General features: G+C 72.5%; 41 protein-coding genes and 3 pseudogenes (1 of these 44 running past the window's edge). 15 read left to right on the top strand and 29 right to left on the bottom strand.

Annotated elements, in window-relative coordinates:
- Positions 1–377, top strand: partial view of a zf-HC2 domain-containing protein gene (locus ACWGIS_RS21660; RefSeq protein ID WP_453364074.1) — the 3' portion only. The gene continues 274 nt to the left of window position 1, outside the view; only the last 377 of its 651 coding nucleotides appear in the window; the start codon falls outside the window, past its left edge; the stop codon is at positions 375–377.
- 13 nt (positions 378–390) lie between these two features.
- Here ACWGIS_RS21660 and ACWGIS_RS21655 read toward each other — a convergent pair whose 3' ends face one another.
- Positions 391–1,251, bottom strand: coding sequence for an Fpg/Nei family DNA glycosylase (locus ACWGIS_RS21655; RefSeq protein ID WP_453364073.1), 861 nt, complete (start codon positions 1,249–1,251; stop codon positions 391–393).
- A 36-nt stretch (positions 1,252–1,287) separates the two neighbouring features.
- Complete coding sequence (locus tag ACWGIS_RS21650) at positions 1,288–3,360, bottom strand: SpoIIE family protein phosphatase (protein ID WP_453364072.1); 2,073 nt, start codon at positions 3,358–3,360, stop codon at positions 1,288–1,290.
- 170 nt (positions 3,361–3,530) lie between these two features.
- Between ACWGIS_RS21650 and ACWGIS_RS21645 the strand changes: the two genes are divergently transcribed.
- Positions 3,531–4,952 carry a lipase maturation factor family protein gene (locus ACWGIS_RS21645; protein ID WP_453364071.1) on the top strand — a complete coding sequence of 474 codons (1,422 nt, stop codon included), beginning with the start codon at positions 3,531–3,533 and terminating at the stop codon, positions 4,950–4,952.
- Between the two features lie 78 nt (positions 4,953–5,030).
- On the opposite strand, the pseudogene ACWGIS_RS21640 reads toward ACWGIS_RS21645, so the two are convergent.
- From ACWGIS_RS21640 to ACWGIS_RS21600, 9 genes and pseudogenes are all read right to left on the bottom strand, one after another.
- Positions 5,031–5,315: pseudogene (locus ACWGIS_RS21640) on the bottom strand (hypothetical protein); the annotation flags it as partial.
- A gap of 37 nt (positions 5,316–5,352) precedes the next feature.
- Positions 5,353–6,345, bottom strand: coding sequence for an aldo/keto reductase (locus ACWGIS_RS21635; protein ID WP_453364070.1), 993 nt, complete (start codon positions 6,343–6,345; stop codon positions 5,353–5,355).
- Positions 6,346–6,425: 80 nt separating this feature from the next.
- Positions 6,426–6,626 (bottom strand): annotated as a pseudogene (locus ACWGIS_RS21630) (fuconate dehydratase); the annotation flags it as partial.
- 397 nt (positions 6,627–7,023) lie between these two features.
- Entirely contained in the window at positions 7,024–10,041 is a 3,018-nt protein-coding gene (locus ACWGIS_RS21625; RefSeq protein ID WP_453364069.1) for an alpha-mannosidase, read from the bottom strand.
- Between the two features lie 27 nt (positions 10,042–10,068).
- A complete protein-coding gene (locus ACWGIS_RS21620; RefSeq protein ID WP_453364068.1) occupies positions 10,069–12,078 on the bottom strand; it encodes an endo-beta-N-acetylglucosaminidase in 2,010 nt (669 codons plus the stop codon).
- Between the two features lie 64 nt (positions 12,079–12,142).
- Positions 12,143–13,375, bottom strand: a complete 1,233-nt coding sequence (locus ACWGIS_RS21615) for a glycoside hydrolase 5 family protein (RefSeq protein ID WP_453364067.1) — start codon at positions 13,373–13,375, stop codon at positions 12,143–12,145.
- A gap of 57 nt (positions 13,376–13,432) precedes the next feature.
- Positions 13,433–14,350, bottom strand: coding sequence for a carbohydrate ABC transporter permease (locus ACWGIS_RS21610; protein WP_453364066.1), 918 nt, complete (start codon positions 14,348–14,350; stop codon positions 13,433–13,435).
- Entirely contained in the window at positions 14,347–15,294 is a 948-nt protein-coding gene (locus tag ACWGIS_RS21605) for a carbohydrate ABC transporter permease (protein WP_453364065.1), read from the bottom strand. The genes ACWGIS_RS21610 and ACWGIS_RS21605 overlap by 4 nt, the downstream gene beginning before the upstream one ends.
- A gap of 6 nt (positions 15,295–15,300) precedes the next feature.
- Positions 15,301–16,593 carry an ABC transporter substrate-binding protein gene (locus ACWGIS_RS21600; RefSeq protein WP_453364064.1) on the bottom strand — a complete coding sequence of 431 codons (1,293 nt, stop codon included), beginning with the start codon at positions 16,591–16,593 and terminating at the stop codon, positions 15,301–15,303.
- A gap of 247 nt (positions 16,594–16,840) precedes the next feature.
- Here ACWGIS_RS21600 and ACWGIS_RS21595 point away from each other — a divergent pair, with 247 nt between their 5' ends.
- Both ACWGIS_RS21595 and ACWGIS_RS21590 read left to right on the top strand, forming a co-directional pair.
- Positions 16,841–17,884, top strand: a complete 1,044-nt coding sequence (locus tag ACWGIS_RS21595; protein ID WP_453364063.1) for a LacI family DNA-binding transcriptional regulator — start codon at positions 16,841–16,843, stop codon at positions 17,882–17,884.
- A gap of 182 nt (positions 17,885–18,066) precedes the next feature.
- Positions 18,067–19,419, top strand: coding sequence for an amidase (locus ACWGIS_RS21590; protein ID WP_453364062.1), 1,353 nt, complete (start codon positions 18,067–18,069; stop codon positions 19,417–19,419).
- Positions 19,420–19,441: 22 nt separating this feature from the next.
- Here the strand turns inward: ACWGIS_RS21590 and ACWGIS_RS21585 are convergent, their stop codons facing one another.
- Both ACWGIS_RS21585 and ACWGIS_RS21580 read right to left on the bottom strand, forming a co-directional pair.
- Entirely contained in the window at positions 19,442–19,924 is a 483-nt protein-coding gene (locus ACWGIS_RS21585; RefSeq protein ID WP_453364061.1) for an N-acetyltransferase family protein, read from the bottom strand.
- A gap of 65 nt (positions 19,925–19,989) precedes the next feature.
- Positions 19,990–20,163 (bottom strand): hypothetical protein, encoded by a 174-nt coding sequence (locus ACWGIS_RS21580; protein WP_453364060.1) that lies wholly within the window; start codon positions 20,161–20,163, stop codon positions 19,990–19,992.
- A gap of 564 nt (positions 20,164–20,727) precedes the next feature.
- Here ACWGIS_RS21580 and ACWGIS_RS21575 point away from each other — a divergent pair.
- Entirely contained in the window at positions 20,728–21,549 is an 822-nt protein-coding gene (locus ACWGIS_RS21575; protein ID WP_453364059.1) for an SDR family oxidoreductase, read from the top strand.
- Positions 21,550–21,553: 4 nt separating this feature from the next.
- Here the strand turns inward: ACWGIS_RS21575 and ACWGIS_RS21570 are convergent, their stop codons facing one another.
- The 4 genes from ACWGIS_RS21570 to ACWGIS_RS21555 all read right to left on the bottom strand — a co-directional run bounded on the left by ACWGIS_RS21570 (position 21,554) and on the right by ACWGIS_RS21555 (position 30,031).
- Positions 21,554–23,038 carry an SDR family NAD(P)-dependent oxidoreductase gene (locus tag ACWGIS_RS21570; RefSeq protein ID WP_453364058.1) on the bottom strand — a complete coding sequence of 495 codons (1,485 nt, stop codon included), beginning with the start codon at positions 23,036–23,038 and terminating at the stop codon, positions 21,554–21,556.
- Positions 23,039–23,218: 180 nt separating this feature from the next.
- Positions 23,219–24,571 carry a wax ester/triacylglycerol synthase family O-acyltransferase gene (locus tag ACWGIS_RS21565; RefSeq protein WP_453364057.1) on the bottom strand — a complete coding sequence of 451 codons (1,353 nt, stop codon included), beginning with the start codon at positions 24,569–24,571 and terminating at the stop codon, positions 23,219–23,221.
- A 155-nt stretch (positions 24,572–24,726) separates the two neighbouring features.
- On the bottom strand, positions 24,727–27,066 hold the full coding sequence (locus ACWGIS_RS21560) for a GH92 family glycosyl hydrolase (protein WP_453364056.1): 2,340 nt from the start codon (positions 27,064–27,066) through the stop codon (positions 24,727–24,729).
- A 361-nt stretch (positions 27,067–27,427) separates the two neighbouring features.
- On the bottom strand, positions 27,428–30,031 hold the full coding sequence (locus ACWGIS_RS21555) for a PA14 domain-containing protein (protein WP_453364055.1): 2,604 nt from the start codon (positions 30,029–30,031) through the stop codon (positions 27,428–27,430).
- A gap of 158 nt (positions 30,032–30,189) precedes the next feature.
- Here ACWGIS_RS21555 and ACWGIS_RS21550 point away from each other — a divergent pair, with 158 nt between their 5' ends.
- The 5 genes from ACWGIS_RS21550 (at position 30,190) to ACWGIS_RS21530 (ending at position 36,039) form a co-directional block, all read left to right on the top strand.
- Entirely contained in the window at positions 30,190–31,203 is a 1,014-nt protein-coding gene (locus tag ACWGIS_RS21550) for a LacI family DNA-binding transcriptional regulator (RefSeq protein ID WP_453364054.1), read from the top strand.
- A 143-nt stretch (positions 31,204–31,346) separates the two neighbouring features.
- Entirely contained in the window at positions 31,347–32,444 is a 1,098-nt protein-coding gene (locus tag ACWGIS_RS21545) for an ABC transporter substrate-binding protein (RefSeq protein ID WP_453364053.1), read from the top strand.
- A gap of 1 nt (position 32,445) precedes the next feature.
- On the top strand, positions 32,446–34,065 hold the full coding sequence (locus tag ACWGIS_RS21540) for a sugar ABC transporter ATP-binding protein (RefSeq protein ID WP_453364052.1): 1,620 nt from the start codon (positions 32,446–32,448) through the stop codon (positions 34,063–34,065).
- Positions 34,058–35,020, top strand: a complete 963-nt coding sequence (locus ACWGIS_RS21535; RefSeq protein ID WP_453364051.1) for an ABC transporter permease — start codon at positions 34,058–34,060, stop codon at positions 35,018–35,020. Before ACWGIS_RS21540 ends, ACWGIS_RS21535 begins: the two co-directional genes overlap by 8 nt.
- Positions 35,017–36,039, top strand: coding sequence for an ABC transporter permease (locus ACWGIS_RS21530; RefSeq protein WP_453364050.1), 1,023 nt, complete (start codon positions 35,017–35,019; stop codon positions 36,037–36,039). Before ACWGIS_RS21535 ends, ACWGIS_RS21530 begins: the two co-directional genes overlap by 4 nt.
- A 30-nt stretch (positions 36,040–36,069) precedes the next feature.
- On the opposite strand, the gene glgC is transcribed toward ACWGIS_RS21530, so the two are convergent.
- The 3 genes from glgC to ACWGIS_RS21515 all read right to left on the bottom strand — a co-directional run bounded on the left by glgC (position 36,070) and on the right by ACWGIS_RS21515 (position 39,341).
- Positions 36,070–37,290, bottom strand: coding sequence for a glucose-1-phosphate adenylyltransferase (gene glgC, locus ACWGIS_RS21525; protein WP_453364049.1), 1,221 nt, complete (start codon positions 37,288–37,290; stop codon positions 36,070–36,072).
- Positions 37,291–37,372: 82 nt separating this feature from the next.
- Entirely contained in the window at positions 37,373–38,524 is a 1,152-nt protein-coding gene (gene glgA, locus ACWGIS_RS21520) for a glycogen synthase (RefSeq protein WP_453364048.1), read from the bottom strand.
- A 34-nt stretch (positions 38,525–38,558) separates the two neighbouring features.
- Entirely contained in the window at positions 38,559–39,341 is a 783-nt protein-coding gene (locus tag ACWGIS_RS21515; protein ID WP_453364047.1) for a (2Fe-2S)-binding protein, read from the bottom strand.
- A 211-nt stretch (positions 39,342–39,552) separates the two neighbouring features.
- Here ACWGIS_RS21515 and ACWGIS_RS21510 point away from each other — a divergent pair, with 211 nt between their 5' ends.
- Positions 39,553–40,836, top strand: a complete 1,284-nt coding sequence (locus ACWGIS_RS21510; RefSeq protein ID WP_453364046.1) for a DMT family transporter — start codon at positions 39,553–39,555, stop codon at positions 40,834–40,836.
- Here ACWGIS_RS21510 and ACWGIS_RS21505 read toward each other — a convergent pair.
- The gene (locus tag ACWGIS_RS21505; RefSeq protein WP_453364132.1) at positions 40,826–41,995 is read right to left on the bottom strand and encodes a transglycosylase family protein; all 1,170 of its coding nucleotides are present in this window, start codon (positions 41,993–41,995) and stop codon (positions 40,826–40,828) included. The two genes, ACWGIS_RS21510 and ACWGIS_RS21505, sit on opposite strands and share 11 nt — an antisense overlap.
- Positions 41,996–42,363: 368 nt before the next feature.
- Between ACWGIS_RS21505 and gndA the strand changes: the two genes are divergently transcribed.
- Positions 42,364–43,803 (top strand): NADP-dependent phosphogluconate dehydrogenase, encoded by a 1,440-nt coding sequence (gene gndA / locus ACWGIS_RS21500; RefSeq protein WP_453364045.1) that lies wholly within the window; start codon positions 42,364–42,366, stop codon positions 43,801–43,803.
- Positions 43,804–44,754: 951 nt separating this feature from the next.
- Here gndA and ACWGIS_RS21495 read toward each other — a convergent pair.
- The 7 genes from ACWGIS_RS21495 to ACWGIS_RS21465 form a co-directional block, all read right to left on the bottom strand.
- A complete protein-coding gene (locus tag ACWGIS_RS21495; RefSeq protein ID WP_453364044.1) occupies positions 44,755–45,402 on the bottom strand; it encodes an aspartate/glutamate racemase family protein in 648 nt (215 codons plus the stop codon).
- A complete protein-coding gene (locus ACWGIS_RS21490; protein WP_453364043.1) occupies positions 45,402–45,746 on the bottom strand; it encodes a GNAT family N-acetyltransferase in 345 nt (114 codons plus the stop codon). Before ACWGIS_RS21490 ends, ACWGIS_RS21495 begins: the two co-directional genes overlap by 1 nt.
- A gap of 47 nt (positions 45,747–45,793) precedes the next feature.
- Positions 45,794–46,213, bottom strand: a complete 420-nt coding sequence (gene panD, locus ACWGIS_RS21485; protein ID WP_356165189.1) for an aspartate 1-decarboxylase — start codon at positions 46,211–46,213, stop codon at positions 45,794–45,796.
- A gap of 210 nt (positions 46,214–46,423) precedes the next feature.
- On the bottom strand, positions 46,424–46,936 hold the full coding sequence (locus tag ACWGIS_RS21480) for a hypothetical protein (protein WP_453364042.1): 513 nt from the start codon (positions 46,934–46,936) through the stop codon (positions 46,424–46,426).
- 214 nt (positions 46,937–47,150) lie between these two features.
- On the bottom strand, positions 47,151–48,656 hold the full coding sequence (locus ACWGIS_RS21475) for a DUF4246 domain-containing protein (RefSeq protein WP_453364041.1): 1,506 nt from the start codon (positions 48,654–48,656) through the stop codon (positions 47,151–47,153).
- Between the two features lie 275 nt (positions 48,657–48,931).
- On the bottom strand, positions 48,932–49,678 hold the full coding sequence (locus ACWGIS_RS21470) for an FAD:protein FMN transferase (RefSeq protein ID WP_453364040.1): 747 nt from the start codon (positions 49,676–49,678) through the stop codon (positions 48,932–48,934).
- A 1-nt stretch (position 49,679) separates the two neighbouring features.
- Positions 49,680–50,066 (bottom strand): FMN-binding protein, encoded by a 387-nt coding sequence (locus tag ACWGIS_RS21465; protein WP_453364131.1) that lies wholly within the window; start codon positions 50,064–50,066, stop codon positions 49,680–49,682.
- A gap of 10 nt (positions 50,067–50,076) precedes the next feature.
- On the opposite strand from ACWGIS_RS21465, the pseudogene ACWGIS_RS21460 reads away from it, so the two are divergent.
- A pseudogene (locus ACWGIS_RS21460) lies at positions 50,077–50,292 on the top strand (ATP-binding protein); the annotation flags it as partial.
- Between the two features lie 40 nt (positions 50,293–50,332).
- On the opposite strand, the gene ACWGIS_RS21455 reads toward ACWGIS_RS21460, so the two are convergent.
- On the bottom strand, positions 50,333–52,261 hold the full coding sequence (locus ACWGIS_RS21455) for an ABC transporter ATP-binding protein (RefSeq protein ID WP_453364130.1): 1,929 nt from the start codon (positions 52,259–52,261) through the stop codon (positions 50,333–50,335).
- Positions 52,262–52,513: 252 nt separating this feature from the next.
- Between ACWGIS_RS21455 and ACWGIS_RS21450 the strand changes: the two genes are divergently transcribed.
- A complete protein-coding gene (locus ACWGIS_RS21450) occupies positions 52,514–53,476 on the top strand; it encodes a lysylphosphatidylglycerol synthase transmembrane domain-containing protein (protein WP_453364039.1) in 963 nt (320 codons plus the stop codon).
- Positions 53,477–53,765: 289 nt separating this feature from the next.
- Positions 53,766–57,578: a S8 family serine peptidase gene (locus ACWGIS_RS21445; RefSeq protein WP_453364038.1), complete on the top strand. Its 3,813-nt coding sequence runs from the start codon at positions 53,766–53,768 to the stop codon at positions 57,576–57,578.
- Positions 57,579–57,671 lie beyond the last annotated feature (93 nt).

The following is a 57,671-nucleotide window of genomic DNA, read 5'->3' as shown; positions in this document are numbered from 1 at the left end:
ACGCCGTGGCCGCCGTCGCGGTCCTCGCGGCGGGCGGACCCGCCGTCGCCGTGGTGACGGCGAGCGACTCCCCCGCCGACCGGGTCGCCGCGACCGACGCGCACAGCGGGGTGTGGGCGCGGGTCAGCTGGGCGGACCGGGTCTGGGGCAGCGAGTTCGACGTGGAGGTCAAGGACGGCGAGGGCCCGCGGGCCTGCCGGCTCGTCGTGGTCGGCAAGGACGGTTCCGAGCAGACGGTGACGAGCTGGACGGCCCCGTCGCACGACTCCGGCGCCGCCAGCATGCACGGCGGGGCCGCGTTCCGGCCCGGGGAGATCAGCCGGTTCGAGGTGCGCACGCGGGACGGCGAGCGCCTGGTGACACTGAAGCCGCGCTGACCGGCGTGGGCGCCTACTTGAGCAGCCGGGACAGCCTCCGGTCCGCGAGCGGCTTCCCGCCGGTCTGGCAGGTGGGGCAGTACTGCAGCGAGGAGTCGCTGAAGGAGACCTCGCGGATGGTGTCGCCGCACACCGGACAGGGCTCGCCGGTGCGGCCGTGCACCCGCAGCCCGCTCTTCTTCTCGGCCTTGAGGCGTCCCGCGGCCACGCCCCGCGAGCGCTCGACGGCCTCGGTGAGCGTGCCGCGCAGCGCCTCGTACAGCCGCCGGGTCTCCTCGGGCGTGAGCGACGCGGCCAGCTTGAAGGGCGACATCCCGGCCGCGTGGAGGATCTCGTCGCTGTAGGCGTTGCCCACGCCCGCGATGAGGCTCTGGTCCCGCAGCGCACCCTTGAGCTGCCGCCGCTCGCCCGCCAGGAGTCCGGCGAACCGCTCCTCGTCGAAGTCGGCGGCCAGCGGGTCGGGGCCGAGCCGGGCGACCCCGGGGATCTCCGCCGGGTCCCGTACGACGTACACGGCGAGGCGCTTCTGGGTGCCGGCCTCGGTCAGGTCGAAGCCCTCCCCGGTCTCCAGGGCCGTCCGCAGGGCGAGCGGGCCCTTGCCGGGGCGGGGCGGGCCGTCGGGCAGGCTGTCCCGCCAGTGCAGCCAGCCCGCGCGGGCCAGATGGGTCACGAGGTGCAGGCCGTCCGCGTCGATGTCCAGGAACTTGCCGTGCCGGTGCACGGCGGTGACCTCGCGGCTCTCCAGGGCGTTGACCGGCGGGTCGTAGGTCTTCAGGACGCTGATCGCGACGGGCAGGACGCGGACGATCTCGCGGCCGACGAGGTGGTCGGTGAGGAAATCCTTGAGCGCTTCGACCTCGGGCAGTTCCGGCATACGTCCAGAGTGCCACCCGGCGCGGGCGGCGCCATGTCAGTCCCGCGCCGGGACCGCGAACTCGCACCACAGGCACTTGCCGCCGCCGCGGGCCTCCACGCCCCAGCCGTCGGTGAGCAGGTCGACCAGCAGCAGGCCGCGCCCGGACACCCCGGACTCGCCGGCCTCGCGGCGGCGCGGGAGCGCGCTGGAGGAGTCCTCGACCTCCACGCGGAGCCTGCGGTCGGAGCCGGTCAGTGCCCGGAGGGTGACGACGGCGGCTCCCTCGGTGTGCATGAGGGCGTTGGTGATCAGTTCGTCGGCGACCAGTTCGATCTCGTCGGCGCGGTCGCCCGCGCCCCAGGCGCGGACCGCGGCGCGGATCATGTGGCGGGCCTCGGTGAGCGCCTCCGGATCGCCCGGTGCGACGTGCTGCTGGAGCCGGCCGCCGGTCTGCTGGGTGGGGCCGCGGCGGCGCAGCAGCAGGAGCGCCACGTCGTCGTCGCCGCCGCGTTCCTCGGCGACCTCGATGAGCCGGTCGGCGAGGGCGCGGACGTCGTCCGGTCCGGTGCGGACCAGTTCGCGCAGGGTGCGCATGCCGTCGTCGAGGTCGATGCCGGGCTGTTCGACGAGTCCGTCGGTGTAGAGCAGCAGGGTCTGGCCGGGGTCGAGTTCGACGGTGTCGACGGGGTAGGCGAGGCGGCCGAACTCGGCGGACAGACCGAGCGGCAGGCCGCCCTCGACGGGGAGGCGGCGGCAGGTGCCGTCCGTGTGGCGCAGTATCGGGTCGATGTGCCCGGCCCGGACGACCTGGACGACGCCGGTGGACAGGTCGGCCTCCGCGTACAGGCAGGTGGCGAAGCGGTCGGTGTCGAGTTCGTGCAGGAAGACCGAGGCACGGGCCATCACGGTGGCGGGCGTGTGCCCCTCGGCCGCGTAGGCGCGCAGCACGATGCGCAGCTGGCCCATGACGGCGGCGGCGTGCGTGTCGTGGCCCTGGACGTCGCCGATGACGGCGCCGACGCGTCCGCCGGGCAGCGGGATCAGGTCGTACCAGTCGCCGCCGATGTCCCGGCCGAGGGCGGCGGAGCGGTAGCGGACGGCGAGGTCGGCGCCGGGCACGCTGGGGATGGAGCGCGGCAGCATGGCCTGCTGGAGTCCCTGGGCGAGGTCCTTCTCCTGCTCGAAGAACATGGCCCGCTGGAGGCTCTGGGCGATGCTGCTGCCGAGGGCGACCAGGACGTTGCGCTCCTCGGCGGAGAAGCCGCGCCGGTCGTTGTAGAGCAGTCCGATGGCGCCGATGGGCCGGGCCTGCACGATGAGCGGCAGGTAGGCGGCGGAGGTGATCTCCAGGTCGGTGATGTTCGGCCACAGCAGCGGGTAGGACTCGGCGAACTCCTGCGGCGACTCGATGAAGTGCGGGGAAAGGGTCCGTACGACCTCGTTCATCGGGTACGGCTCGTCCAGTCGGGTGACGCGGGTGCCGGGCACGTAGCTGTCCTCGGGGCCCGCGGCGACCAGACGGACCCGGCCGGCCTCCAGCAGGCCCATGACCAGGCTGGTGGCGCCGAGGTGGGTGACGCCGTGGGTGCTCTCCAGGACGTCGATCACGTCCTGGACGGTGCGGGCGTGGGCGAGCGCCGCGGTGGTGATCTGCACGACGCTCGTCTGCTGGCGGCGGGCCTCGTCCTCGGCGGCCTGCTCGCGCCGCGCGGCGCTCTCGCTCAGCTCCTGGGTGGCGTCGCGGACGATGCCGAGGATCCTGCGGGGGCGGCCGGTCCCGTCGCGGTGGATGTAGCCCTGGGTGTGCGTCCACCACAGGGAGCCGTCCCGGTGCCGGACGCGGAAGTAGGCGCCGTAGTTGGCGCTGCCGTCCTTGAGGGCCTGGGAGACCATGGCGTCCAGGCCGTGGGCGTCGGCGGGCGGGACGCGCGCGCCCAGGGTCTGCGGGTGGCCGTCGTAGTCGTCCGGGCTCATGTCGAACACGGCGAGGGCCTGGGCGTCCATGTACATCAGCGCGGTGTCCAGGTCCCAGTCGAAGCTACCCATGCGGTTGAGCGCCATGATCGGGTCCGGGTGGGCGGGCCAGTCGTCCGGGAGTGACAGGGCGCTCGCTCCCCGATCAACCATGCGCCCACCTTGCCAGGATTTACCCGATTGTTCGACTTATGGGTGCCCCGCGGCGCGGGCTCCGGCGGGCCGCGGGACGCCGCCCGGACGGGTTGCGGCGTCCGGGTGAGTGTGGCGGGTGCCGACCGTGGTAACCCAGCGTCACACTGGAAGCGAACGAGGAGGCGGTCGTGGAGTGGTTCTCTGCATCCGGGTACTGGCTGAGCCGGGTGGTCTTCCAGCGGTCGCTGGCCGGTGTGTACCTGGTCGCGTTCCTGACGGCGGCGCTCCAGTTCCGGCCGCTGCTCGGGGAGCGGGGCATGCTGCCGGTGCCCCGCTTCGTCGCCCGCGTGCCGTTCCGCCGCTCGCCGAGCGTGTTCCACCTGTACTACTCGGACCGCTTCTTCGCGCTCTGGTGCTGGGCCGGCTGCGCGGTGTCGGCGGCGCTGCTCGCGGGGCTGGACTCGCGCCTGCCCCTGTGGGGCGGCATGCTGCTGTGGCTCGTCCCCTGGTTCCTGTACCTGTCGGTCGTCAACGTCGGACAGACCTGGTACGGCTTCGGCTGGGAGTCCCTGCTCCTGGAGGTCGGCTTCCTCGCGGTGTTCCTGGGCAACGACGAGGTGGCGCCGCCGGTCGTCGTCCTCTTCCTGCTGCGCTGGGTGCTGTTCCGCGTCGAGTTCGGCGCCGGGCTGATCAAGCTGCGGGGCGACGCGTGCTGGCGCGAGCTGACGTGCCTGGACCACCATCACGAGACCCAGCCGATGCCGGGTCCGCTGAGCTGGTTCTTCCACCATCTGCCCAAGCCGGTGCACCGCGTCGAGGTGGCCGCCAACCACGTCACCCAACTCGTGGTCCCGGTCCTGCTGTTCACACCGCAGCCGGTGGCGACGGCGGCCGCGGCGCTGATGATCGTCACGCAGCTGTGGCTGGTCCTGTCGGGCAACTTCTCCTGGCTGAACTGGCTCACGATCGTGCTGGCTGTGTCCGCCGTGGAGTTCCCCGCCTCGGCCCCGGACACCGCCGCGCCGCCCCTCTGGTACGAGGTGGTCGTCCTCGCCGTCGCCGCGGTGCTGCTGGCCCTGAGCCACCGCCCGGTGCGCAATCTCGTGTCCCGGCGCCAGGTGATGAACCGCTCCTTCGACCCGCTCCATCTGGTCAACAGCTACGGCGCGTTCGGCAGCGTCAGCCGCGTCCGCCACGAGGTGGTCGTCGAGGGCACCACCGACGAGACGGCGCGGGAGGACGGGGACTGGCGGGAGTACGAGTTCCGCGGCAAGCCGGGCGATCCGCGGCGCTGGCCGCGCCAGTTCGCCCCGTACCACCTGCGGCTCGACTGGATGATGTGGTTCGTGGGACTGTCCCCCGCGTACGCCGGAGCGTGGTTCGGGGTGCTGGTGGAGCGGCTGCTCGAGAACGACCGTGACACGCTGCGGCTCCTGCGCCGTTCACCGTTCCCCGCGGACACCCCGCCGCGGTTCGTGCGGGCCCGTCTGTACCGCTACCGCTACACGACCTGGCGGGAGCTGCGGGAGACGGGCGCGTGCTGGCAGCGGACGTACGTGCGGGAGTTCCTGCCGCCCACTCGCCTGGACCCGGCCTCTCAGAGGCGGTAGACGCGCGAGGCAGGTGCGGGTGAGGATGCCGGCGCGTTCACCGGCGCTCAGCTCCCGCGTCAACTCGTGCGCCGTCTCGACGACTTCGGCGTAGGTCGCGGCGAGGGTGCACACCGGCCAGTCCGAGCCGGACATCAGGCGGCCCGGACCGAAGGCGTCCAGGACGGTCAGGAGTTCGGGGGTCTCCTCGGGGACGGTCACCGTCTGGACGAGGACGGTGCGCTCCACGCCCGCGGCGCGTGCCCGCGGTTCGAGGTCGGCGAGGGTGAAGTCCCGGCGCAGCGGCATCAGTTCCGGCCCGGTGATCCAGTCCTGGTCGCGGACGGACAGGTCCCACAGATGGTGGTGCGCGTCGACGCTCACGGCAGCTCCCCCACCGGTTCGGTGTGCGGTGCGCCTCTCACGACGGCCGCTCCCCCGGTACGGGGACGGGGGCGTCCTCGGGCAGCCGGCCCTGCTCGCGCAGCTCCTGCCAGAAGGCCGCCGGGACCGGCGTCACGAACTGCTCGGCGCAGTCCCGCACTTCGGCGGCCGAGCGGGCGCCGACGAGGACGCTCGCGACCGCCGGATGCGCCGCGGGGAAGGCGAGCGCGGCGGCCCGCAGCGTGGTGCCGTGCCGCTCCGCCAGGGTCTTGAGGCGCAGGGCCCGCTCCAGCAGCTCGGGCGGCGCCGCGGCGTAGTCGTACGTCGCGCCCGGCCGCGGGTCGGCCAGCAGGCCGGAGTTGAAGGCACCGCCGACGACGACGGAGGTGCCGCGCTCCTGGGCCGCGGGCAGCAGGTCGGCCAGCGCCCCGTGGTCGAGCAGGGTGTAGCGGCCCGCGCACAGCACCACGTCGACGTCCGTCTCGCGCACGAAACGGGTGAGCATCGCGGTCTGGTTCATGCCCGCGCCGATCGCCCGCACCACGCCTTCCGAGCGCAGCCGCTCCAGCGCGGGGTAGCCCTCGCGGAACGCCTGCTCGGCGTGGTCGTCGGGGTCGTGGAGGTAGACGATGTCGACGCGGTCGACGCCGAGCCGGGTGAGCGCGGCCTCCAGGGTGCGCCGTACGCCGTCCGCGCCGAAGTCCCGGACCCGGCGGTGGGTGGCGGGTACGGCGAAGCCGTTGGCGAGGTCGTCGCCGCCCGCGTCGGTGGGCTCCAGGCGGCGGCCCACCTTGGTGGAGAGGGTGTAGTCGGCGCGGGGCCGGTCGCGCAGGGCGGCGCCGAGGCGGCGCTCGGAGAGGCCGAGGCCGTAGTGGGGGGCCGTGTCGAAGTAGCGGATGCCGGCGGACCAGGCGGCGTCCACGGCCCGCCGCGCCTGCTCCTCGCCGACGGCGCTGTAGAGGTTGCCGATGCCCGCGGCGCCGAAGGCGAGGGGGCCGGTCTCGACGCCGCCGCGCCCGAGCGGGCTCATCGGGCGGCCGGGCGCGGTCGCAGGCCCTGCATACCGCCGTCGACGGCGAGGGCGGTACCGGTGGTGGCGCCGGACAGGGGGCTCGCCAGGTATGCGAGGTTGCCCCGCCCGATGGTGAAGGTGAAGCCGTGGCCGTCGGCCGCGTCGGTGCGCAGCACGACGTACGCCGCCGAGTAGTCGGGGTCGGGGTTCATCGCGTCGGACCCGTCGAGTTCACGGGAGGTCGGGAAGCGGATGTCGTAGGTGTCGATGGCGATGACGCGGGCGGCGGTTGGGGACAACTGGGAGCCTTTCGGTCCGGGACCTGGGGGCGTGCGCGAGCGGTCGGCCGGGGTCGGTCCTGCGCGCGCCCCGTCGTCAGGCGGGCGATCGTCGGCGCGAGGAACTGTCCCTGTCGGTCATCTGCCGGCTCCTCATCGAACGTGATCGAGGACTGATCGGATGCTGGCCGAGCGCGTGGGGTCCACCTCCCTGGCACGGCCCTGGCCGGAAGTCCCAGTCCTCTGCCGACCGGGACGAATATTCATCAGACCACTTGAGCACTCCGACACCCTGTGGAGCGAACCGGCGTTTGAGGAGCGGGGCCCGGGGCGGAGCCCCGAGTCGGGACTGAAGCCGCCGTCAGCCGGTGAGGGCCCCCGGGGACGGACACCCCCGAGGGCCCTCACCGCGAGGTGACTACCCCCGCTTCAGCCGAAGCGTCACCAGCTCGAAGGGCCGCAACGGCATCCGAAGCCGCGCCCCGTCCCGCTCGGGCCCCACCGCGTCGGCGAGCGGCCGCTCCAGCAGGTCCGTCACCGTGACGTCCTCGAAGGGGAACCCGGCGGTGAGGGTGACCCTCGACCGCCCGCCCCGGGACTCATGGAACCGGACGACGACGTCCCCGCTGCCGTCGTCGGCGAGCTTGACCGCCGTCACCACGACGGCGTCCTGCTCGACGGTGACCAGCGGCGCGACCTCCCGCGAGCCCGACACCCGCCGCTCCGGCAGATTGATCCGCCACCCCTCGCGCACCGCGTCGCCGATCGCCGCTCCCGGCACCAGCGCGTGCCGGAACCGGTGCACCCCCTGGTCGGTCTCGGGGTCGGGGAACCGCGGGGCGCGCAGCAGCGAGACCCGCACGGTGGTGGTCGTACCGGAGTCGCCGTCACGCACGGTACGGGTCACGTCGTGGCCGTACGTCGAGTCGTTCACGACGGCCACGCCCCAGCCGGGCTCCTCGACGTGCACGAACCGGTGGTTGCAGGCCTCGAACTTGGCAGCCTCCCAGCTGGTGTTGGTGTGCGTCGGCCGGTGGAAGTGCCCGAACTGCGTCTCGGAGGCGTACCGCTCGGCGTGCACGTCCAGCGGGAACGTGAGCTTGAGGAATTTCTCGGTCTCGTGCCAGTCGACCTCGGTGTCGATGCCGAGGCGCTGCTCGCCGGGGGCGAGCGACAGCACCTGGGTGACCCGGGAGTCGCCGAAGGAGCGGACGACCCGGACCGAGACGCCGTCCTCGCCGGGCGCGACCTCGTCGGCGTCGACCAGGTCGGTGACGGTGTTGCGGTAGAACTCGTCGACGTCCCAGGCGTCCCACATGTTCGGGAAGTCGGGGTGCAGCTGGAGGAGGTTGGCGGCCTGTCCGGGCGCGACCGTCTCGCGGTCGGCGGCCAGGTCGTACGCGGAGACGACCAGCCCGCGCGCGTCGATCCCGACCCGCAGCATCCCGTTGTCGAGGACGTAGCCGCCGTCCGGGCGGGGTTCCAGAGCCGTCTCCCCGAGCACGGCCGGGGTCCGGGCGCCGCCCGCCGGGACCCCGTCGCGGGTGTGCGGGGCCGAGTTGAACACGAGCGGCGCGGAGCCCTCGCCGGCCAGCGCCCGCTGCGCCGCGTCGATGATCTCGTTCAGCTCCTCGGCGACCCGCTCGTACGTTGTGCGCGCCTCGCGGTGCACCCAGGCGATGGACGAGCCGGGCAGGATGTCGTGGAACTGGTGCAGCAGCACCGTCTTCCAGATGCGGTCCAGCTCCTCGTAGGGGTAGGCGGCCCCGGTGCGGACGGCCGCGGTCGCCGCCCAGAGTTCGGCCTCGCGCAGGAGGTGCTCGCTGCGGCGGTTGCCCTGCTTGGTCTTCGCCTGGCTGGTGAGGGTGGCCCGGTGCAGTTCCAGGTACAGCTCGCCGACCCAGACGGGCGCGTCGGGATATTCGGCCTGCGCCTTCTCGAAGAACTTCTCGGGGGTCTCCCAGACGACGGTCGCCGAGCCCTCCAGATCGCGCAGCCTGGCCGCCTTGGCGACCATCTCGCGTGTCGTGCCGCCGCCTCCGTCGCCCCAGCCGGTGGGCGCGAGGGAGTGCCGGGCGACCCCCTTGTCCTTGAAGTTGCTCGCGGCGTGCGCGATCTCGCTGCCCTTCATGGAGCAGTTGTAGGTGTCGACCGGCGGGAAGTGGGTGAAGATCCGGGTGCCGTCGATGCCCTCCCAACGGAAGGTGTGGTGCGGGAACTTGTTGGTCTGCGACCACGAGATCTTCTGTGTCAGCAGCCACTTGGAGCCGGCCGCCTTGATGATCTGCGGGAGGCCCGCGGCGAAGCCGAAGGTGTCGGGCAGCCAGGCCTCCTCGTTCTCGACGCCGAACTCCTCCAGGAAGAACCGCTTGCCGTGCACGAACTGACGGGCCATCGCCTCGGAGCCCGGCATGTTCGTGTCGGACTCGACCCACATGCCTCCGGCCGGTACGAACCGCCCGTCGCTGACGGCCTTCTTCACCCGTGCCCACACCTCGGGCCGGTGCTCCTTGACCCACGCCCACTGCTGGGCCTGGGACATGGCGAAGACGAAGTCGGGCTCGTCCTCCAGCAGCGCCGTCATGTTGGACGTCGTGCGGGCCACCTTGCGCACGGTCTCGCGCAGCGGCCACAGCCACGCCGAGTCGATGTGCGCGTGACCGACGGCGCTGATGCGGTGGGCGGAGGGTACGGCGGGCTCGGCCAGCACCCCTTCGAGCCGTGCGCGCGCGGCGGCCGCCGTGCCGTTGACGTCCTGGAGGTCGACGGCGTCGAGGGCGCGCTCCACGGCGCGCAGCAGGTCCCAGCGGCGGGCGGACTCCACCGGCAGCTCGGCCATCAGCTCGCCGGCGACCTCCAGGTCGATCACGAGGTTCCACACCGTCTCGTCGAAGACGGCCAGGTCCATGCGGGTGAGGGTGTACTGCGGCTCGGTGCCCGCGGTCTCCTTGTCGCCGAGGGGGGTGGGCACGAAGGGGTGGTAGTCGAGGATCACCGGGTTGGAGGCGGCCTCGATGTGCAGCAGGACCTCCTCGCCGCCCTCGGCCGGGGCGCCGATCCGTACCCACTGGTTGCGGGGGTTCAGGCCCTTCACCGGGGTGCCGTCGGGCCGGTAGACGAGGCCCTCGCACTGGAAGCCGGGCATGTTCTCGTCGAAGCCGAGGTCGAGCACCGCCTCGACGTGCCGTCCCGCCCACTCCTCGGGGACGGTCCCGCGGACCCGGAACCAGCTGGTGCCCCACGGAGCACCCCAGCGCGCGCCGACCTCGATCGGTGCCGCGTCGGCCGCGAGGCCCTCGGCGACCGGCACGGGCTCGCCCGGCGCGTTCCACACCGCCACGTCCAGGGGTACGGACTCCGGGTACACGGCGGGGCGGATGCGCTCGTCGAGGACGCGCTTGAGACGGGCTTCGACCAGGGTGCGGTCGTCATGCATGAAGTGCTCCGGGGGTGTGGGTGCGGGCTACCAGGTATGGGTGGTCGTGGTGGCGGAGGAGATGGTGAACAGCTCCCCCACCGCGCGTACTTCGAACCGTGCGGCGGCCTCCCCCTGTGCGGGGGCGAGCCCCTGGACGAAGTACGCGCTCTGGCAGGTGCCGCCGAGGAAGCGGCGCGTGCCGTCGGGAAGGACGCGGTGCAGCTCGTAGTGGCGTACGGCGCCGGGGGCGGCCTGCCACCTCAGGCGCAGGCTGCCGCCGTCGGCGCCGGTGACGCGCAGGCCGGTGGGCGCGGCGGGGGCCGTCTTCGCGTTCCGGACGGCGAGGCCGCCCAGTCGCAGGCGGACCGGGGTCCCGCGGCGGGCCGGGGTGAGCCGCACGCCCAGTGCGCGCACGGTCCCGGACAGTCCGCTCAGCCGCACGGTGGAGGTCCGCCAGCCGCCGCTGCCCGCCTCGACGGGGAACCAGGTGTACGGCGGGGCGCCGCCCGGGGTGCCGGGTTCGGCGGTGGCGACGGCCAGCTCGACCCTGACGGCGCCCGCGTCGGTGCGGTGGGTCAGCTCGGCCAGCGTGTCCGGGCCCAGCGGCAGCCGGGTGGCGTAGAGGTCCAGGGTGACGGGGGCGTCGAGGATGCCGTCGACGAGCAGGCTGCTGCCGCCGCGCCAGGCGTCCGCGAAGTCGAAGGTGACGGCGGGGCGCCGGCCGGTGGTGCGCACGACCCAGCGGCGGGAGGGCAGCCGGTCCTGGAGGCCGAGGTGGTTCCACGCCGTGTCCGAGGTGACCTTGCCGCCGTCGTACCACTTCAGGCCGTGCCCGGTGTTGAAGGTGGTGGCGAAGGGGACGGCGGTGACGGTGGAGCGGTCGGCGACGGAGAGCGCCGGGGCACGCCAGGCGGCGCCGGGGTCGGGCCGGGAGGGGTCGAGCGAGGCACCGGTCCAGAACGCGTCGTCGGCCGCGTGGAAGTCGCCGGGGGTGCGGCCGGCGGGCAGGTGGTTGCGGGTCCACTCGGGCCGGTAGAGGCCGAGCGAGACGACGTGGTCCCGGTCGGCCGGCACGATGGCGTCCCAGTCGACGGACGTGTTCGTGCCGTTGGCCTCGACGTCGACGCCGGCCCACAACTCGTAGCGGTCGCGTCCCAGTTGCTCGGCGGTCGTGCCGGAGGATGCGAGGCTGCCCGGTGACCAGCGGAAGTCGACGAACAGGGAGTCGGCCGCCTGGAAGAACGCCTTGTTGCGGTCGTTGAGCGCTCCCTGCCAGCTGACCGAGCCGTTCGTGGTCATCGAGTCGTACCAGGTGACGCGCTGTCCCCTCGCCGTGCCGAGCGCCTTCAGCTCGGTGAGGAAGCCGAGCATGTCGGCGGCGAGGGCGGCGTCGCCGCCGCCGGTCTCGGCGTTGACGAACCAGCCGTCGAAGCCGTACGCGGCGGCGACCGCGACGAGCTGCGCCGCCAGCGGGTAGTGCCCGGCCGTGTCCTTCTGGACGAGGTCGCGGGTCCACTGCAACTGCCCGCCGTAGGCGACGGGCGGCAGGAACACGTTGCCGAGGACCGGTACGCCGTGCCGGTGGGCCGCGTCGACGACCGGCGCGTTGGGGGCGAGGATCAGGCCCTCCCCGGACGAGCCGCCCCAGAAGACGAGTTCGTCCAGGTACGCCCAGTGGGTGAGGGCGTAGTAGTCGGCCGTCGCCGCGCCCTGGGAGGGGTTGCCCGCTGTCGGGCCGAAGGAGACGAGGGACTGCACACGCGCCTGGCCGTCGCGGGCCGTCGGATTCGCCGGGGTCGGTGCGAAGCGCGCGGCAAGCGGTACGGACGCCGTGTTGAAGGGCAGGTCGGGGTCGTTCTCGGCCCGCCACGTCCTGAGGCTGCGCCAGGTGATGCCGGGGCCGGGGCTGCCGGCGGGCAGCGAGTCGGGGTACCAGTACGAGGCGTACGGCTGGAGGTCGCCGGGGGCCGCGGCGGCGGTGGCGGAGAGGCCGGGGAGGAGTCCCGCGGCGGCGCCCGCTCCGGCGAGCAGGACGGTGCGTCTGCTGGGGTTCACGGTGTGCTCCGTAACGTTGGGGGACGGCATACGGTGCTTGCGGGGGTGCTGTCGGTGCGCCCGGCTACGCCATGACCTGGCCGGGGGTGACGACCTCGGTGATGCCGCGGGCGGTGAGGTGGTCCTGGTCGGCGGCGCGGCTCGCGAGGACGGTGGTGGGACGGACGCCGTCGCCGGCCAGCCGGGCGAAGGCCTCGAAGACGGGTCCGCCGGGGGCGCAGACGGAGCGGCCCGGCGTGGTGTCCACGACGAGCGCGGTGGTGCGCGGGGCGGGGCGGCCGGTACGCCGTCCGGCGGCGATCCGGGCGATGACCTCGCCCGCGGGTTTCGTCCGCCGGTCGTTGGTCAGCAGGCCGAGACCGTACTCGAGTTCGGGGAAGTCGGCGAGGCCGCGGCTGACGTCGTGCGAGCACCACCAGGTGACGCCCCACAGGTCGGGGCAGTCCAGGGCGTTCGCGACGGTGGCCTCGGTGAAGGCGGCCGCGTGTTCGGCGGGGATCAGCGGCGCGGGGGCGCCGACCTCCTGGAGCCAGACGGGCCGGTGCGGGTCGTCCGCCCACGCCTTGGACAGCTCGACGAGGTAGGCGGCGTGGTGTTCGGTGGCGGTGCCGGTGCGGCCGTGGCGCTGGGCGGTGCCGTTGAACACCCAGGAGTGGACGGCGGTGACCGCGCCGAGCCGTGCCGCGTGGGCGGGGGTGAACGGCTGGTCGTCCTGGTACCAGGTGGCGTCGTAGGAGGCGTGCAGGTGCGTCTTGCCCGGTGCGCCCTTCTCGCAGGCGGCGAGCAGGGTCAGCAGCCAGGACTCGGCCTCGTCGGGCGTGATGCGGTCGGGGTCGGGGTGCGGGCCCGCCGCGAACTGGCTGATCTCGTTGCCGACGGTCATGCCGATGAAGTTCGGCCGGTCGGCGAGGGCGGCGGCGAGGGTCCGCACGAACTCCGCTTCGCCGTCCACCACTCGGGGGTCGGTGAAGATGTTCCGCCGGTGCCAGGTCTGCGTCCAGGCCGGCAGGAAGTCGAAGCTCGACAGGTGCCCCTGCAGGCCGTCCACGCTGACGTCGAGTCCCCGTTCGGCGGCGGCGTCGGCGAGCGCGACGAGCTGCTCGACCGCGCGCGGCCGGACCAGGGTGCGGTTGGGCTGGAAGTAGGGCCACAGCGGGAAGACCCGGATGTGGTCGAGGCCGAGCCGCGCGACGGAGTCGAGGTCGGCGCGTACGGAGTCGAGGTCGAAGTCGAGCCAGTGGTGGAACCACCCCTCGCTGGGGGTGTAGTTGACGCCGAAGCGCACGGCAGGAGGCATACGGGGTCCTTGCGGATCGGGAAGGGGCGGGGACGTCGGCCGCGGGGGTGCCGGGGCTCAGCCCTTGACGGCGCCCTCTCCCACACCGCGGAAGAAGTACCGCTGGAGGCAGGCGAAGAGGACGATCAGCGGTGCGACGGCGATGATCGTGCCCGCGGCGACGAGCCGCTCGTCGTTGGCGAAAGTGCCGTGCAGGTAGTTGAGTCCGATGGTGAGGGTGAACTTCGACGGGTCGCTCAGCACGATGAGCGGCCACAGGAAGTCGTCCCAGGCGCCCATGAACGCGAAGATCGCGACCACGGCGAGGGTGCCCTTCACGGACGGCAGCGCGATGCGCAGGAACCGCTGCCAGGTGTTCGCCCCGTCCACGACGGCGGCCTCCTCGATCTCGTGGGGGAGGTTGAGGAAGGCGTTGCGCATCAGCAGGACGTTCATCGCGCCGATGCAGCCCGGCAGGACGACGCCGACGAGGGTGTTGTTCAGGCCGAGTTCACGCATGGTCGTGAACTGGGCGATGATGATGCCCTCGACGGGGACGAGCATCGCGAGGATGAAGACCAGGGTGGCCGCCGAGCGCCCGCGGTAGCGCAGCCGGGCCAGGGCGTAGCCCGCGAGCGCCGAGCCGACGCAGTTGGTGACGACGTTGGCCGCGGCCACCTTCAGCGAGTTGAGGGCGTAGTCCCACACCGGGATGGTGTCGGCGACCCGGGCGTAGTTGTGCAGGGTGGGGTCGTCCGGCAGGAAGCGGGGCGGTGAACTGAAGATGTCCTCGGTCGGGCCCTTGAGCGAGGTGGACAGCTGCCAGACGAACGGCCCGACGGTGAGGGCGAGCACGCCGAGCAGCAGGAGGTAGCGCAGGGCCAGTTCCCAGGCGCGGACCTGCCGGCCCCGCTCGTCGGTGACGCGCCGCCGGGGGGTGGGCGCGATGGCGGGCCGCGTCTTCGGGGCCTCGGGCGCCTTCTCCGCGGTGCTCACGCGTCCTCCTTCCGGTCGGCGCGCAGCACGAGCAGCATGAGCGCGACGGTGACGACGAAGACGACGACCGAGATGGCCGAGGCGTAGCCGACGCGGCCGGTCAGGCCGGTGCCGGTGCGCTGGACGAGCATGACGAGGGTGGTGTCCTCGCCCGCCGGCCCGCCGTCCGGGCCGGCCATCAGGTAGACCTCGGAGAACACCTTGAAGGCGGCGACCGAGGAGAGGGCGCCGACCAGCACCATGGTGGAGCGGACGGCGGGCACGGTGACGGTGAGGAAGCGGCGTACCGCGCCCGCGCCGTCCACGGCGGCGGCCTCGTGCAGTTCGCGCGGCACGTTGGCGAGCGCCGCCAGATAAATGATCATGTAGTAGCCGAGGCCCTTCCAGACCGTGACGGCCATGGCGCTCAGCAGGAGCAGCCACTGGTCGCTGAGGAAGCCGACCTTGCCGACGCCGACCGCCTCCAGCAGCGAGTTCACCAGGCCGCGTTCGTCCAGGAGCCACACCCAGATCAGTCCGACCACGACGATGGACGCGACCACGGGGGTGTAGAAGGCCGACCGGAAGAAGGTGATGCCGGGGATGTTCTTCTGGACCAGGAGCGCGAGCAGCAGCGGCAGCAGGACGAGCGCCGGGACGACCCCGACGACGTACAGCGCGCTGTTGCGCAGCCCGATCCAGAACATCTCGTCGTGCAGCAGCTCCCGGAAGTTGGCCAGGCCCACGAATCGGCCGGGGATCAGGGTCCGGCGGTCGGTGAACGCGTTGACCAGCGTGGAGACGAACGGGTAGAGGATGAACGCGCCCGTGATCAGCAGCCCGGGTGCGGCGAACAGCCAGGGGCTGAAGGGGAGATGACGCCGCACGCGGCGCGGACGCCCGTCCGGCTCCCGTGTCCGCTCGCCGCGCGGACGGCTCACCCGGGACAGCGTGGAACTCGCCATGCCGGTTCAGCCCTGCTGCTGGAGGAGCCGGTCACAGGCCTTGACAGCGTTGTCAAGAGCTGCCTTGGGGCTCTGCTTGCCCTGGAGCGCCTTGGCGACCTCGTTGCGCAGCGCGGTCTTCATCTGCTCGCTGAACAGCACCGGCGTGTAGTTGACGGCGTTCTTCAGGGACTGCGCGGCGGCGACGCGCACCCGGGTCTCGTCGGTGCCGTCCTGCTCGGTGAAGTACGGGTCGTCGAGCGAGCCGGCGGTGCTCGGGAAGATCGCGACCTTCTTGGCGAAGGACATCTGGTTCTTCGCGTCGGTGACGTAGTGCGCGAAGGCGACCGCGGCGGGCTTCTCCTTGGTGCGCGAGTTCACCATCACGCCCATGACGTACATGTTGACCTTGCCGGTGCTGGTGATCTGGTCCGTGATGCCGATGTTCTTGTAGAGGTTCGGCGCCTGCTTCTTGAAGTTGCCGAGGTCCAGGGCGCTTCCGGGGTTCATGGCGACGGCCCCGGTGAGGAACTTCTTGCCCGACGACTCGGGGGTCGCGGTGAGCGCCTGCGGGTCGAGCGCCTTGGCGTCGTACAACTCCTTGTACTTGGTGAGGAGTTCGACGCCCTTGGCGTCGTTGAACGCGAAGGCCGTGCCCTCCTTGTTCATCAGCTGGACGCCGTAGCGCCCGAAGTCCTCGATGGTGGGCACGTTGGCCAGCGTGGCCACCTTGCCCTTGCTCTTCTTCGCCAGGCGCAGGGCGTCGGCGAAGAGTTCGTCGTACGTCTTCGGGGGCTTCGAGGCGTCGAGCCCGGCCTGCGCGAAGAGGCTCTTGTTGTAGAACAGCGGCCCGGTGTTCAGGTACCAGGGGAACGCGTACGTGCCGGTCGTGCCCGGTATCCGGTGGCTGGCCCAGGCGCCGTCCAGGTACTCCTTCCTGTACGTCGCGGCCGCCTTGTCGAGGTCGAGCGCGAGGCCCGCCTTGGCCAGCGGGGCGACGAGGTCGGGCGAGACGTTGACGACGTCGGGCAGGGTGCCGCCCGCCGCGTCCGCGCTGATCTTGTCGGCGTAGCCCTCGGCGGGCTGGTCGACCCACTTGACGTGCGTGCCGGGGTACTTCTTCTCGAAGTCGGCGATCACGCCCTCGAAGTACGGCTTGAAGTTGGCCCTGAGGTTCCAGGTCTGGAACGTGATGTCGCCTTCGACCTTGCCGGAGGCGTCCGTCGAGCCGCTGCCGTCGTCCCCGGAGCCGCAGGCGCTCAGCGGCAGGACGACGGCGACGGTGGCGGCGACAGCGAGGGCTCTGCGGGAGATACGCACGGAAGGGGCTCCTTCGCAGGGGGGGATGAACGGGTGCCGTCGCAGACCTTGCACGCAGGTTCCGCGGGAAGTCAATGCATTCGCCCGCAAAGAATTCCAGGCGGCAGTGAACTAGCAGGTCAGGGCGGTACAGGGAAGGTGCTTGGCCGAGTTACTAATGCGCTTTAGCGCCCGAGCACTCAAGCGCTTTAGTGCGCAAGCGTCTGGGGTACGCTGTCGGCCGCAAGCCATGGGAAAGGGGCCAGGTGTGTCAGCGAAGCGATCCCCGGCGCGCCGGCCGACGATGAAGGACATCGCGCAGCGGGCCGGGGTCTCCGAGAGCGCGGTCTCCTTCGCGCTGAACGACCGGCCGGGAGTCTCCGAGGTCACCCGCGACCGGGTGCGCCGGGTGGCCGAGCAACTGGGCTGGCGGCCCAGCACGGCGGCGCGGCAGCTGTCCGGCGAGGGCACGGCCACGATCGGCCTGGTGGTAGCCCGCCCGGCGGACACGCTCGGGGTCGACTCCTTCTTCCTCCAGCTGATCTCGGGCATCCAGGAGGTGCTGGCCGAGCGTCATCTCGGCCTGCTCTTCCAAGTGGTGGAGGATGTCGACGCCGAGTGCGCGGTGTACCGGCGGTGGTGGGCCGAGCACCGCGTGGACGGCGTCCTGGTCGTCGATCCGCGCACCGACGACCCCCGGCCGGACCTCCTCGACGAGCTGGGCCTGCCCGCCGTGGTCATCGGCGGCGTACCGGACGCGCGGCACCCCGGGCTGTCCGTCGTGTGGGCGGACGACGCCGGTGCCATGGCCGCCGTCGTCGGCGAGCTGCATGCCCTCGGGCACCGCCGGATCGCGCACATCGCGGGTCTGCCCGGCCTCGCCCACACCGAGCGCCGGATCCGCACCCTGCGCGCCGAGGCCGACCGGCGCGGCCTGGGCGAGGTGCGCTCGGTGACCACGGACTACTCGGACGCGCAGGGCGCGGCCGTCACGCGCCGCGTCCTGGAACAGGCCACCCCGCCGACCGCGCTGGTCTACGACAACGACGTGATGGCGGTCGCGGGGGTGGCCACCGCGGCCGAGCTCGGCTTCTCGGTGCCGGGGGACGTGTCGGTGGTGGCCTGGGAGGACTCCGCGCTGTGCCGCATGGTCAAGCCGTGGCTCTCGGCACTCTCCCGCGACACCGTCGAGTTCGGCAGGACGGCCGCGCAGGAGCTGACGGCCCTGCTGGACGGGGGCCCGGCGCGCACGGTGCAGGTCCCGGTGCCCCGGCTGATCGAGCGGGACAGCACGGGCCCCTGCCCGGGGTGACGTGCCGGCCGCGGCACCCGGGCGGCGGGCACGCGCCGTCGCGGTTCATCGCTCCGACCCCTCGACGCGCGGGCCGCTCACCAGGCACAGTGCTCCTTACTACTCGCGAGTAAGCCCGCCGTGCTCAGCGAGCGGGCCCCGCCGCGCCCGCCGCGCGGCACACGTACCGACAAGGAGCGCCCGTGACCAGCTGGGCCGGCCGGACCGCCGCCGAGACCGCCGCCGCCGTACGCGAGAAGCGGGTGACGCCGCGCGAGGTGGTGGCCTGGCACCTGGAGCGGATCGAGCGGCTCGACCCCCGGGTCGGCGCCTTCCGGGCGGTGCGCTCCGAGGCCGCGCTCGCCGAGGCGGACGAGGTCGGCGCCCGCCCCGACCTGGCCGAACTCCCCCTCGCCGGCGTCCCGGTGGCGGTCAAGGACAACCTCGCCGTACGGGGCGAGGCGACCCGCAACGGCAGCGCGGCGACCCCGGAGGCACCGGCCGCCGACGACCATGTCACGGTGGCCCGGCTGCGCGCGGCGGGCGCCGTCGTGGTAGGCGTCACGAACGTGCCGGAGCTCTGCGTCTTCGGGACCACGGACGGGGTGCACGGCATCGCCCGCAACCCCTGGGACCTCTCGCGCACGGCGGGCGGCTCGTCGGGCGGCAGCGCGGCGGCGGTCGCGGCCGGCCTGGTGCCGCTGGCGCTCGGCAACGACGGGATGGGCTCGCTGCGGATCCCGGCCGCCCACTGCGGTCTCGTCGGGCTGAAGCCCGGGTCCGGTGTGGTCCCGGCCGGCATCGGGCACGGCGACTGGTTCGGCATGTCGGAGAACGGGCCGCTCGCGACCACCGTCGAGGACGCCCGCCTGATGCTCTCCGTCCTCGCCGGCACGGACGCGGGCGCGCCCCGCGGCGACGACGCGGCCGGTCCGGGCATCGCCCTCTCCCTGCGCAGTCCCCTCGTCGGGGTCGGCGTCACCCGGCCGTATACGACGGCGGCGCGGGAGGCCGCCGAGCTGCTGGCCGGGGACGGTCACCGCGTACGGCCCGCGGACCCGCCGTACCCGTGGTGGCTCGGCACCACCTCGCTCGCCCACTGGACGGCGGGCACCGCGGTGGACGCCGAGGACCTCGATCCGCGGCGGCTCGCCCGGCGCACCCGGGTGCACGCCGCCGTGGGACGCCGGTTCGTGGCCGGCGTGCGCCGCGGTGACCGGCGGGAGGAGCTGCGCCGCCGCCTCGAACCCTTCTTCGCGGAGCACGACGTGCTGCTCACCCCCGCGCTCGCCCGGCGCGGGCCGGCCGCGGCGGCCTGGCACGAGCGGGGCTGGCTGCGCAACCTGCTGGCCAACACCGCCTGTTCGCCGCTGACACCGCCGTGGAACCTCACCGGCTGGCCCGCCATGTCCGTCCCGTTCGGCACGCTGCCCTCGGGTGCCCCGTGCGCCGTCCAGCTCGTGGCGCGGCCGGGTGCGGAGCACGTACTCCTCGATGTGGCGGCTCGGTTGGAGGCGCTGCGGCCGTGGCGGCGTACGGCACCGGTCGACGGGTGAGCGGGGGCGGACGTCCGCGGAGTCAGAGGGCCTTGTACATGATGTGCAGTCCCACCAGGCCGTGCCGCGCGTGCTCGTAGGCGTCGGGCACGGTGCCGAGGATCGTGAAGCCGAGCGAAGTCCACAGCCCGACGGCCGGGTTGGTCTCCACCACGGCGTTGAAGACCATGCCCCGGTAGCCGTCCGCCTTCGCGGCGGCGAGGAGGTGTTCGGCGAGCGCGCGGCCGATGCCCTGCCCGGACCGGTCGGGGTCGACCATGAAGCCGGCGTTGGCGATGCGGGCGGCGGGACCGCCGTAGTTCGGCGTGACGAACGCGGACGCGACGACGGCTCCGGTGTCGTCCTCGGCGACGTACACCCTCTTGCCGGGAGCCATCCAGAGGGCGCGGGCGTCCTCCTCGGAGGTGTCCGGGTCCCAGGCGTAGGTCTCGCCGGCGGAGACGATCCGGTGCCAGAAAGGCCAGATCCGCGGCCAGTCGTCGGCCGCGGCTTCTCTGATCAGCATGGGCGTGAGTCTGGCACGCCCATGCCGTCAGCTGTCGGGACGGTCCCCGCGAGGTGTGGGGAGGGTCAGTCCACGCTGGGCAGGATATGGGGCTCCGCGAGGTCTTCCTCGTAGCCCGCGAGGCGGATGGGGGCGGACCTGGCCCACACGTCGAGGCTGCCGAGCTTCTTCTCGGCCAGGCCGGCACGCTCCAGGCGTTCCTTGGAACGTTGATCGAGGTTCGTTGTGTCCGGTGTCACCGCGCACTCCTTATGTGTCGGGTCACCCTCGGGACGTACTGGCTCAGTGTGCTGCTGCGCGCCTGACGCCCGCTCGGGTATGAGTCGAAGCAGTTCGGACGCGGTGGCGCCGGTAACTCGCGAGAGTGCAGGCCGTGATGGCCGGCATGTCCCGGGACGGACCGTGGGTGTGGGTGGGACCCAGGCTGTCTGTCCGTCGGCTACAGAGTAACCAAATGAGCGGACCTCCGCTCGATGGGGCTGAAAACAAGAGGTAACTGTCCTGAGTCATTCAGCGTCCATCCCCCCACGATACGCGGGGATTTGAAACATGCTGCCCCGATTCGCCGCCACCCGTTCGGCCCAGTGGGCGGAAGAAATTGCGGGACAGAACACATCTGCGGGACAGACGAGCCGGACAGGACTTGCCGGACGAAGGGGACGGGCGGGCGCGGAACTGCGCCCGGCCGCAGGCCCGCAGGGCCGTCACGACCGGCCGACGGAATGACTCCGGAAGCCGCCCCTCCAGGCGGCGGGACCGTCGGCACCCTGTCGCCTGACGGTCCGTCATGAGACGGTACGCGGATGACGCAGCCGTACGGGCTCGACGGCAGGGCCGTCCTCGTCACCGGCGCCTCCCGGGGGATCGGGCGGGCGGTCGCCGAGGAGTTCACGCGGGCCGGGGCGCGGGTGTGCGTCACGGCACGGGACCCGGACGGGCTGCGGCGGACCTGCGAGGAGCTCGGCGCCGTCGGCCTGCCGGGCACGGTCGCGGACCCCGACCACCTGGCGGCGCTGACCGAGCTGGCCCTGAGGGAGTTCGGACGCCTCGACGTGGTGGTGAACAACGCCGCGACCAACGAACCGTACGGTCCCCTGATGGACGCCGATCCGGACCGCTGGCGCGAGGCGTTCACCGTCAACGTGGAGGCGCCGCTGCGGCTCGTGCGGTGCGCGTGGCGGCTGTGGATGCGCGAACACGGCGGCTCGGTGGTCAACATCTGCACCGAGGGCGCCGACCGTCCGGGCCCCCACGTGGGCGCGTACGGCACCAGCAAGGCGGCGCTCCTGCACCTCACCCGGCAGCTCGCGGGCGAACTCGCGCCCGGAGTCCGGGTCAACTCCGTCTCCCCCGGCCTCGTCAGGACCGAGCTGGCCCGCTTCGTCTGGGAGGACGCCGAGGAGGAGATCGCCGCGGGCCTCCCGCTCGGCCGCATCGGCGAACCGGCGGACGTCGCCCGCGCCGTGGTGTGGCTGGCCTCGGACGCGGCGGGCTGGATCACGGGCGCGGACCTGCTGGTGGACGGCGGGACGCGGGTCCGGGCGGCGTACCTGCCGGCGCGGCCCGCCCCGGCGGCGTACGCCGTCCACGAGCGGCTGCGGGACCGCGCCCCGCGTCACACCTGAGCGCTCACCACTTGCCCGGCGCGTAGTCCTTCATGAAGACGCCGTACAGGTCCTCGCCCTGCTCGCCGCGGACGATGGGGTCGTACACGCGGGCCGCGCCGTCGACGAGGTCGAGCGGGGCGTGGAAGCCCTCGTCCGCCAGGCGCATCTTGTCGGGGTGCGGGCGCTCGTCCGTGATCCAGCCGGTGTCGACGGCGGTCATCAGGATGCCGTCCTTCTGGAACATCTCCTGGGCGCTGGTGCGGGTCAGCATGTTCAGGGCGGCCTTGGCCATGTTGGTGTGCGGGTGGCCCGCGCCCTTGTAGCCGCGGTTGAAGACGCCCTCCATCGCGGAGACGTTCACGATGTAGGTCCGCTTCGCGCGCGCCGCCGCCATCGCCGCGCGCAGGCGGCTGATGAGGATGAACGGCGCCGTGGAGTTGCAGAGCTGGACCTCCAGGAGCTCGACCGGCGTGACCTCCTCGACGGACTGGATCCAGCTGTTGGTGTCGTGCAGGTCGGGCACCAGGCCGCCGGCGTCGATCGCCGTGCCGGCCGCGATCCGCTCCAGGGAGGCCGACCCGGAGACCAGCGCGAGGTCGGTGACGTCCTGCGCCGTGAGGGCGCCGCCGCCGGCGACGGGGAGCGCGGACACGGCACCGGAGCCGAAGGTGCCGATCACCTCGGCCGGGGGCAGCTCACCGGCGGGCAGCGGACCCGACTCGGCGGCCAGCAGCTCGCTGTAGGCGCCCGGGGAACGGCGTACGGTCTGCGCCGCGTTGTTGATCAGGATGTCGAGCGGGCCCTCGGCGGCGACCGAGTCGGCCAGGGCGACCACCTGGGCGGGGTCGCGCAGGTCGATGCCGACGATCTTCAGCCGGCCGATCCACTCGTCGCTGTCGGGCATGGCCTTGAAGCGGCGGACGGCGTCGTTCGGGAACCGCGTGGTGATGGTGGTGTGGGCGCCGTCGCGCAGCAGCCGCAGCGCGATGTACATGCCGATCTTGGCGCGGCCGCCGGTGAGCAGCGCACGCTTGCCCGAGAGGTCGGCGCGGGCCTCGCGCCGGGCGCGGTTCTCGGCGGCGCAGGGCTGGCAGAGCTGGTGGTAGAAGTAGTCGACCTCGACGTAGCGCGTCTTGCAGATGTAGCAGGAGCGCGGACGCTGCAGTATCCCGGCGATCTCACCGGCGTCCGTCACGGACGAGGGCAGGATGCCTTCCGTCTCGTCGTCGATGCGCTGGGCGGAGCCGGTGGCCGTGGCCTCGGTGACCGCCTTGTCGTGGGCGGTCTTGGCGGCCCGGCGCTCCTGGCGGCGGCGCTGCTTGACCGTGCGGTAGACGCCCGCGGTGGCGCGGCGCACCGCGACGGCGTCGGGGTGGTCGACGTCCAGCTTGTCGAGTTCTTCGAGCACACTGAGGCAGACGGCGAGACGTTCCGGGTCGACGCCCGGGCCCCATGACATCTCCGCGATGTCCGTGGCACGCGCCTGGCTGTCCTCTGTCACCGTCATCGCCGCTGTGTTCCTCGTGTCACTCGTGCCCGCGCGCCCGGACGGCCGCGGCGGTTCCCAAAAGGCGGCACCCTATACGCTGCTCGATACATCCCGCCAGCTCGCGAGCATACTGACGCGGCGGGTGTCAGCAAAATGGCCGCATGTCACCCGCTTGCGCGCGGGGCTCCCGCGAGGGGGTCAGCCCCGGCCGTCTCCGGCCGGGGGCGCGCTCGCCGCGACGAGTTCGGCGATCTCCTCGCGCAGGGCGCGGGCCAGCACCTCCAGGTCGGGCACGGCCTTGGCGTCGGCGACCAGTCCGTAGTGGACGCGCCCGCGGAACGTGGAGACGGCGACCGCGAGGGACTGTCCGCGCGCCAGGGGCGCGAGCGGGAAGACGGAGGTGAGCGGGCAGCCGCCGAGTCTGAGGCCGAGGCTGGGCAGCGGCACGCTGGTGACGAGGATGTCGAAGAGGAGCCGGGCCGCCTGTCCGACGACGGGGCCGCTGAGCCGGTGCCCGAGGGGCGGCACGTGGTCGGCGAGCAGCGCGACGGCGCCCGCGCCCCGGTGCGGTCCCGCGTCCTTGTTCCGGTCCATGGCCGTGCGCACCGCGCGCAGCCGGCCGAGCGGGTCGGGGTCGTCGACCGGGAGCCGTATGAGGTAGCCCGACAGGCGGTTGCCCTGCGGGTGGGCGGTGCGCGGGCGCCGCCTGGACACGGGGATCAGCGCCCGGGGCGCGACGCCCTCGCTGCCGTCGCCGCGCTCGTCCAGCCAGCGCCGCAGCGCGCCGGCCACGACCGCGATGAGGACGTCGTTCACGGTGCCGCCCACGCTCTTGCGGACGCGGTGCACCTCGTCGAGGTCGAGGACGACGCCGGCGGTGCGGCGGGTGCCGGTGGGCTCGGAGGTCAGGGCGGGCGAGGACCGGACGTCCCAGGTGGCGCGGGCGACGGACGCGCCGATGTCGAGGGCCCGGCCCAGGTCGGAGAGGGTGCCGCGGAGGATGCCCGGCAGTTCGCGCACGTCGGGGAACAGGCTCCGGGCGGGTGCGGCGGGGCGCGGCCGGGGTTCGGGCATGTCCGTCGGGTCCATCAGGGCGGCGCCGAGCATGAGCGCCCGCAGCCCGTCGGCGAGGGCGTGGTGGAACTTGAAGAGGACGGCGAACGACTCACCGTCCTCGCCGGGCAGCACGTGGGCCTCCCACGGCGGCCGCCCGCGTTCGAGCGGGCGTTCCATGAGCGTGCCCGCGACGGTGTGGAAATCCGCCGTCGGCGCGTGCAGCCGAACGTGTTGCAGCGGGTCGAAGTCGGGCACCGGCTCGCGCGTCGCCCCGCCGAAGGCGAGCGGGAAGGAGAGCGGCTGCCACAGGTCGCGGATCCGCATGCGCAGCCCCGGCACGGCGGCGGCACGCGACGCGAGGAGGTCCGCCGCGAGCGCGCCCGCGGTGGGCGAACGGGCCGCGAAGACCCCGAGGGCCCCGAGGTGCATGGGGTGCTCGGCGGACTCGATGTTCCAGAACGCCAGGTCGAGGGGTGCGAGCAGGTCAGAGGTCAAAGGCTTGCCCTCGCGTCGACGGACGGGTGAACACGCAGTCAACCCCTGACAAGCGATTACGGTCAAGTACGATCAAGCTACGCTCAGTTAACAGCAGATTACGTCCCGCCCCTCGGGGAGGGGCGGGACGCAGGCGCCCCAGGAGCTGCCCGGGGTCAGTTCAGGGCGGGCGGCGCCGCCTCTTGGGACGTCCCCCATCCGGACGGCTCGGCGCCGACGGTGAAAGCGAGCGAGCGCATGCCGCGCAGCCCGTCGGTCGTCAGGTACGTGCGGTCGTAGGCGTCGCCGTCCACCCGGGCCGACTGGATGTACCGGGCGTCCTCCGAGGTGCCCGGCGCCGTCACCGTCAGGGCGCCGCGCGGGTAGTAGCGCCGGTCCAGGGTGAGGTCGACCCGCTCGAAGACGGGGGTGGACAGGCCCCAGCTGTCGTAGCCGGGCTGCACCGGGAAGACACCGATGGACGACAGGACGTTCCAGGCGGACATGGTGCCCAGGTCGTCGTTGCCCGTCATGCCGGTCGGCGTGTCGGTGAACAGGGTCAGCGCCGCGTGCACCACGTCCGTGGTCTTCCACGGCTCGCCCGTGGACAGGTACGTGTACGGGGCGATCAGGTCCGGCTCGTTCTGCGGGTTGTACTTGTCCGCGTTGTAGTAGTCGTACGGGCCGTTGACCCACACCTCGCGCGCCGTCCTGGCCGGGTCCTTCAGCAGTTCTTCGTAGGCGAAGAACGAGTCGAGCCGTTCGTTGGCCGCCCGCTTGCCGCCGATCAGGTCCACCATGCCCGGCAGGTCCTGCGGCACGAGCCACTGGTACTGCCAGGACGTGCCCTCGTGGAAGCCCTCGCTCCTGGCCGGGTCCGCCGGTCCGGTGAAGGCGCCGGCGGCGTCCCGCGCACGGAAGAACCCGGTCGAGTCGTCGAAGATCTTCCGGTAGTTCTGCGCCCGTTCGGCGTAGCGCGCGGCGTCCGCCTCGTACCCGAGGTCGCGCGCCATCTCGCCCAGCATGGCGTCCGACAGGGCGTACTCCAGGGTCGCGGACGCGCCGTGGTCGTAGTCCGAGTCGCCGGGCTTCACGTGCGGTCGCCCCTTGACGTAGGGCGCGAAGCCGTTCGCCAGGTACTCCTTGTTGGCCTCGCGGCCGACGGCGGGCGAGTCGGCGGGCGGCACCCCGTCGGCGTTCTTCTTCAGCGCGCGGTAGGCCCGCTCCTCGTACCCCTTGAGCAGCCCCTGCTGGTAGGCGTTGGTGAGGAAGGGGGTGACGGGGTCGCCGGTCATGATGTTGGTCTCGACCGTGCCGTAGCCCCACTTGGGCAGCCAGCCGCTCTCCTCGTCGATCCTGAGGACCGAGATCGCCATGTCCCGGGCCTCACGCGGCGCGAGCAGGGAGAGCAGCTGCGACTGGGTGCGGTAGGTGTCCCACAGCGACCAGTTCTGGTAGTACGTGAACCCCTTCGCGCGGTGGATCCGCTGGTCCCAGCCGGTGTAGCGGCCGTCGGCGTCGCTGCCGATGTTGGGCGCGAGGAACGACCGGTACAGGGAGGAGTAGAACGTGCGGCGCAGTGTGTCGCCGCCGCCCTTCACCCGTACGTCGTCGAGCCGGTCCTCCCAGGAGCGGTGGGCCGCGGCGCGCACCGCGTCGAACGAACGGCCGCCCTCGGAGCGGAGGTTGAGCGCGGCTCCCCGGGCGTCCACGTACGACAGGGCGGTGGTCGCCTCGACCGTGCGGTCCCCGGTGGTGTCGAAGCGGACGAAGGCGCCGTTGCGTCCGGTGCTCACCGATTTGCTGGAGCCCGTGGTGACGGTGTCGCCGTTCCACGTGCCGGAGGTCTCGAAGGGCCGGTCGAAGCGGGTGACCGTGTAGACGGTGTAGGGCTTGGTGTCCTGGCAGAAGCCGCTGCCGGTGATCGCGGTGCGCACGGTGCGGTTGTCCAGGATCTCGACCTCGGTGGTGATCCCCCGGTGCAGCGACTGGCCCGCGTTGAGCAGGACGTTGGCCTTGTCGGTCGCAGGGAAGGTGTACCGCTGCACGCCGGTGCGTTCCGTGGCGGTCAGCTCGGCCTCGATGCCGGTCTTCAGGCCGACCCGGTAGTAGCCGGGGCTCGCGCTTTCGTCGTCGTGGCTGAACCCCGCCTGGTAGGCGGCGTAGTCGGTCCGCGTGACGTCGCCGGTCGTGGGCAGCACGGGCAGGTCGCCGCCGAGACCGCACCCGACGCCCGAGAGGTGGACGAGGGAGAAGCCTCGGATGTGGTCGTGCGAGTAGTCGTAGCCGGTGTTGTGGCCGGTGTCCGGCGAGAACTGCACCATGCCGAACGGGACCGCGGCCCCCGGGTAGGTGTTGCCCTCGTTCTCCGTGCCGATGAAGGGATTCACCAGGTCGGTGAGCGGGTCGGCCTGCCGGTCCGCGGCCTGGGCGGCCGGTGCGGCGAGGGAGCCGCCGAGCAGCGCGGCGGCGGCGACCGCCATCCCCGCACCGCGTAGCCGTTGGGTCCATCTCATGGGCGGGAACGCCTCCTCAGCTTGGACAACGTTGTCAAGCGCCAGCGCGCTCATTCTTCGTCTGTGTACGTGTACTCGTCAAGAGTCGCGACCGAGCCCGGACCAAGCCCCTCCGGGGCCGCTGCGCGCGGCACGGCGGCCCCGGGTACGGACGTTCGGGGCGTGGCTTGCAGGAAGGGAGGCCCGCCGGGGGCACGGTGACGCTCCCGCCGGGAGGTGACCGGCCGGGGCCGCCGCGCCGGTCGGGCACGGTCCGCCCTCCCCGGAGGGAAGGCGGACCGTGCCGTCGACCCGTCCGCGGACCGGGGGCGGGGCGCTCACCGGGAGGCGGGGAGGTGCCGGCCGGTGAGCGCCCGCGCCCTCAGGAGCAGCCCGCCGGGGTGGGCTGCGACGCGCCGCCGATCAACGCCTCGTGCGCCGCCTTGAGCCGGCGCACATCCGGCTTGACCACCTTGCGGTCGTACGTCACCAGGCCGTTCAACTCACCCTCCACGTCGGAGATCTGGGTGTAGACGGCGCCGTTTCCTCCCTTGCAGGTCAGCTTCCGCACCTCGGCGAGCCGGGCGAGGTAGTCGTCCGTGTACGTAGAGGGGTCCACGTCCACGTACGACTGCTGCACCGACCAGGCGTGACCGGGCACCGCCAGGCCGAGACCGCCGTACTCGCCGCTGACCAGGGCCCGTTCACCGTCCGGGTGGGGTGGCAGCGCCGGGCTCGGGTAGCCGTGCTCGTCGATGATGTCGCCGGTGCCGCCGTCGGTCCCGAGGTTGATGCCCGACATGCTGTTGACCAGCCGGGTCGGGTCCCAGGACTTGGCCTGGTCGGCGATGCGGGCCTCGTCGTACTGGCCCCAGCCCTCGTTGAAGGTCACCCACATCACGACCGACGGGCTGCTGATGTGCTCGTCGATCATCTGCTTCATCTCGCGTTCGTACTCGGCGCGCGACGCGGCGTCCGGGTTCACGCCCGCGGTCATGGCGGGCATGTCCTGCCAGACCAGCAGGCCGAGCCGGTCGGCCCAGTAGAACCAGCGGTCCGGCTCCACCTTGATGTGTTTGCGGACGGAGTTGAAGCCCATCCGCTTGTGCAGCTTCAGGTCGTACGCGAGCGCCTCGTCCGTCGGGGCGGTGTGCAGTCCGTCCGGCCAGAAGCCCTGGTCGAGGGTGGCCATCATGAAGACGGGCTCGCCGTTGAGGACGGTGCGCGGGGTACCGTCCACCTTCTCGACGGCGATGGAGCGCATACCGAAGTAGCTGCCGACGCGGTCGCCGCCGACGCTCACCCTCAGGTCGTACAGGAACGGGTCGTCGGGCGACCACAGGTGCGGGTCGTCGATCTTCAGGACCAGGGGCTGCCCGGTGCGGCCCCGGACCGTGGCGACCTTGTGCTTCCCGGCGTACGCGGTCGCCGTGACCGCGAGTCCGTCACGGACGCCCTCGGTCTCGACGGTCAGCCGGCCCTCGGCCACATCGGGGGTGAGCTTGAGGGAGTCGACGTGGTCGGGCGCCACCGGCTCCATCCACACCGTCTGCCAGATACCGGAGGACGGGGTGTACCAGATGCCGCTCGGGTCCAGGCGCTGCTTGCCCACCGGCGGGTTCTCGCCGCCCTGCGCGTCGGTCGGGTCGTAGACGCCGACGATCAGCTCCTGGGTGCGGCCGGGCTTCAGCGCGTCGGTGATGTCGGCGCTGAACTTGTCGTAGCCGCCCTGGTGTTCGGCGACCCTGGTGCCGTTGACGTAGACCTCGGACCGCCAGTCGACGGCGCCGAAGTTGAGCCGCAGCCGCTTGCCCGAGCCGACCTTCCAGTCGGCCGGGACGGTGAAGGTGCGGCGGTACCACATGCGGTCCTCGTGCCGCTCGATCCCGGAGAGCTGGGACTCCACCGGGTACGGGACCAGGATCTTCTCGGCGAGGTTCCGGCCCACCGGCGGCTGCTCGCCCGCCTTGGCGGAGGCGAACTGCCAGGAGCCGTTGAGGTTGCGCCAGTCGTCCCGGGTGAGCTGCGGCCGGGGGTACTCGGGCAGGGCGTTGCGCGGTCCGACGTCGTCGGCCCACTTGGTCCGCAGTTCGTACGTGGAGTGGTTGGGGCCACTGCTCCAGAAGGCGTTGACAACGTTGCCGTCGGCTCCGAGCAGGCCGCCCCGGCCGTCGTAGCGCAGGTCCGCGGTGCCGCGGGCGGTGCCGGCCTTGTTGCCGACGACCGGTTCCTTCAGCGCGATGTTGAGGGCCTTGGGGTCGGAGCGGTCCAACGTGGCTTCGCCGAGCGGCCACTTGGCGCCGCCGATGACGGCTTCCACGTGGTCGGTGAGACCGGCGGGCGGCGCCTTCAGGCTCTGCGCGAAGTCGAGCCGGAGCGTACGGCCGTCCTTGAGGACCGTGGTCCTGATGGCGCCGTCGTAGTCGTAGCCCTCGGGCAGGCGCAGCGCCGACTGCGGCACGGCCTCCTTGGTGCCGCCGGGCTCGGTCCAGCGCAGGTGGAGGTTGGAGCCGCCGAAGTGCTCGAAGTACTCGACCTTGATGTCGTAGGCGCGTCCGGCGGTGAGGTCCACGGGGGCCGAGGTCTGCTCGCGGTCCCAGTCGTCGACCCAGTGGTCGATGACCTCTTTCCCGTCGATCCACAGCCGGAAGCCGTTGTCGCCGGTGATCGCGAAGGTGTGGGCGCCGGTCTTCTCCGGGACGATCCGGCCGGTCCAGCGGACGTTGACGTCGTCCGACTGCCCGGTGGCGAAGGCCAGGCGGGGTTCCAGGTTGTCGAAGTCGAGGTGGGTGTCGAAGCCGGTGGCCTTGAGCTCGTGGAAGTCGAAGGCTCCGGGGGCGGACTGGGTGTAGTACTCGCCCTTGAGGCCGTGGACCTCGACGGGGTCGTCGGCGGCGGTGGCGGCGGGGGTGGCGGTGAGTCCCGCCATCCCGAGCGCTGCCGCGAGCAGGAAGGCCATTCGGATTCTGAGTCGTCTGATGCGCACGGATCCTCCTTGCTGAGGAAGGGTGGCGGCTCGGTGCTTCAGTCTGTACAACGTTGGAAGGAACGGCAGTTGGCATGAGAGCACGGCTCCCGGCCGCTGTCCAGGGTCATGACAAACGCCCCGGTGAGAGGGGTGTACATCGATGCGGAGGAGATCCCTTGCGGGTCAGCCTGAAGGACGTCGCGGAGCGCGCCGGCGTCTCGATCAAGACGGTCTCGAACGTCGTGAACAACTATCCGCACGTCACTCCCGCCATGCGGGCCAAGGTCCAGGAGGCCATCGACGAGCTGGGCTACCGGCCCAATCTGACGGCACGTCATCTACGCAAGGGCCGTACGGGCATCATCGCGCTCGCCGTGCCCGAGCTCGGCAACCCGTACTTCGCGGAGCTGGCCGGCGCCGTCATCGACGCCGCCGCCGAGCACGAGTTCACCGTGCTGCTCGACCACACCCGCGGCGACCGCGAGCAGGAGGTGCTGGTCAGCCAGGGTTTCCGCGCCAACGTGATCGACGGCCTGATCCTGAGCCCGCTGGAGCTGGAGGCCGAGGACCTGCGGGCCCGCACGGACGACGTGCCGCTGGTGCTGCTCGGCGAGCGGGAGTACGACCTCCCCTACGACCACATCGCCATCGACAACGTGGCCGCGGCCCGCGCCGCCGTACGGCACCTGCTGAGCCGCGGGCGGACGAGGATCGCCTATCTGGGCGCCCGTACCGACTCGGCCAACCGGCCCGCCCATCTGCGTCTCGCCGGCTGGCGCGCGGAGCTGGCGGCCGCCGGGGTGCCGGCGCCCGAGGAGCTGGTGGTGCCGGTCGGCGGCTGGGACCGGGACGAGGGGGCCCGGGCGATGGCGCGGGTGCTGGACTCGGGGGTGCGTCCGGACGCGGTCTTCGCGTACAACGACCTGGTCGCGATCGGCGCGATGAGAGTGCTGCACGAGCGCGGGCTCAGGGTGCCCTGGGACGTGGCGGTGGTCGGGTTCGACGACATCGCCGAGGGCCGGTTCGGGGCGGTCACGCTGACCACGATCTCGCCGGACAAGCAGGCCATCGCGCGGATGGCCGTGGCCTCGCTGCTGCGCAGTCTGTCCGGCCGTACGGACCCCGGCGGACGTGAACTGACCGCCGATTTCAGGCTCGTTGAGCGGGAGAGCACGCTGGGACGGCGCTGACGGGTTTTCGGACAGAAGGCTTTACAGCCTCCTTCCAACGATGTAAAAACCTCCCCTGAACGACGTGCACACCGAGTTGACCGCAAGAGCCGAACATCCCCGTGAGCGCTCTCAGCGCCGGGGCCGTGCCGTTTGGGGACTCCATGAAGCCGACCGCATTCCTCCGCCGCACCTCCGTCCGGACCCTCCTCGCCACCGGCCTCGTCACGAGCCTCGCGCTCGCCTCCGGATGCGCCAAGTCCGAGGACGACGACGCGAAGAACAAGAACTCCGCCGGCCAGGGCGACTCCGGGCAGGTCGTCGCCTCCCCGGACTCCGCATCCGGACCGACCTGCGCCATCGACGCCTACGGCGGCAAGAAGACCGACCTGAGGACCGCCACCGTCGGCTTCTCCCAGTCCGAGAAGGAGGCCAACCCCTTCCGCATCGCGGAGACGGCCTCCATCAAGGCCGAGGCGAAGAAGCGCGGCGTGAAACTGCTGACGGCCAACGCCCAGTCGCAGTTCTCCAAGCAGATCAGCGACGTCCAGGACCTCATCGCCAAGGGCGCCGACCTCCTGGTGATCGCACCGCTCAACTCCGACGGCTGGGACCCGGTGCTGCGCTCCGCCTCCGCCAAGCACATCCCGATCGTCACCATCGACCGCAAGATCAACGCCACCGCGTGCGAGGACTACGTGAGCTTCATCGGCTCGGACTTCGTCGAGCAGGGCAAGCGGGCCGCGGACCGCATGATCGAGGCCACCGGCGGCAAGGGCGACATCGCCATCCTGCTCGGCGCGGCCGGCAACAACGTGACGACCGAGCGCACCAAGGGCTTCGAGGATCGCCTCAAGGAGAAGGCGCCCGGCCTCAACATCGTCTTCAAGCAGACCGGTGAGTTCGCCCGCGAGAAGGGCCAGTCGGTCACCGAGAACCTCATTCAGTCCAAGCCCGGCATCACCGGCATCTACGCCGAGAACGACGAGATGGGCCTCGGCGCCGTCAACGCCCTCAAGGGTGCCGGGAAGAAGCCCGGTGCCGTCAAGATCGTGACCATCGACGGCACCCGCAACGCCGTCCAGGGCATCGTCGACGGCTGGATCGACGGGGTCATCGAGTCCAACCCGCGCTTCGGGCCGCTGGCCTTCCAGACCCTGGACGCCTTCACCAAGGGCGACGAGGTCGCGCGGGACATCGTCATCCAGGACAGCGCCTACACCACCGACAACGCCGAGTCGGACCTGGGCAAGGCCTACTGACATGCTGTCGGTGACCGGTCTGTCCAAGACCTTCCCCGGCGTGCGGGCCCTGTCCCGGGTGGACTTCACGGCCCGCGCCGGGGAGGTGCACGCGCTCGTCGGCGAGAACGGCGCGGGCAAGTCGACCCTGATCAAGGTCCTCACCGGCGTGTACCGGCCGGACGAGGGCGAGGTGACGTACGACGGTTCCCCGGTCCGCTTCGCGACGCCGCTCCAGGCACAGCACGCGGGCATCTCCACCATCTACCAGGAGGTCAACCTCGTTCCGCTGATGAGCGTGGCCCGCAACCTCCTCCTCGGCCGCGAACCCCGCGGCCGGCTCGGCCTGATCGACTTCCGGCGCATGCACCGGGAGGCGGACGAGGCACTGCGCGGCCTCGGCATCCGGGTCGACGTCCGCCGGCCCCTGCACGAACTGGGCGTCGGCGCGCAGCAGATGGTGGCCCTCGCCCGCGCCGTGTCGGTCGACGCCCGGGTCGTCGTCATGGACGAGCCGACCTCCTCCCTCGAACCCCGCGAGGTGCGGACCCTGTTCGGCGTGATCCGGATGCTGCGCGAACGCGGCATCGCGGTCATCTACGTCAGCCACCGCCTCGACGAGCTCTACGAGATCTGCGACGCCGTCACCGTGCTGCGCGACGGAAGGGTCGTGCACACCGGCCGGATGGCCGGCCTCGACCGGCTCGGGCTCGTCTCGTTCATGCTCGGACGGGACGTCGGCGACGTACGGGACGAGGGTCTGACCGAGTTCACCGGCGGCCACGACACGCAGGCCGAACCCGTCCTTCAGGCAACGGAACTGACGGTCCGCCACCACCTGCGGGCGGTGTCCGTGAGCGTACGGCCCGGCGAGGTGGTGGGGCTCGGCGGACTGCTCGGATCGGGGCGCAGCGAGACCGCGAAGGCCATCGCGGGCGCGCTGCCCGTCGACTCCGGCCGGGTCGTGGTGGCGGGCACCCCGGTGCGGACCGGCTCGACGCCCGCCGCGATCCGGGCCGGCATCAGCCTGCTGCCCGAGGACCGCAAGGCGGAGGGCATCGTGCCGGGGCTCTCGGTCCGCGAGAACATCGCGCTGGCCGCGCTGCCGGGGCTGTCCCGGTTCGGCCTGGTGGACGAGGCACGCGTCGACCGGATCGTCGACACCTTCATGGAGCGGCTGCGCATCAAGGCCGCCGGCCCGCACCAGAAGGTGGGCGAACTGTCCGGCGGCAACCAGCAGAAGGTCCTGCTGGCCCGCTGGCTCGCCATGCACCCCAAGGTGCTGCTCCTGGACGAGCCGACCCGGGGCATCGACGTCGGGGCCAAGGCCGAGGTGCAGCGGCTCATCGACGAACTGGCCGACGACGGCCTCGCCGTGCTGCTGATCTCCTCGGACACGGAGGAGCTCATCGAGGGCAGCGACCGGGTGATCGTCCTCAAGGACGGCGCGGTGATCGACGAGCTCACCGGCGACGCCGTCACCGAGGAGCGGCTGATGCGGGCCATCGCGTCCGCGCCCGCCGCGACCGCCCGCACGACACCGGCCCCCGCGACCGTGGTCGCGGCCGGCGGCCCGCCGGCCGCCGACGGCACCGGAAAGAGCCCGTCCGCGTCCCCCGGCACCGGAGAACACGATGACTGACCTGAGCCTCGGCCGGGTGACGGCGGACCGCGACCGGCTGCTGCGCCTGCTCCAGGACTACGGCGTCTACCTGGGCGTCGCCGTCCTGCTCCTGGCGAACCTCGCCTTCACCCCGCACTTCCTGTCCGCCGAGAACTTCCGCACCCAGGCCGTCCAGGTGGCGCCGGTGCTGATCGTGGCGCTCGGCATGGCACTAGCGATCGGCAGCGAGGGCGTCGACCTGTCGGTGGGCTCCGTGATGGCCCTGTCCACCTCCCTGCTGTCCCTCTATCTCGGGTACGGGCCGTGGGTGGCCGCCCTGACCGCGCTGGTGGGCGGGGCGGTGATCGGCCTGGCGAGCGGCTCGCTGATCGCGTTCGTGGGCGTCCAGCCGATCGTCGCGACGCTCGCCCTGATGGTCGCCGGCCGGGGACTCGCCCTGGTCCTGCTCCCCCAGCTCAAGGACGTCCGCGACCCGGGCATGGCCGAGCTGGGCTCCGGCGCCGTGCTCGGGGTGCCGTACCTGGTGCTGATCGCCGCCGCGCTCGCGCTGCTCGTCGCCTTCGTGATGCGCCGCACGACGTTCGGGCGGCAACTGCTGGCCATCGGCGACAGCCGGCCCGCGGCCCGGCTCGCCGGCCTGCCGGTGCGCCGCGTGCTGATCCTCGTGTACGTCGCCTCCGGCGTCCTCGCCGCGATCGCCGGAGTGCTGGCCACCGCCCGCCTCACCGCGAGCGACCCCACCTCGCTGGGCAACCTGATGGAACTGTCCGCGATCACCGCCGTCGTGGTCGGCGGCACCCCGCTGAGCGGCGGGCGCGTCCGCATCGGCGGCACCGTCGCGGGCGCCGTCCTCATCCAGCTGCTCACCACCACGCTGATCAAGCACGATCTGCCGCCGTCGTGGACCCAGATCGCCCAGGCCGTGGTGATCGTCCTCGCCGTCTACGCGGCCAGGGAACGGGGAAAGCGATGACGACCGAAGTGGACACTCCCCCGCGCACGGCGACCCCGCCCGAGGAGGAGCCGGCCGGCGCCGGCCGCTCCGAACGGCTCAGCGCCTTCGCCCAGCGACACGGCGCCCTCGTCACCCTGGCCGTCGCGATGATCGCCGCGTCCGCCGGCTTCGACACCTTCCTCACCGGCGACAACCTGAGGAACATGGCCCTGTCCTCGGCGTTCCTCGCCGTGGTCGCGCTCGGCATGACCTTCGTGATCATAACGGGCGGCATCGACCTGTCGGTGGGCTCGCTGTTCGCGCTGGGCGGCGTCCTCGCGGCCTGGGGCTCCCGGTACGGGACGGTGGTCGCGCTGCTGCTCCCGCTGGTGGTGTGCGGACTGATCGGCGTGGTCAACGGGCTGCTGATCGCCCGCTCCCGGCTGGCCCCGTTCATCGTCACGCTGGCCGCCATGCTGGGCGCCCGCGGCATCCTCCTCGCGGTCACCGACGAGGGCTCGACGACCTACCGGGTGGACTCCGACTCGTTCTTCGCCACGCTCGGCCAGGGCTCGCTCCTCGGCATCGGCGTGCCCGTGTGGATCACCGTCGCGCTGTTCGTCCTCGGCGCGCTCGTCCTGCGGCGCACCCGCTTCGGGCAGTACGTGTACGCGGTCGGCGGCAACGAGGACGCGGCGGCGCTGATGGGCGCCCCCGTGGCCCGTACGAAGATCGCCGTCTACACGCTGTCCGGACTGTGCGCCGGGCTCGCGGGCGCCCTCAACGCGGCCTGGCTGGTGTCGGGGGTGACGATCCTGGGCTCCGGCATGGAGCTGGAGGCGATCTCCGCGGTGGTGATCGGCGGCACGCTGCTCACCGGCGGATTCGGGTTCATCAGCGGCTCGCTCGTCGGCGTGCTGCTCCTGAAGGTCATCCAGAACGTCATCAACCAGATCGGTTCGCTGGACTCCGCCTACCAGCAGGTGGTCAGCGGGGCGTTCCTCGCGGTCGTGGTGATCGCCCAGACGTGGCTGGGCCGCAGGCGGCGGGTGCTGTGACAGCCGCGCCCGCCGCCCGTGCGCACCGGCCTACGGGACGCGCTGGCCCTTGCCCAGGCCGATCACCCCGCCCTTGGAGACCGTGTACAGCGCCGCGTCGCGCTCGGGGTTGACGCCGATCGTCGCGCCGGGGGGCACCTGGACGTTCTTGTCGAGGACCGCACCCCGCACCACCGCTCCCCGCCCTATGTGGACGTTGTCGTGGAGGACCGAGCCCTGCACGACGGCTCCCGGGTCGACGACGACGCCGGGCGACAGGACGGACCGGGTGACCTGCCCTCTGATGAGGCAGCCCGCGCTGATGATCGACTCGCTGGCCATGCCGCCGGCGTTGAACCGCGCCGGGGACAGCTGCCCGGAGTGGGTGTAGATGGGCCAGCTGCGGTTGTAGAGGTTGAAGGCGGGGCGTTCCGCGATCAGGTCCATGTGGGCGTCGTAGTAAGCGTCGAGGGTGCCGACGTCACGCCAGTAGCCCTGGTCCCGGGTCGTCTCGCCGGGCACGTGGTTCTCGCTGAAGTCGTACACCTGCGCCTCGCCGCGCTCGGTGAGCATCGGCAAGATCGAACCGCCCATGTCGTGTACGGAGTTCTCGTCCTCGGCGTCCTGGTGCAGCGCCTCGATGAGGGCCTTCGTGGAGAAGATGTAATTGCCCATCGACGCGAAGACGCAGTCGGGGTCGCCCGGCAGGCCCGGCGGGTCGGCGGGCTTCTCCAGGAAGCCCTGCACGGACTGCCCGTCCGACCCTGGAGTGATGATCCCGAACGCGGAGGAGTCGGCGCGCGGCACCCGGATGCCCGCGACGGTCACCCCGGCACCGCCGTCGATGTGCTGTTGCAGCATCTGCCGCGGGTCCATGCGGTACACGTGGTCGGCGCCGAACACCGCTATGTAGTCCGGCTGTTCGTCGTGGACAAGGTTGAGGGACTGCAGGATCGCGTCGGCGCTGCCCAGGTACCAGCGCGGGCCGAGGCGCTGCTGCGCCGGGACGGGTGTGACGTAGTTGCCGAGGAGGCTCGACATCCGCCAGGTCGTCGTGACGTGCCGGTCCAGCGAGTGCGACTTGTACTGCGTCAGGACGCAGATGCGCAGGATGTCGGCGTTCACCAGGTTGGAGAGCACGAAGTCGACAAGGCGGTACGTGCCGCCGAAGGTGACCGCGGGTTTCGCGCGGTCCGCCGTGAGCGGCATGAGTCTCTTGCCCTCTCCGCCCGCCAGTACGATTCCCAGCACCGAAGGTCCACCGCGCCGCATACCGCCGCCCCTTTACGCCCGGTCGGGCCGCGCCCCGTGGATCGAGCCGGCTCCGGTTCTCTCGACTACGCCTGTCTGACGGCTACCCCGGTTTGCGGACTTCCTCGTACAACTGCACGGTCCGGCGTGCCACCGCGTCCCAGCCGAACTCCCGCACGGCCCGCTCCCGTCCGGCCTCGCCCATCCGCCGGGCGGTGTCCGGGTCGGCGAGCACCGCGTCCAGTGCCTGGGCGAGCCCCGCCTCGAAGTCGCCCTCGACCGGCACGAGCAGGCCGGTGCGTCCGTGGTCGACGACCTCGGGGATGCCGCCGACGCGGGAGGCGACCACGGCCGTCCCGCAGGCCATCGCCTCCAGATTGACGATGCCGAGCGGCTCGTACACCGAGGGGCAGACGAACACCGCGGCGTGCGTGAGGAGTTGGATGACGTCGGGGCGCGGCAGCATCTGCGGGATCCAGTGCACCCCTTCCCGCACGCCGCTCAGGTCCTGGAAGAGGTCGCGGAACTCCCGGTCGATCTCCGGGGTGTCGGGGGCGCCCGCGCACAGCACCACCTGCACGGCCGGGTCGATGTCCCGTACCGCGCGCAGCAGATGGGGCACCCCCTTCTGGCGCGTGATGCGGCCGACGAACAGGACGTACGGGCGGTCCGGGTCGAGGCCGACGCGGGCCAGGACGTCCGTGCCGGGGTCCGGGCGGTAGAGGGAGGTGTCGATGCCGTTGTGCACGACGCGCACCTTCGCCGGGTCCAGCGCGGGATAGCAGCCGAGGATGTCCTCGCGCATCGCGCCGGACACGGCGATCACGGCGTCCGCCGACTCGACGGCCGTGCGCTCGGCCCAGCTCGACAGGGCGTAGCCGCCGCCCAGTTGCTCCGCCTTCCAGGGGCGCAGCGGCTCCAGGGAGTGGGCGGTCATCACGTGCGGGATGCCGTACAGCAGCTTGCCGAAGTGGCCGGCGAGGTTGGCGTACCAGGTGTGCGAGTGGACGAGGTCGCGGCCTTCCAGCGCGGCGGCGACGGCCAGGTCCACGGAGAAGGTGCGCAGCGCGTCGTTGGCGCCGTCGAGCGCGGGCCAGGGCCGGTGGCGGACGACCCCGCCCGCCGCGCCCTCGCCCCAGCAGTGCACGTCCAGGTCGACGAGGGACCTCAACTCGCGGGCGAGGAACTCGACATGCACCCCCGCGCCACCGTAGACATCGGGTGGATACTCCCGCGTCAGCAGTCCCACACGCACACAGAACCTCCCGTCGGACCGGATTCCTTCATGGTCACCCAGATGTGGCCCCTGGGGAAGAGCGCGGTGTCCGGGAACCGGCCCCCGTCCCCGGCGCCCGGTCGAAGCAGCAGTCGCCGCACAGGCCCCCGCCGGGCAGCCGGTAGTAGAGACAGCACGTGCGGCGGCGGAGCGTGCCCGGAGCCAGCGTCCACGACAGGTCGGGGTGCGCGAGCAGCGGGGCGGCGAGCGCGCTGACCCGCTCCGCCGCCTCCGGACGGCCGTTCGCCCGCGCCCACTGGTCGAGGAGGCGCACAGCCCCGGCGAGCGCGGCGCCCGCGTTGCCCCACAGCAGGCGCGCGGAGACGGTGTACCGGGCCCGCAGAGCGGCCGCGAGCGGCACGAGGTGGCCGTCGAGCACCACCTCCGCGAGCGCGGTCGCGGGCAGGGCGCGCACCTCGGAGAGCCACAGTTCCCCGGGAGCGCTCGCGTCCGGGTCCCAGCGCAGCCGCCGCGCGTCCAGGTCGGGCAGCACCCCGTACTGCGCGGCGGCGCCGAGGGAGACCGACCACAGCCGGGCCGCGAGCGCCTGGTGCGCCACCGACACCGCGATCCTGGTCTCCGGCGCCCGGAGACTTTTCGCGACCTTCCGGACACGGAAAATCATCGGATCCGCGTAAACCACCGGTCTGCCCTCGTCCGGCGGCGGCGCGTACGCCCGCGCGAGGGTCGGCAGGGGGCGGCCCGGGGGTACGCCCGTGCGTAGTACGGAGAAGCCGCCGAGGGCGCTGAGCGCGGCGAGCTTGGGGTCGAGGTCCACGAACAGCAGTAGTACCAAGCCCCCTAAGGGGTCTCACCCGGGGGGAGGGGGCCGCTGTCACCCACCCTGGGGAGGACGGGGGCCCTGCTCTACTCCATCGGCAGTAGGACTCAATGCCTGCTCAAGGACGACGACATGGACTGTTTCGCGAGGCATCGTTGTTAACCATGGAAGCCGACCGTTCGTCGCGCCGGGCACAGCGCCCCCGCCGCACGCAGAGGAGGGACTCGTGAACGCCCTCTCGCTGTCCGTGGTGCTCTCGCTCGTCTCCGCCGTCGCCTACGCGGGCGGGGCGATCGTCCAGGAGCAGGTCGCGGTGACGTCCCCGGAGCAGACCTACGCCCCGCTGCGCAGGCTGAGCTGGTGGGCGGCCGTCGCGCTGAACGGCCTCGGCGGACTGCTGCACGTGGTGGCGCTCGCCTACGGCCCGCTGAGCCTCGTACAGCCGCTCGGCGCGCTGACGATCGTGTTCGCGCTCCCGATGGCCGCCCTGTTCGTCGGCCGCCGGGCCGGGTCGACCGCCTGGCGCGGCGCGATCATGGCGACGGTCGGTCTCGCCGGTCTGCTGTCGCTGGTCGGCACCGCCGACTCGCACTCCCTGGGCGGCGCCCAGCGGGTGGTGCTGGCGCTCGTGACGGGCGGCGCGGTGGTCGCGCTCATGGTGGCGGCCCGCGCCGCCCACCGCCACCCGGCGGTACGCAGTGTGCTGCTCGCGGTCGCGGCCGGTCTGGCCTTCGGCATCTCGTCGGTGTTCACCAAGACGGTCGCGGTGGACTGGACGGGCGGCGTCTCCCTCGCGGACCTGCCGTCACTGGGCGTCATCGCCGTCCTCGCCACGGCCGGCATGCTGCTCTCGCAGGCGTCCTACCGGGGCGGCGGCCTCGCCGCCCCGCTCGCCACGCTCACGGTGGTCAACCCCGTCGTGGCGGCGGCGGTGGGCATCACGATGTTCGGCGAGACCTTCCGCTACGGCAGCACGGGCACGGCGCTCGCGCTGGGCTGCGGTGTCGTCGCGGCCGGCGGACTCATCCTGCTCACCACGGAACGGCTGGGCGGCGTCCGCGGCGCGGACCCGCAGGCGGCCGCCTCCGGCACACCGTCCACGGAAGCGGAAGCGGAACCGAAGACGGCGGACGTGCCGGACGTGGTCGTCCCGGACACCTTCGCGGGTCCCCGGGCACAGGCCGGCCCGAGCGGGCCTGCCGTATCGGACGCGCTCGCGTCGCCCGGGACGCCGGCCGGGCGGGACGGCCTGGTGGCGTCCGAGGTGATCGAGGAACTGCTGACGCGGCTGGCGGAGCAGCCCGTCGCCACGGTGCCGACGGACGTCTTCCCCGTGGTGACGGTCCCCGACGACGTCCTCGTGCCGGTCCCGGTGCCCGCCGCGGACGGCGCGCACGAGGACCCGGAGGCACCCGACGACGGGATGCGGTACTACTTCAGCCCTTTCCACGGCGCGCCGTACGTGCCGCTGCCGCGGCGCAACCACCGGCGCACCCGCGTCAGATCCTGACGCCGCCCGCACGCAGATAGGCGACCGGGTCGATGTCGCTGCCGAAGCCGGGTCCTGTCCGCACCTCGAAGTGCAGATGGGGCCCGGTGCTGTTGCCCGTCGACCCGGAGCGGCCTATGCGCTGCCCGGCCGTCACGTTCTGCCCGCCGCGCACGGAGATCGCGGACAGGTGGGCGTACTGGCTGTAGCGGCCGTCCGAGTGCCGGATCACCACCTGGTAGCCGTACGAGCCGCCCCAGCCCGCGCTGACGACGTGACCGGCCCCGACCGCCTTCACCGAGGTCCCGGTGGCCACGGGGAAGTCGACGCCCGTGTGGTAGCCCTTCGACCAGGAGGAACCGGCGGCGCGGTACGGCGTGCCGGTCGACGCGTTCACCGGCGCGACGAGGGTGTGGGTCCTCGTCGCCGTGTCGGACGCGGGCTTCTGGGGCGCCGGCTTCTTGGTGGCGGGCTTGTGCTCGGCGGGCTTCCTGGTGGCGGGCTTCCGGGCCGGCGCCGTCGTGTCCGCGGTGTGTGTCGGCGCCTTGGCACGCAGGCTCAGCCGCTGGCCCGGGACGATCAGGTCGGGGTCGGCGCCCACGGTCGCGCGGTTGGCCGCGTACAGCCGCTGCCAGCCGCCCTGGACCCGCCGCGCGTCGGCGATGCCGGAGAGGGTGTCCCCGTGGACGACGGTGTACATCTCCGCGGTGCCCGCCTGCGACTGCGGCGTGGTCTGCGGCTGCACGTCCTTGACGGTGCGCTTCGGCTTCCGCGGCGAGGTGTCGACGGCGGGCGTCTCACCGCCCCGGGTCAGACCGGCGCGGGTGGAGCACACCGGCCAGGCGTTGGGCCCCTGGCCCTTGAGCACCTTCTCCGCGATGGCGATCTGCTGGTCCTTGGTGGCCAGGTCCGCGCGCCGGGCGAACACCTTGCCGCCGTACGCCTCCCAGGTGGACTGGCTGAACTGCAGGCCGCCGTAGTAGCCGTTGCCGGTGTTGATGCTCCAGTTGCCGGTGGACTCGCAGGCGGCGACCTTGTTCCAGGTCCCCACGTCCGCGGCGTCCGCGACACCGGCGCCGATGAGCGGGATCGCCATGCCCGCGCCGCCCGCCGTGACGGTCAGCGAGGCCCGGTTGATCCTGTTCGGCTGATACCGGCGATGCCGGCCGCGCACGGCCATGATGAAGCCCCCCTCGACACCCGTCAGGAGCGGCAAAAGTAAGCGTGTCCTCGAGACCGTGACAAGGCGGCAATCGGCCGTGCTGTTGGCTTTTCAAGGGTTTGCTCAGGTCAGCGCCGGACGGTGTGGCCGAAACCCGACGCCGCGGAATCCGACACCGCGCGACCGGTCGCCGGGGGGGGGGCGGTGCCCATGAGGCACGGACGGGCAGCCCCCGGATGAGGCGCGGACTCACAGCCATTGGATGAGGCGCGGACGGGTTCTTCTGCGTACACACCGTCGGCGGGTCAGGATGGCCCGAGGGCAATACTGACCAGCACGACCAGCACGACCGGCATCAGCGGCAACAGGACCTCTCAGGAGTACCTATGAGCACTTCAGCGCAGATCGGCGTCACGGGCCTCGCGGTCATGGGCCGCAACCTCGCCCGCAACTTCGCCCGCAACGGCTACGCGGTCGCCCTGCACAACCGGACCTCCTCGAAAACGCACGCCCTGGTGGAGGAGTTCGGGCACGAGGGCGATTTCGTGGCGGCCGAGACCGCGAAGGAGTTCGTGGCGGCCCTGGAGCGTCCGCGCCGCCTGGTGATCATGGTCAAGGCCGGTGACCCCACCGACGCGGTGATCAAGGAGTTCGCCCCGCTCCTGGAAGCCGGGGACATGATCATCGACGGCGGCAACGCGCACTTCGCCGACACCCGCCGCCGGGAGCGCGAGCTGCGCGAGCAGGGCATCCACTTCGTCGGCACGGGCATCTCCGGCGGCGAGGAGGGCGCCCTGCACGGACCGAGCATCATGCCCGGGGGTTCAGAGGAGTCGTACGCGTCGCTGGGCCCGATGCTGGAGAAGATCTCCGCCAAGGCGTCGGACGGCTCGCCCTGCGTGACGCACTGCGGCCCCGACGGCGCCGGGCACTTCGTGAAGATGGTCCACAACGGCATCGAGTACGCCGACATGCAGCTGATCGGCGAGGCCTACCAGCTGCTGCGCGACGTGGCCGGGTACTCTCCCGCGCAGATCGCGGAGATCTTCCGCACCTGGAACACCGGGCGCCTCGACTCGTACCTGATCGAGATCACCGCCGAGGTCCTCTCGCACGTGGACGAGGCAACCGGCAAGCCCTTCGTCGACATCGTCCAGGACCGGGCGGAGCAGAAGGGCACGGGCCGCTGGACCGTGCAGATCGCCCTCGACCTGGGCGTCCCGGTGTCCGGCATCGCGGAGGCCGTCTTCGCCCGCTCGCTGTCCGGCCACGCCGACCTGCGGGCCGCCTCCCGCGACCTCGCCGGCCCCAAGGCCGCCAAGCTCGGAGAGGGCGAGGCCGCGGCCTTCGCCGACCGGGTGGAGCAGGCGCTGTACGCCTCGAAGATCGTGTCGTACACCCAGGGCTTCCACGAGATCAGCGCGGGCAGCGCGGAGTACGGCTGGGACATCGACCTCGGCGCGGTCGCCTCCATCTGGCGCGGCGGCTGCATCATCCGCGCCGCCTTCCTGGACCGCATCCGCGCGGCGTACGACGCCCGGGCCGACCTGCCCAGCCTGCTCTCCGACAAGACGTTCGCGCAGGAGATCGCGGCGGCCCAGGACAACTGGCGCGAGGTGCTCGTCGCGGCCACCCTCCAGGGCGTGCCGACGCCCGGTTTCGCGGCGGCGCTCGCCTACTACGACGCGCTCCGCGCCGAGCGCCTGCCCGCCGCCCTCACCCAGGGGCAGCGCGACTTCTTCGGGGCGCACACCTACCGGCGCACCGACCGCGAGGGCTCGTTCCACACGCTGTGGGGCGGGGACCGGTCGGAGGTCGAGGCGTAGGACGGCTCCAGGGGTCCGGTCCCCGGTGGCTCGGTGCGGGGGGCCGGGTCGGGCTACGGGGGCTGGGACGGGAGGGGTTCCGCCCGCCGCGGGCGACGGGGCGGGTGCGGCGCGGGCGGAGGGGGTTCCGCACCGGCCGCGGGGGCGTCCGGGAAGGCGGGCGCCCGCTGGACCCGCCTCCGGGATCGGGCCGCCCGGCGCGACCGGCGATGCGATTGCGGGGCGTACGCCCGGTGAGGCCGCCCTCTGCATTCGGGCCGCCGGCCGCGACCGGCGATGCGGATCCGTGGCGTACGCCCGCCGGTCCCGGCATCCGGGATCAGGTCGCCGGCCTCGACCGGCGATGTGTCCCTCTTTTCGGACGTCGGCCCTGCCTAGGAGAGAGGTCCCGGCTGCGGCTCCGGCTCCGGGACGGGGTCCGGCCCCGGCGGCTTCGGCACGGGCGACGGCGCCGGCGGCTCCGGAGCCGGCTGCGGACCGGGGCCCGGACCCGGCGGAGGGGTCGGGTTCGGCGGAGGGGCCGGGTTCGGCGGCGCCGGATCCGGGAACGGCTGCGGACCGGGGACCGGCCCCGGAGTGGGACTCGGCGGTACGGGAGTGGGGAACGGCTCGCTCATGATGTCCTCCAGCCAGTCGGTACGTCGGCCCTGGACTTGTCCCACGCCTACCCGACCCCGCCGCCCCCAGTCACCCCGTCGCCCCACGGAACGCGACCGGGTGGGGCCAATCGGGGGCATGGGTGAGGCTGAGGGTTGGGCCGGCCGGTCGCAGGGGCCGGTGGGTGCTGCGGGGCGAGTGCCCGGAGTGTGCGTCAGGTCGGCGGGGTCCGTCCATCAGGACAGGCAGCGGCGTCAGTCGCGGGCAACGCGGCGCGTACGTCACCGTCGGCCCGGCACGTCCGTCAGGGCTCGCGCGGGGCCTCCAGCGCCTGCCCGTGGCCCGGCGCGTACGTCACCGTCGCCGCAACGCGTCCGCTCCCGCCGCCAGACCCGGCCCGGGGCTCGCCAGCACCGGCACGGCGGTCGTCGTCAGGTGCCGCGCCGGGGCCATGGACGCCTGGGCGAGGACGATCACGTCGGCGTCGGTGACCGCGTCGGCGGCCTCGGCGACGAGGCGGGCGCAGCCGTCCGTGTCGCCCGCCTCGAAGCGGGCGAACGCGCCGTCGACGAGGAGCGTACGGACCTCGGCCGGGCGTCCGGCCCGGCGCGCCTCCTCCTCCACGAGGGCCACCGTCGGCGCGAGGGTGCTCGCCACCGTGGCCAGGACGACGACGCGCGGGCCGGCGGCCACCGCGGCGGCGGCCATCGGCCGGTCCACGCGGAGCACGGGCACCCCGGCGCCCGCCGCCTCGGCGACCGCGCCGATGGTCGAACACGTGCAGAGCACGGCCCCGGCGCCCTCCGCGACCGCCCGGTCCAGCGCGGCGCGTACGTCGGCGGCCACCGCGTCCGGACCCCCGACGCGGGCGCGGGAGAGCAGGTCCTCGGCCACGAAGTGCCGCAGGCGCAGCTCCGGGTGGGACTCGTCCCGCAGGGCGTCGAAGACGGGGATGTGCGCGGGCGAGGTGTGGAGCAGGGCGAGTGTGCCCGGTGCGGACATCAGAACCGGCCGGGGTGGGCGTCCAGCCAGTCCGTCGCCGCCTGCACCAGTCCGGGGTCGGCCGCCGGGGCCTCCTCGGGGTGACGGGCGGCCCACTTGACGACGTACGGGCAGAGCGGGGCGACGGTGACGCCCTCGCGCCCGGCGATGGCGTACAGCTCACGGGCGAGGGAGCCGCCGATGCCCTGGCCTTCGTGCGCGGGCTCGACGATGGTGTGCACCGGGACGAGGGCGCGCTCGGGGGCGTCGAGGACGAAGTACTCGATGTGACCGACCATTTCGTCCCCGGCGAAAGCCTCCAGACGGCCGGCGCCCCGGTCGTCGCGGATCTCGATGTCGCTCATGGTGCACTCCTCGGGATGGGGTGCGGGCCCGGACGACGAAGCGCGGCTCAGGCCGGGACGGCCTGCGGGCTGCGCTCCTGGTCCGAGCCCGGCACCGGCTCGGACGGATCGGCGCCCAGGGCGACGATCCGGTTGTCGCGGTCCACGTGCACGACGCGCGGCTCCAGCGACCGGGCCTCGGCGTCGGTCACCTGAGCGTAACTGATGATGATCACGAGATCGCCGGGGTGCACGAGGTGGGCCGCGGCGCCGTTGATACCGACGACGCCCGAGCCGCGCTCACCCTCGATGACGTACGTCTCCAGGCGGGCGCCGTTGGTGATGTCGACGATGTGCACGAGTTCGCCGGGCAGCAGGTCGGCGGCGTCGAGCAGGTCCGCGTCGATGGTCACGGATCCCACGTAGTGCAGGTCGGCCTGGGTGACGGTGGCGCGGTGGATCTTGGACTTGAACATGGTGCGGAACATGAGCTGGGGCTCCCGTGGGCTGCAGAGGGTCGCGTCCTGGTGGGGTACGCGCCGACGCCCGCCAGGGTACGGCGCCCACCTGGCCCCTGCCTACGCCCCGTCCAGGGCTCGGACAGCGATCTACGTCACCCGGCGGCGCGGACGGCGTGCGGTGATCCTGCGCACGGCCCGGGCGGAGCAGCTTCGCCTTCCGGCCTTCCGCTCTGCCAGTCAGTCGACCGCCTTCAGGTAGACCCGGCTCTCCCCGTCGTCCAGCCTGTGCACCGCGATCGACAACGAGTTCAGGTCTCCGCCGCAGGGGGCGCAGATCTGCCCTTCCCGTACGTCCGGCAACGACTCGGGTTCAGGGAGCCCGAAGTAGGAGAAGGGGGTCGCGGGCTTCGCGGCGCTCTTGCGGGGCTCGTCGCGCTGCCTCAGTTCCCTCTCGGGCCGGAGCTTCTCCACGAAGCCGTGCACTGCGGAGGTGGGGAGGGTGAAGGCCAGCAGCAGGCCGTCGTCCTGGAACCCGTTCTGCCGTGCCGCACGTATGTCGGCGGCCCGCGACGGAAGGTCGACGTTCATCTGCCGACCGACCGTCGCAGGGGTGGCCTTGTCGTCCCAGCCCGGCACTTCGCCGGTCCTGTCGACCGCACCCGACTCGGGCGGCCCCGAGCAAGCCACGAGGACCGGGCCGGCCGGACAGAGTGCGGCCACCACCCCGGCGGCCAGGACGACGCGCTTCACTCGGGAAGGGTGAAGCGTCTGCGTCATCAGGCGTCTCCGTTCCGATCCGACCCGGGTCGGTGTGTGTCCCGTCGTGCCCCGGGTCCTCCGGAGACGGGAAGGCCGCCACTTGGATGCAGGTCTTGGCGTCGCAGCGTTCCCCGCCTCGCATGTGGTCGTTCTCGGCCCTCGGGTCACTCCTCGGCCGGGCGGAACTCCACCGCGGCCGACCCGTTCAGTGCTCGCAGAGCGAGAACTCCCGCTCGTAGAGCTGCTCGTTGTGCTCGTCGACGAAGAACTTGCGTTCCTGCATGAGCTGTTCGCGGAAGTCTCTGGCCTGGTCGAGCGTCATGGTCGACGTCTCGGACCACGGCTGTTGCGGGGGCACGTCGGACGTCGAGACGATGGTCTGCGACGGGTCGACCAGGAAGAACGCCAGAATCTTGCGGTACCCCGGGCGCGCGGGGTCCGTGAGGCGGAACGGGCTGACGCGGTGCTGGAAGACGTTCGGGAACGCCAGGCAGCGGCCGGCCGGGGTCGACACCGACCCCAGCGGCTGGTTCAGCGCGTCCTCGTCCTCCAGGCCGTAGACCTCACGCAGGCCGTTGTCGTCGTTCTGCTCGTAGGACGGGTCGTCGAGTGCCGCCCGGAAACCGAGCCGGCTCTCGGTGATGTTGTCGCTGTCCCAGTAGTAGATGCCGGTCGAGACGATCCGCTCGTTCAGCATCCCCTCGACATGCCACGAACCGCCGGCGTACTCGGGCTTGTCCGGGGTGAGGTGGATGGTGGCGAGCTTGACGATGACCTGGAGACGGCGGCCGCGCAGGACGACCCGGTCGGCCTCGTCGGGCAGCGCGGGAGGGGTGAAGGCCGGGGCGTCCGGGACGACCGGGCGGCGGTTCTCCCACCAGTCGTCCATGGCGGTCTCATAGGCCGTGACGGCTTCGTCGTGGGCCGCCTCGTCACTGTAGGCGTCCCTGTCCGGGTACTCCGGCTCCGAGTCGTACCAGCCCCACGGGTCGGCCTCGATGCGCGGGGGCCGCGGATGACGCAGGTCGGTGAGCACGTTCTCCCACAGCGGGAGCATGCGCGCGAACAAGTCCGGCAGGACGGCGGCCAGTTCGTGCGTCTCCGGGTGGACGTTGTTCACGTACGAACGGAAGGCGACCCCGCCCTCGTCACTGACGTCGACGTCCGTGGGCAGCCACTGGAACCGCTCCGAGAACTCGTACTTGGAGTAGCTGTTCGTAGGGTTCTGCCAGGCCCGCTCGGGTGCGCCGCTCACGTCCTTCACCAGACAGAACAGTGAGGGGTGGACCAGATCCAGGACCTGGCCGTCCGATCCGGGGTGCCAGTCCTTCTCCGCTTGGGGGACCTCTTCCAGCACCCGGACCGCCTCCCGCAGCCGGGACCTGAGCCCTTCGTCGACCAGGGTGTCCGACTGCCAGACCCCGTCGACGGCGGAGACCTCGGCGCCGGTCCGGCCGTCCCGCAGCGCGGCGTAGTGGTGGAGTTCGGCGAGGACGTAACGGACCTGCGCCTCGGTGAGACCCTGCGCCAGCGCTTCCTTCGTCCACCGGCCGACGATGCCGTCGTCGTTCATCTTCTCGGACCACTGCGGCTTCGCCCGGATGTGAGCGCTGCACTGCATCATCTGCAGTTCCCGCAGCGTGCGCGGTGTCGCGAACGCTATGGAACGAGAGGCATGAAAGGGCAGCGGGAAAGCAGACAGCGCAGACAATTGTCGTGGTCCTTCAACTCGGTGAGCGGTGGCGGGAAGCCTACTTGAGCCCACTGACACCGCAGCCCTGCTCCCCGTCGTCACCGACCAGTGAGCTTGTCCGGCGGCCGGCACTCAACAGCTACCGGTGACACCGGGCTTGAACTACAGACACGGTGTCCGCCTGGTGCACGCCCACGCGAGGCCCCCGCCGCAGCCCCGTCCGTCAGCCGGTCACCGCGAACCGCCGCCTGCCATCAGGCCGTTCCCCACCAGGCGGCTCCACCCACGCCAGCTCACCCCGCCCTGAGCCATTCCCCCGGAAACCCCTCCGTCCGCAACACCCCCAGGCGCGCGTCCACCGCGAACACCTCGCACCCCGCCTGTCCCGCCGCCCAGCTCACGCCCTCCTCGCCCATCGCGAAGGCCGCCGTCGCCACCGCGTCCGCTGTTGTCAGCGTCGGGGCGAGGACCGTCAGGCTGAGCAGGGACGTCGACGGGTGGCGGGTGCGGGCGTCGATGATGTGGTCGCCGCGTTCGTAGCGCGCGGAGGTCGCGACCGCGCCGTCCGTCACGTGCAGGACCGTGCACAGTCGGTTGGCGTGTTCGGGGTGCCGTACGCCGATGCGCCAGGGACCGCCGGAAGTCACCACGTCACCGCCCGCGTTGAGGCAGAACCTGCGGGCCCCGGCTCGTGTCAGGAGGTCCGCCGCCCGCTGCACCGCCCAGCCCTTGACCACCCCGCAGGGGTCGAGGCCGCGACCGGGCAGGCGGACGTCGAAGGCGCCGCCGGTCGCCTCGCGGTAGTGCTCGCACAGGTGAAGGATCTCCCGCAGGTCCGGGGCGATGTCGTCGGCGGCGAGTTCACCCCGGTCCAGCCGGGACACCTCGCTGTCGGACCTGAAGGGGCTGAAGCGGGCGTCGGCTTCCCGCAGCGAGCCGAACACCGCCTCGGCGGCGCCCTCGTGGACGTCGTCGGGGACGTCCACGTCGTCGATCCGCAGGGACACCGGGAAACCCATGACGTGCTCGACGCGGCGCACCTCAGGAGTCCTTCGCGTCGATCGCTGCCTGGAGGGACGTGCGGTAGCCGTCGCTGGTGACCGTGGCGCCCGACACCGTGTCGACGTCCGCGCTCTGCGCCCTCAGCGTCTCCGCGACCAGTTCGGGGACGGCCGCCGTGGTCTGCGGATGGTCGGGCCGGCGCAGCATCCGCACCGAGGCGATCCGGTTCCCCTCGAAGGTCACCTCGACCTGCACGGGGCCCTTCTCGGTGTCCACGACCGGGCCGGCGACGACCCGTGAGGACGCCGAGGAAGGGGACGGCGCGGAGGGGGACGTGGGGCTCGGGGGCGGCGCGGACGCCTGGGCGGCGGAGCCGTGGGGCGACGCCTCGTAGCGCCAGACGGGGATCAGGCCCGCGGCGCTCAGGACGAGGACGGGCGTCCCGGCCGCCGACCGGGAACGGGTCTTCGACCGCTTCTACCGCGTCGACAAGGCCCGCAGCCGTGACCGCGGGGGCAGCGGCCTCGGCCTCGCGGTGGCCCGCTCCCTGGTCCGGGCGCACGGCGGCACCATCGAGCTGGGCGCCGAGCCCGGCGGGACGGTGTTCACCGTGCTCCTGCCGCTTCGCCGGCCGGAGCCGGCGGGCCCGTGACCGGGCCGGCGGTTCACACCGGCCCGGCCGATGCCGCCGCTCACGCCACCGCCGTCTCCGTCACCTCGTCCGCGGCCGGGTCCGACTGCCCCACCGCGTCCTCGTGGGCGGTGCCCGCCTTGGCGAACTGGGTGCGGTACAGCTCCGCGTAGCGGCCACCGGCGGCGAGCAGTTCGTCGTGCGTGCCGCGTTCCACGATCCGTCCCGCCTCCACGACGAGGATGACGTCGGCGGCCCGCACCGTGGACAGCCGGTGGGCGATCACGACGGCCGTCCGTCCCTCCAGCGCCTCGGCCAGCGCTTCCTGCACGGCCGCCTCCGAGGTGTTGTCCAGGTGCGCGGTGGCCTCGTCGAGGATGACGACGCGCTGGCGGGCGAGCAGCAGCCGGGCGATGGTCATGCGCTGGCGCTCACCGCCGGAGAGCCGGTAGCCGCGCTCGCCGACCACCGTGTCCAGGCCGTCGGGCAGGGATCGTACGAGGTCTTCCAGGCGGGCCCGGCGCAGCACGTCCCACAGGTCGTCCTTGGTCGCGGCCGGACGGGCGAGCAGCAGGTTGGCGCGCACCGAGTCGTGGAAGAGGTGGCCGTCCTGGGTGACCATGCCGAGGGTCTCGCGCATCGACTCGGCGCTCAGGTCGCGCACGTCGACGCCGCCGATGCGGACGGTGCCCTCGTCGGTGTCGTAGAGGCGGGGCAGCAGCTGGGCGATGGTGGACTTGCCGGCGCCGGACGACCCGACGAGCGCGACGGTCTGGCCGGGCTCCGCGCGGAAGGAGACGCCGTGCAGGACCTCGGCGCCGCCGCGGGTGTCGAGCGCGGCGACCTCCTCCAACGAGGCCAGGGAGACCTTGTCGGCGGAGGGGTAGGCGAAGCGGACGTCGTCGAACTCCACGGACACCGGGCCCTCGGGGACCTTCCCGGCGTCCGGCTTCTCCTCGATGAGCGGCCTCAGGTCGAGGACCTCGAAGACCCGCTCGAAGCTGACGAGGGCGCTCATGACCTCCACCCGGGCCCCGGCGAGCGAGGTCAGCGGCGCGTAGAGGCGGGTCAGCAGCAGGGCGAGGGAGACGACGGCGCCCGGCTCCAGGCTGCCGCGCAGGGCGAACCAGCCGCCGAGTCCGTACACGAGCGCGAGGGCCAGGGCCGACACGAGGGTCAGCGCGGTGATGAACGCGGACTGCGCCATGGCCGTCCGCACGCCGATGTCGCGGACCCGGGCGGCCCGGGCCGCGAACTCGACGGACTCCTCGCCAGGGCGGCCGAAGAGCTTGACGAGGGTGGCGCCGGGAGCCGAGAAGCGCTCGGTCATCCGGGTGCCCATCGAGGCGTTGAGGTCGGCCGCCTCCCGCTGGAGTCTGGCCATGCGGCTGCCCATGCGGCGGGCGGGGACCACGAACACCGGGAGCAGCACCAGGGCGAGCAGGGTGATCTGCCAGGACAGGGTGAGCATCACGGCGAGGGTCAGCAGCAGGGTGACGACGTTGCTGACGACTCCGGAGAGGGTGTTGCTGAAGGCCCGCTGGGCACCGATCACGTCGTTGTTGAGTCGGCTGACGAGCGCGCCCGTACGGGTACGTGTGAAGAACGCGACCGGCATGCGCTGCACATGATCGAAGACAGCGGTGCGCAGATCCAGGATGAGCCCCTCGCCGAGCGTCGACGACAGCCAGCGGCCGACGATCCCGAAGGCGGCCTCGGCCAGCGCGATGACCGCGATGAGGACGGCGAGGCGCACCACCGTGTCCTCGTCGCCGTCGGACACGATGACGTCCACGACGTGCCCGGCCAGGACCGGGGTCGCCACGGCGAGCAGGGCGGTCACCACGCTGAGCAGCACGAAGCAGGCGATCCGGCGGCGGTGGGGGCGGGCGAAGGCGGTGATGCGGCGCAGGGTGGCGCGGGCGAGGGGCCGGCGCTCCTGCTGCGCGTTCATGACGCTGTGCAGCTGCGTCCAGGCTGTGGTCTCCATGCTCATGAAGAAGACGGTAGGACCTCAAGCAACCTTGAGGTCAACCGTTCACCGGTTTCCTCCCCGTCCGGACCGTGGTGCGCCCGCGCGTCGCGTCCGGCGGACCGGACTCCCCCGGCCCGCGCGCCCGCCCTGCGCGCACCGGGCCGTACGGGGCCGCCGTCGGGGTCTTCCGCGGCTTGCCCCGCGTGTCAGCCGGCGTCCTCGCGCGCGCAACCCCACGTTGGTGCGGTGTGGAAAACCTCTCCCGATGTGACTGCCGTATCCCTTCCCGAATCGCTTCCCCGACGCGTGCCGGTCCGCAAGGTCCTGTGCCTGCTGCCGATCGCCCTCGTGGTGTGGGTCGGGCTGCGCCACCGCTCGGTGCTCCAGGAGGGCTTCGGGCAGCTGCGCGGCGCCGACTGGCCGTGGCTGGCGGTGGCCGTCGCGGCGACCTGCCTCACCTGGGTGGCCGCCGCGTTCACCCGCCAGGGCGCGGTCGTCGAGCGGCTGCCCGCGCGCCGGCTGCTCGCCGCGCAGTTCGCGGCGGGCGCCGCCAACCACCTGCTCCCGACCGGGCTCGGCGCGAGCGCGGTCAACCTCCGCTTCATGACGGTGTGCGGTGTGCCGCTCCCCCGCGCGTCCGCCGCCCTGGCGCTCTATCTGCTCGCCGAGTCGATCAGCCGCGTGGGCCTGCTGGTCGTGCTGCTGTTCGTGTTCCCCGACGCGCTGCGCCCGGGGACGCTCGTGCCCTCGGATGCGGTCGGCCCGCTGCTGGTCGCCGGGGTCGCCGGCCTGTGCGCCGTGGCCGCGGCGCTGCTTCTCGTGCGCCGCGTGCGGACGGCGGTCGGTACGTTCCTGCGTACCGCGCTCGGTGAGGCGCGCTCCGTGCACGTCAGTCCGGCGCGGGCGTGCGGGCTGTGGGGCGGGGCGCTGGCGTTCCCGGTGCTCCAGGCGGCCGGACTGGCCGCGGTGGGGCGGGCGTTGGACGTCCCGGTGCCGCCCGCGCATCTGGCCGTCGCGTATCTGGCGGCGACGGTCGCGGTGGCCCTGGTGCCGGTCCCGGGCGGCATCGGTTCCGTCGAGGCGGCGCTGATCGTCACGCTCGTGGCCGCGGGGAGCCCGGCGGCTCTGGCGACCGCGGCGGTCCTCGGCTACCGCATCATCACCGTCTGGCTGCCGCTGCTCCCGGGGGCGTTGACGCTGGGCGCCCTGGTACGGCTGCGGGTGATCTGACGCCCATATCGCCGGGGGGCGGGAGTCGCTGGTGGCCAATCCCCCAGCGCGCGGGCGGTCCGGGCGTCCGAGGCCCTCCCTGCCTCCCGTCCGCCCGGTACCGCCGCTTCTGTCGAGGCGGTCCCGGCAGGAGGCCCGTCGAGGGGGGCGTCGTGGCGGTGTACGTGCCTCCGTGTCGCCGTTGCGACATGTCGCCTGTTCGCCAGGCGATGCTGCTGACAGGCCCCTGGCGTGCGCAGATTCTGTCGTACAGCACGTGACGTCGTGCTGTACGAAAGGTAGTTGACTGATGGCATGGATCCGCTTGTCGGCGGCGATATCGACCGTGCTGGTGGTGACCTGGGGCGGCGTGGCACCCGCCTCGTCCAGCACGGAGGCGGACGGGACGAAGGAGTTCACCGGCACCGGCCGGAAGGCGGCGTCCGCCACCGTGCGGCTGCTGACCGGTGACCGGGTGACCGTGACGTCACTGCCCGGAGGCCGCCGCACCGCGTCGGTCCTGCCGGGCCCGGGACGCGAACACGTCTCCTTCCGCACCCTTGAGGGAGACGACATGGCGCTGACCGTGCTGCCTTCGGACGCCGAGGCCCTGGTGACCGGAGGCGCCCTGGACCGCCGCCTGTTCGACGTGACGGGGCTGATCGCCCAGAAGTACGACGAGGCCCACTCGTCCGCGCTGCCCCTGATCGTCTCCTCACACCCGTCCGCGGACGGAACCGGACGCACGTCGCGGGAGTCGAAGGCCGCGGCCACGACGGCGGACCGGCTCACGGCGCTGAACTCCCCGGCCACCCCCGCACGCACCCTGAGCAGCATCGACGCCAGGTCCGTACGGATCGCCGGCAAGGACCTGGGCCGGTTCTGGAAGACGCTGAACGCCCCCGCGGGCGCGGACAGCGCCCGTGCGGCCGTCGCACCGCACGTCTTCCTGGACGGCAGGGTGGGAGCCGTACTGGACCGCAGCACGGCGCAGATCAACGCGCCGGCCGCGTGGAAGGCCGGCTACGAGGGCCAGGGTGTCAACGTGGCCGTCCTGGACACCGGTGTCGACGCGAACCACCCCGACCTCGCCGGGCGCATCACGGAGACCCGGAACTTCTCCACGAGCGCGGGCACGAACGACGCGTTCGGCCACGGCACGCACGTCGCCTCGACCGTGGGCGGCACCGGTGCCGCGTCCTCGGGAACCCGGCGGGGGGTCGCGCCGCGGGCCGGCCTGCTGATCGGCAAGGTGCTGGGTGACGACGGCTACGGCAGCGAGTCCGCCGTGGTCGACGGCATGGAATGGGCCGCCGGCCGGCACGCCGAGGTCGTCAACATGAGCCTCGGCTCGGAGGGGCCGAGCGACGGCACCGATCCGATGAGCCAGGCCGTGAACACCCTGACCGCCTCGACCGGCACGCTCTTCGTCGTCGCCGCCGGCAACGCGGGCGAAGGGGGCCCGTCCACGGTCGGCTCCCCCGGTGCCGCCGACGCCGCCCTCACCGTCGGCGCCGTCGACCGCGACGACTCCCTCGCGTCCTTCTCCAGCCGGGGCCCGCGCAGTGGTGACGGCGCGGCCAAACCCGACGTGACCGCCCCCGGCGTCGACATCGTCGCCGCCCGCGCGGCCGGTACCGCCATGGGCAAGCCGGTCGACGCCGACTACACGGCGGCGTCCGGCACGTCGATGGCGACCCCGCACGTGGCCGGCGCCGCCGCGCTGCTCGCGCAGCAGCACCCGGACTGGGAGGCGCAGCAGCTCAAGGACGCCCTGGTCAGCACCTCCCGCACGGTGCCCGGGACCAGGGTGACCGAACAGGGCGGGGGCCGCGTCGACCTGGCCACCGCCATGGGCCCGGTGACCGCCACCGGTTCCCTCACCCTGCCGACCCTCCAGGCCGGTGACGAGGAACAGACGGACGCGGGGACCGTCCACTACGCCAACACCGGTGACCGGACGCTGACTTTGACCCTGGCGGTCCGACTGACCACCGGCACCGGACGCGCGCTTCCCGAGGGCGCCGTCCGTCTGGGTTCGGGCAGCGTGGAGCTGGCACCCGGCGCCAGGACCGGGGTTCCGCTGCGGGTCGACGCGTCGAAGGCCACCCGCGGCCAGTACTACGGCTACGTCACCGCCACGTCGGCCGACGGCACCGTGGTGGCCCACACGACGCTGGCCCTCGTGGTCAGAGGCCAGCAGCACCGGCTGACGGTCGTCTACCGCGGCCGTGACGGTCAAGTCGTGCCCGGCGCGCTGCCGAACATCTGGGGCGGCAGCGAGGGCAGCGGGTTCGTCGACTACACGGACCGGGACGCCGCCGTCGCCGTCGTCGAAGAGGGCACCTACCACCTCACCTACGGCTTCGAGGAGGGAAACACCGACGGCGTCGAGGTCGGTGAGATCGTCAGTCCCGACGTCGAGGTCACCGAGGACAGGACGGTGACCCTGGATGCCTCGGACGTCACGGAGGTGACGATCCGCACGCCCCGCCCGGCCGAACAGCGAGGGGTGCTGGGTGACACCTTCTACCGCCAAATCGACGGACGGGGCCTGATCCAGGGCCACTTGATGTTCGACCTCGTCAAGCACCTGTACGTGAGCCGGGTCGCTCCGGTCACCGAGGGCACGTTCGAGTTCCACTCCCGCTGGCAGCTGGTCGCCCCTCAGCTGCGGGCGCGTGTCCCCGGCGACTCGCCGGCTCTGACTCCCTACTACGAGCAGGAGTCCGCCGTCTTCGACGAAAGTGGCGCGCACCTGGCCGCCGTGGACGCCGGCACCGCGGCGGCGCCCGCGTTCCGCGGCACGCACGGCAAACTGGCCGTCGTACGCGTCCAGTCGATCGCCGACGACACCAGGGAGCTGGCGCGCGAGGCCCACTCCGCGGGCGCCGGGGCGCTGTTGCTGGTGTGGCCGGAGAACGAACTCGCCTGGACCAGGTGGCGTCCGGACGGCCCGCGGACGGCCGTGCCGGCCATGCGCGTCTCGTTCACGCAGGGTGCGGCTCTGCTGAAGCGGGTGCGCGAGCGCCACACGACGGTGGACTTCTCCGGAACGGTACGCAGCCCCTACCTGTACGACGTGGCGCAGGTGTCCAAGGGGTCGATTCCCGCGCACCTGGTGCACACCGTCTCGAAGGACAACAGCGCGGTCGTCCAAGCCACTTACACCCGCACGGGCCGGTCGGCCTGGGCGAGCGAGCAGCGCTTCGGCTGGCGGCCGTACCAGGACACCGCCTGGAACCAGTACAGCCGCTACGTACCGGTGGGGGTGACCCGCACCGAGTACGTCAGCGGCGGGGACACGCTGTGGAAGCACATCGTGCACCACAACGTCGTCGACCAGCCCGACGACACGTTGCGCCTCGGAATGCAGGACCGACCCCACACCTACCGTCCCGGCGGGACCGCGACCGAGCGGTGGTTCGGGGCCGTGGTGCGGCCGTCCATCCCGCGTGAAGCGGCCTGGCCGTCGGTGCGCGAGGGGAACACCCTGTCCGTGTTCGTCCCCGAGTTCACCGACTCCGGAGCCGCTCACTACTCGGTGGCCGAGGCCCCCTACTTCGGCGCCGAGCCCGACGTCGCCACGGCACGGCTGTACCGCGACGGCCGGCAGATCGCCGCGTCCGGCATCGGCGCGTGGGGCGACATCGAGGTCCCCGCCGGCGATGCCGCGTACCGGCTGGACCTCACCACCGGCCGCGACTCGGACGACTGGGCCTTCGGCACGACGACCGACACGTCATGGGCGTTCCGGTCGGACACCACGGCACGGAAGGCTCAACTACCCCTGCTGCAGGTCGACTACGACGTACCGGTCGACGCGCGGAACGCGGTGAGCCGGGCGAAGCGCCACAGTCTGGGGCTCGCCGTGCGCATGCAGGACGGCATGGCGTCGCCACAGGGGGTGAAGGTGAAGGTCGAGGCGTCCTACGACGACGGCCGAACCTGGGTCGTCGCCACGACGGTCCGCAAGGGCCAGGACTTCACCGCGGCCGTGGAACGTCCGTCCCGCGTGCACGGTGACGCGTACGTGACGCTGCGCGTGACCGCCAGGGACGCCGACGGCAACTCCGTCGAGCAGCGGGTGGACCGCGCCTACCTGCACCCGGGCACGCACTGACGCCGCGGCTCTCCCTCTCCGGCTGCGGGTGAGGGGAGCTGCGGGATCAGCCACCACGGTGTTGTCCCCGGCCCGTCGGGCCGGGGACAACAC

This window comes from Streptomyces sp. NPDC054842, assembly GCF_053611025.1.
This window is presented reverse-complemented; position numbering and strand designations above follow the sequence as displayed.

Excerpts from the sequence above, each read along its gene's own strand:
- ACWGIS_RS21655 (WP_453364073.1), bottom strand. The coding sequence starts at position 1,251 with ATGCCGGAACTGCCCGAGGTCGAAGCGCTCAAGGATTTCCTCACCGAC.
- ACWGIS_RS21650 (WP_453364072.1), bottom strand. The coding sequence starts at position 3,360 with ATGGTTGATCGGGGAGCGAGCGCCCTGTCACTCCCGGACGACTGGCCC.
- ACWGIS_RS21635 (WP_453364070.1), bottom strand. The coding sequence starts at position 6,345 with ATGAGCCCGCTCGGGCGCGGCGGCGTCGAGACCGGCCCCCTCGCCTTC.
- ACWGIS_RS21625 (WP_453364069.1), bottom strand. The coding sequence starts at position 10,041 with ATGCATGACGACCGCACCCTGGTCGAAGCCCGTCTCAAGCGCGTCCTC.
- ACWGIS_RS21615 (WP_453364067.1), bottom strand. The coding sequence starts at position 13,375 with ATGCCTCCTGCCGTGCGCTTCGGCGTCAACTACACCCCCAGCGAGGGG.
- ACWGIS_RS21605 (WP_453364065.1), bottom strand. The coding sequence starts at position 15,294 with ATGGCGAGTTCCACGCTGTCCCGGGTGAGCCGTCCGCGCGGCGAGCGG.
- ACWGIS_RS21585 (WP_453364061.1), bottom strand. The coding sequence starts at position 19,924 with ATGCTGATCAGAGAAGCCGCGGCCGACGACTGGCCGCGGATCTGGCCT.
- ACWGIS_RS21575 (WP_453364059.1), top strand. The coding sequence starts at position 20,728 with ATGACGCAGCCGTACGGGCTCGACGGCAGGGCCGTCCTCGTCACCGGC.
- ACWGIS_RS21570 (WP_453364058.1), bottom strand. The coding sequence starts at position 23,038 with ATGACGGTGACAGAGGACAGCCAGGCGCGTGCCACGGACATCGCGGAG.
- ACWGIS_RS21560 (WP_453364056.1), bottom strand. The coding sequence starts at position 27,066 with ATGAGATGGACCCAACGGCTACGCGGTGCGGGGATGGCGGTCGCCGCC.
- ACWGIS_RS21545 (WP_453364053.1), top strand. The coding sequence starts at position 31,347 with ATGAAGCCGACCGCATTCCTCCGCCGCACCTCCGTCCGGACCCTCCTC.
- ACWGIS_RS21540 (WP_453364052.1), top strand. The coding sequence starts at position 32,446 with ATGCTGTCGGTGACCGGTCTGTCCAAGACCTTCCCCGGCGTGCGGGCC.
- ACWGIS_RS21535 (WP_453364051.1), top strand. The coding sequence starts at position 34,058 with ATGACTGACCTGAGCCTCGGCCGGGTGACGGCGGACCGCGACCGGCTG.
- ACWGIS_RS21530 (WP_453364050.1), top strand. The coding sequence starts at position 35,017 with ATGACGACCGAAGTGGACACTCCCCCGCGCACGGCGACCCCGCCCGAG.
- glgC (WP_453364049.1), bottom strand. The coding sequence starts at position 37,290 with ATGCGGCGCGGTGGACCTTCGGTGCTGGGAATCGTACTGGCGGGCGGA.
- ACWGIS_RS21505 (WP_453364132.1), bottom strand. The coding sequence starts at position 41,995 with ATGGCCGTGCGCGGCCGGCATCGCCGGTATCAGCCGAACAGGATCAAC.
- gndA (WP_453364045.1), top strand. The coding sequence starts at position 42,364 with ATGAGCACTTCAGCGCAGATCGGCGTCACGGGCCTCGCGGTCATGGGC.
- ACWGIS_RS21495 (WP_453364044.1), bottom strand. The coding sequence starts at position 45,402 with ATGTCCGCACCGGGCACACTCGCCCTGCTCCACACCTCGCCCGCGCAC.
- ACWGIS_RS21490 (WP_453364043.1), bottom strand. The coding sequence starts at position 45,746 with ATGAGCGACATCGAGATCCGCGACGACCGGGGCGCCGGCCGTCTGGAG.
- panD (WP_356165189.1), bottom strand. The coding sequence starts at position 46,213 with ATGTTCCGCACCATGTTCAAGTCCAAGATCCACCGCGCCACCGTCACC.
- ACWGIS_RS21455 (WP_453364130.1), bottom strand. The coding sequence starts at position 52,261 with ATGGAGACCACAGCCTGGACGCAGCTGCACAGCGTCATGAACGCGCAG.
- ACWGIS_RS21445 (WP_453364038.1), top strand. The coding sequence starts at position 53,766 with ATGGCATGGATCCGCTTGTCGGCGGCGATATCGACCGTGCTGGTGGTG.